Here is a 47,950-nt window from a genome sequence, read left to right as displayed (position 1 = left end):
CCCCTCACGACACCCTCCAACCGGGGACGGAAGATTCAGTCATCCCCCTCACCATACCGGACATAGTCGGTTCCGGACGCGTCCTCCGGGCCTCAGTTAAATCTCCAATAAATGAAAAGTAATACTAGTAAACATTCTTATTATCTGCTATAATGTCTTTAAATATAAGGAAAGTTCGATAGATTACATCCAAAGTCAATTATAGGAGGATAAAGAATGAATATACTGACCGGGATTTTAATCCCGTTTATCGGTACCACGGCGGGGGCAGCCTGCGTGTTTTTTCTAAAGGATCAGCTCAGGCCGGTGGTGCAGAAAACACTGCTTGGTTTTGCATCCGGCGTGATGGTGGCGGCTTCGGTGTGGTCGCTGCTGATACCGGCTATGAACATGTCGGAAGGGATGGGGAGACTCGCTTTCGTTCCGTCTGCAGTCGGCTTTCTGTTTGGCATTGCATTTTTGCTGACAATGGACAAACTGATTCCTCATCTGCACCTGAACAGCGAGAAACCGGAAGGAACTAAGAGCAGTCTGCAGAAGACCACAATGCTGGTTTTGGCTGTGACGCTTCATAACATACCGGAAGGAATGGCCGTTGGTGTCGTATTTGCAGGCCTGCTGGCTGAAAACAGCGGTGTTACGCTGGCGGGTGCCCTGGCTTTGTCAATCGGTATCGCGATACAAAACTTTCCGGAGGGAGCCATTATTTCGCTGCCCCTGAAAAGCGAAGGAGGAAGCGGCCGCCCGAAGGCTTTCTTTCTCGGGATGCTCTCGGGCATTGTGGAGCCGATAGGCGCGCTCCTGACAATAGCCATGTACCGTGTCATTGTACCGGCTCTTCCCTATCTGCTGGCCTTTGCGGCAGGCGCCATGATTTATGTCGTCGTCGAGGAACTGATACCGGAATCGGCCGAGGGAGAACACTCTAATATGGGGACGATTGGTTTCGCCGCCGGATTTGTAATTATGATGATCCTGGATGTGGCCCTTGGATAACTTGTGAAGAGTAACGTATCAGAATCACGCGGGCATCATAAAGTAAAGTAAGAAAAGAACCGGAGGACTGCCATGGCAACGGTCAGTCTCTGTATGATAGTAAAAAATGAGGAAAAGGTGCTGGGACGCTGTCTGGACTCTGCAAAAGAGATAGCAGACGAGATAATCATTGTAGATACAGGCTCCACCGACCGTACAAAGGAGATAGCGGCAGAATATACAGAGAAAATCTATGATTTCGAGTGGAACGACGATTTTTCCGCAGCGAGAAACGAATCATTCAGAAAGGCAACGATGGATTACTGCATGTGGCTGGACGCGGATGACGTGATACCGGAACGCGAACAGCAAAAGATAAAGAAACTGAAAGAACAACTGACGCCGGATGTTTCCGCGGTCATGATGAAGTATGTAACTGCTTTTGATGACACAGGAAAACCGGCGTTCCTTTTTGACAGGGAGAGGCTGCTTAAGAACGGAGACGGCTATCTGTGGGGAGGCCGCGTGCATGAGGCGGTTGCGGTGAGGGGAAAGGTACTCTATTCAGATGCGGTGATTGAACACCACTCCATAAAGAAGGAATACTCAGACAGAAATTTAAGAATCTATGAAAGAATGATAGAAGAGGGGGAAGAACTGGAACCGCGCCACCAGTTCTATTACGGCCGTGAGCTTTATTATCATGGGAGGAATGAGGATGCGGTCAGAGTCTTTGAAACTTTTCTTAGGGACCGGGAAAAGGGGGCCTGGCTTGAAAATCTGGTAGATGCCTGCCGGTTCTGCGCACTGTGCTTTTACAGGATGGGGAAAAGGGAGGAGGCGCTTGAAAAGCTGTTTTGGACGTTCTCTTATGATGTGCCGCGGCCTCAGATATGCTGCGATATCGGAAAACATTTCCTGGATGAAAATCGCTTAAAGGAGGCGGAGTTCTGGTACCGTCAGGCAATGCAGACATCGTATGAACCAATCCCCGGGGCTTTTGTGGAACCGGAGTACAAAGAGTTTATTCCGGCAATACAACTGGCTGTCTGCCTGGATCGTCAGGGGAAATACGTGGAGGCAGCCAGATATAATGAACTGGCTTCCTATTACAAACCGGATTCGGAGGCAGTCAAACAGAACCGCATATATTTTGAAGGCTTGAAATAATTTCAGGGGTTTTATGCAAAGCACATATGAAAAAGGTGTTTTTTGCCGTTACTGTTCACACTGCTTTCTGGCGAGGTGTGAACAGTAACCAAAATTTCTCCGAGAGATACCTTGCTGAACAGCTATCTTGCAAAACACATTTTTTTATGCAATAATAAAACAGATGATAACCAGATCTGGAGGAATAATATGGCAAAAACACAGTATGATGCGGACAGTATTACCGTCCTGGAAGGCCTGGAGGCGGTCCGCAAACGCCCCGGTATGTATATCGGAGGTGTGGGAACAAAAGGCCTCAATCATTTAATATACGAGATCGTGGATAACTCGGTCGATGAACATCTGGCCGGGGAGTGCAACGACATCTGGGTAACGCTGGAAGCGGACGGCTCCTGTACCGTCCGCGACAACGGCAGGGGAATCCCGGTGGAGATGCATAAAAAGGGGGTCTCGGCAGAGAGAATTGTACTCTCTACCCTGCACGCAGGAGGGAAATTCGACAATAATGCTTACAAGACAAGCGGCGGTCTTCACGGAGTAGGTTCTTCCGTGGTGAACGCCCTTTCCGAGCATATGGATGTGACGGTCTATAAGAACGGCCAGATCCACCATGACGCATATGAGAGAGGGATCCCGACCGTAAAGCTGGTGGACGGACTGCTTCCGGTGATAGGAAAGACCAGGGAGACAGGTACGAAGATTAATTTTATGCCCGACGGAGAGATCTTTGAAAAGACGCGTTTTAAGGCGGAATGGCTCAAGAGTCGTCTCCATGAGACAGCCTACCTCAATCCCAGACTTTCCATACATTACGAGAACAAAAGAGCGGGAGAAGCGGAGAAAATCACATACAGCGAGCCGGAAGGGATACTGGCCTATGTGAAGGAGCTCAACAGCACGAAGACGCCGGTCCATGAGCCGTTTTATTTTAAAGGGACATCAGAGAATATCGAAGTGGAGGTAGCATTCCAGTTCGTCGATACCTTCGAGGAAAATGTACTCGGCTTTTGTAACAATATTTTTACACAGGAGGGCGGAACCCACCTTGTCGGCTTCAAGACGCGCTTCACAACCATGATCAACAGCTATGCCAGGGAGCTTGGAATCCTGAAGGAGAAGGATTCCAACTTTACGGGTGCGGACACGAGAAACGGAATGACGGCCGTGATTGCGGTAAAACACCCTGATCCGATTTTTGAAGGCCAGACAAAGACAAAGCTGGCCAGCGCCGACTGCACGAAAGCTGTCTTTAATGTGACGGGCGAGGAGTTACAGCTTTATTTTGACCGGAACGTCGAGGTCTTAAAGGCGGTGATCGCCTGTGCGGAAAAATCTGCTAAAATCAGGAAGGCGGAGGAAAAAGCCAAGACAAATATGCTGACAAAGTCGAAATTTTCCTTTGACAGCAACGGCAAGCTGGCTAATTGCGAAAGCCGGGATGCGGAGAAATGCGAAATTTTCATCGTCGAGGGAGATTCGGCCGGCGGTTCCGCCAAGATGGGAAGAAACCGGCAGTACCAGGCCATCCTTCCGATCCGCGGAAAGATTCTGAACGTGGAGAAAGCCACAATGGACAAGGTTCTGGCCAACGCTGAGATTAAGACGATGATCAACACCTTCGGCTGCGGCTTTTCCGAAGGATACGGCAATGACTTCGATATCACGAAGCTCCGCTATAATAAAATCATACTGATGACGGATGCCGATGTGGACGGCAGCCATATTGATACGCTGCTTCTCACCTTCCTGTATCGTTTTATGCCCGAGCTTATCAGCAACGGACATGTTTATATCGCAATGCCCCCGCTGTTTAAGGTAATCCCGAAGAAGGGCAAGGAAGAGTACCTCTACGATGAGAAAGCCCTGGAGAGGTACAGAAAGAACCATACCGGCGATTTCACCCTCCAGAGATACAAGGGTCTTGGAGAGATGGATGCGGAACAGCTCTGGGAGACGACCTTAAATCCGGAGAACCGGATTTTGAAGCGGGTGGAGATCGAGGATGCCAGGATGGCTTCGGAGATTACGGAGATGCTGATGGGAAGCGAAGTGCCGCCCAGACGCCAGTTTATCTATGAGCATGCCGATGAGGCGGAGATAGATGCATAAGCATCCTGCGGGAAGCTGCGCCTTACGATACCCGGCGCATGAAAACGCCTCACAAAATATTACCCGCGGCAGGAAACAAGTCAGAAACTTAAGATTGCAGGAGATAGAATAAAGAATGGCTGAGAAAATTATCACAACGGAATACTCGGAAGAGATGCAGCGCAGTTACATGAATTATTCCATGAGCGTCATTACGGCCAGGGCGATTCCCGATGCCAGGGACGGCCTTAAACCCGTGCAGCGCCGTGTGCTTTATGATATGAGCGAGCTGCGCCTCGGTTCCGACAAGCCCCATAGGAAGTCGGCCCGTATTGTCGGCGATACGATGGGTAAATATCATCCCCACGGAGACAGCTCCATCTATGAGACGCTGGTCGTCATGTCTCAGGTCTTCAAGAAAGGAATGCCTCTCGTAAACGGGCACGGAAACTTCGGTTCCATTGAGGGGGACGGGGCTGCCGCCATGCGGTACACGGAAGCAAGGCTTGAGAAATTTGCGGAGGAAGTCTATTTAAAGGATTTGGACAAGACCGTACCGTTTGTCCCGAATTATGATGAGACGGAGAAGGAGCCGGAGGTTCTGCCGGTCCGCGTGCCCAACCTGCTGATCAACGGCGCGGAGGGAATTGCGGTAGGAATGAGTACCAGCATTCCGCCCCACAATCTGGGGGAGGTCGTGGATACGGTTATGGCTTATATCGATAATCCGGAATGCACGACAAAAGAACTGCTCGATATACTCCATGGCCCTGATTTCCCGACAGGCGGGATTATCGCCAACAAGAGCGATCTGCTGAATATTTATGAGACGGGAAGCGGACGGATCAAGCTGCGCGCCAAGCTGGAGGTGGAATTAGGCAAGCGGCGTGTGGACAAGGACAAGCTGATCATATCGGAGATTCCTTACACGATGATAGGTGCAGGCATTAATAAATGTCTTGTCGATATTGCGGATTTGGTGGAGTCGAAGAAACTCACCGATGTGGTGGATATCTCGAACCAGTCCAACAAAGAGGGAATCCGCATTGTTCTGGAATTAAAGAAAGATGCCGATATCGAAAAGATTAAAAATATCCTTTATAAAAAAACGAAGCTGGAGGATACCTTCGGCGTCAATATGCTGGCAATTGCCGGCGGCCGCCCGGAGACTCTTACGTTAAAAGGAATTCTTAAAAATTACCTGGATTTCCAGTATGAGAATAATACGCGCAAATACAATGTGCTTCTGGAAAAAGAGCTGGAAAAGAAGGAGATCCGGGAAGGTTTAATCAAGGCCTGTGATGTGATTGACCTGATTATCGCCATACTCAGAGGCTCCAAAAATTTAAAGGACGCAAAGGCCTGCCTGATGGAGGGAGATATTTCCAACATCCATTTCAAGACGCCGGGCTTTGACGAGGACGCCAGGAAGCTGCGCTTCACGGAAAAGCAGGCGTCCGCGATTCTGGAGATGCGTCTCTATAAGCTGATTGGACTTGAAATTCTGGCCCTGGAGAAGGAATATAAGGAAACTCTGAGGAAAATAAAGGAATACGAAAAGATCCTGTCCAGCAAGCTGACCATGGACGATGTGATCAAGAAAGACCTGGAAGAGATTAAAGCGGAATTTGCCACGCCGAGGAGAACGCTGATTGAGGACGGCAAGGAGGCTGTCTACGATGAGACGGCGGTTGAGATCCGGGAGGTCGTCTTTGTCATGGACAAGTTTGGTTACGGCAAGCTGGTGGACAGGGCGACCTACGACAGAAACCAGGAGACGATAGAAGGGGAGAATCCCCATGTCATCCCCTGCCTGAATACCGATAAAATCTGTCTCTTTACGGACACGGGACTTCTTCAGCAGGTGAAGGCTTCTGATATTCCATTTGGAAAAATGAGGGATAAAGGTACACCGGTCGATAACCTCTGTAAATTTGACGGGACAAAGGAGCGCCCGATATTCATTATCAATGCTTCGGCCCTGGTGGGACGCCGTCTGCTGTTTGCAACAAAGGGAGCTATGGTCAAACTGGTTCCGGGTGAAGAATTTGAGACAAATAACAGGATGGTTGCCGCTACAAAGCTCCAGGACGGCGACATGGTTGTCAGCATCCAGCTGACAGACGGCAGGACGGAGGCCGTTCTCCAGACGACAAACGGCGTATTCCTCCGCTTTGATCTGGAAGAAATTTCCACACTCAAGAAGAATTCCAAGGGCGTCAGGGGAATTAAGCTGGGCCGCGGAGAAGAACTGGAACAGGTTTATCTGCTGGGTACAGACAGTGAGCAGACCGTTATGTACAAAGAAAAACAGGTGCATCTGAACCGTCTGAAGATAGGAAAGAGAGACGGGAAAGGGAGTAAAGTGCGGCTTTAAAACCGCCTTGGCAGATACCGGGGCTGATGCGGTAATTGACTTTTTTTCATAATCATGATAAATTTATTAAATAATATAGTTAATACATTTGTTGGCTTCTGCCGGAAAGTGACAGAATGGATAAACATGATATTTATATAAAAATTGAGAATGAAATTCAGAAGAATAAAGATGGATTGACAGAGCTGGGACGGGAGCTGTTTAATCACCCGGAGCCTGGTTTTAAAGAAGTGGAATCGAATAAGATTCTCACTTCTTTTTTGCGTGAGAATGGAATTTCCTGCCGCTCCGATATCTGTCTGACAGGGATTCGGGCGGAGATTGGGAATGGGGAAGGATACCACATTGCGCTGGTGGCGGATATGGACGCGCTGATTGTGGACGACGGGGAGAAGCGTTACCCCTGCCATTCCTGCGGACACAGCATCCAAACCGCCGTCATGGCCTATGTGTTGAAAATGTTGAATGATATGAAGCTCTGCGGGGAGACGGGAGGACGGGTCACCTTCATCGCCGCGCCTGCCGAGGAGTTTATTGAGTTTGAATACAGGCAGAAGCTGAGAGCGGAAGGGAAGATTAAGTATTTCTCCGGAAAGCAGAACATGATAGAACAGGGGATATTTGACGATGTGGACTGCGTGATTTCCATGCATGTGAACGGGGAGACCGGCACATTGTTCGACGTCGGCTCCACATTGGCCGGATTCATGGTGAAAAAGGCTGTTTTTACCGGAACCGCCGCTCATTCCGGAGCTGCCGCCCATATGGGAAAAAATGCGCTCCATGGGGCCAGTCTCTGCATGGATGCCATTGCCTATATGAAAGATCAGTTTCCCAAGGAGGCCGGACTCCAGATCCATCCGGTTATCACACAGTGCGGAGGCAGCGTCAATATTATTCCCGATAAGGCGGTTCTCGAGAGCTATGTCAGGGCAAATACGCTGGAGGAGCTTTTGGAGGCAGGAGAGAAGTTTGACCTCTGTGCCGTCCACTCTGCCGGGGCCTTAGGCCTTGGCTGCCGGATTGAAAACCAGACGGGATATATGCCGCTTCAGCAGTCAAGTGAAATAAACGAAATCATTTACCGCCATATGCAGGAGATTTGCCCGGACGACAGGATTGTGAAGAATGTGGTTTCGGGGGCGTCCGGCGATGTCGGGGATTTAGGTTATCTGCTTCCGACGGTGCAGTTTGGATTTTCAGGGATAAAGGGCCGGATTCACAGCAGCGAATTTGAGATTACAGATGAAGAGAATGTCTATCTCCACACAGCAAAGATAGTCATGAAAACAGTATATGATTTGCTGTCCTGTCCGCAGCTTCAGGTTAAAAATAAAGATTTTTCTGAAAGAAAAGAGTTTTATTTGAAAAACTGGTTATACAAAGAACAGGAGTAACAGTTCATGTTGCCTGTACTGTTATGAACAGGAGCATTAATCCGGAAAAAACGGCGTTCAGAATATATGCTTACGGCAGACCGGACAGTAAGGGCGGGACCGTTTCATCTGAAACGCGTTTTCTACAATAAATATGATTATATTCTAAATATCAGGAGGAAGTGACTATGTCAGAACACAACATACCAACACCGCATATTGCAGCACAGGCAGGAGAAATTGCGGAGACAATCCTTTTACCGGGAGATCCGCTTCGGGCAAAATATATTGCAGATAATTTTCTGACCGATGTTAAACAGTTTAATGCAACCAGAAATATGTTTGGTTACACAGGCTCTTATAAGGGGAAACGCGTATCAGTCATGGGAACGGGAATGGGGTGTCCGTCTATCGGCATCTATTCCTATGAGCTGATTCATTTTTACGGATGCAAGAATCTGATCCGTGTCGGCACGGCGGGCGCGCTCCGTCCGGAGGTGAAGGTCCGCGACATGGTATTCGGCATGGGAGCCTGCACCACATCCAATTTTGTGAAACAGTTCCGCCTTCCGGGCGATTATTCCTGCATCTGCAGCTACGAGCTTCTTGCAAAAGCGGTAAAAGCAGCGGAGGAGAAAGGACTTCATTATCATGTCGGCAATATCTTAAGCTCAGATATGTTCTATAATCCGGAGCTTCCTCCGGTGGGAACCACCTGGGATAAGATGGGCGTGCTGGCGGTAGAGATGGAGGCGGCGGCCCTTTACAGCAACGCGGCATACGCAGGCGTCAACGCTCTCTGTATCCTGACTGTCTCAGATTCCGCTGTGACAGGCGAGGCTACGACCGCCGAGGAGCGGCAGACCTCATTTACCAGCATGATGGAAGTTGCTCTGGAACTTGCATAAGTGATATTAGGAGTGCCGGACAGACAGCGGCACTTTACAGCGAAAGAATAAGGGGAATGACTATGGCAGAGGAAATTTTACGGGTGGAAGACCTGACTAAAATTTATCCGGGCGGCGTTCTGGCCAACTATAATATTAATTTCAGCGTAGACAAAGGAGAAATCCATGCGCTGGTAGGTGAAAACGGAGCCGGAAAGTCCACTCTGATGAAGATGCTGTTTGGAATTGAGGAAATTACAAGCGGCAAAGTATTCCTTCATGGACAGGAAATGCATTTTCATTCCAGTAAGGATGCAATCGAACACGGAATCGGAATGGTCCATCAGCATATGATGCTGGTGCCTTCGCTGACCGTTGCGGAGAATCTGGTACTGGGAATCGAGCAGAAAAAGGGAATGTTCCTGGATCAGAAGAAAGCAGTGGAAGAGACAGAGAAAATTTCAAAGAAATATAATCTTCATGTGGATGCCACAAGGAGAGTCCGTGACATCTCCATCGGTATGAAGCAGAAGCTGGAGATATTAAAAACCATGTACCGCGGGGCAAAGATTATAATCCTGGACGAGCCGACTGCCGTTCTGGCGCCGCAGGAGACGGAGGAACTGTTTGAACAGCTTCTGAACCTCAAGAAAGAAGGCTATACGATCATTTTCATCTCCCATAAGCTCCATGAGGTCAAATATCTCTGTGACAGGCTGACCGTGCTTAAGGACGGCCGGTCCATCGGAACTTATAAGGTGGAGGATGTGACGCCGGAAGAAATTTCACGACTGATGGTGGGGCGCGACGTCAAACTGGAGTATGATAAGACGCCGCAGCAATTCGGCAATAAGATATTGACGGTGGAAAACCTGTGCTATACCGATAAATTCGGCACGAAAAAACTGGACAACCTGAATTTCTCCCTGAAACAGGGAGAAGTGCTGGGAATTGCCGGTATCGAAGGCAACGGCCAGAAAGAGGCCATGGAGATCCTGACCGGCAATATGAAGGCAGAGAGCGGCGCCATTCATTACCGCGGGGAAGATCTCTGCCGTAAGACTATCCGGGAAAACAGAAGGATGGGAATCGCCCATGTGCCGGAAGACCGCAACTTAAACGGCAGCGCGCCGGAGATGAGCGTGCGTGATAACTTAATTGCCGCAAGTCTCGACAAGCTGTCCAAAGGAACGATTCTCGACAGGAAAGCGATTGAGGACTATTGCGAGGCCTGTGTCGAAGACTTCAGGGTTAAGACATCCAGCCTCGATATCAGCATCAAGAGCCTCTCGGGAGGAAATATCCAGAAGGCCATTGTGGCCAGGGAATTTACGGCAGGCGCCGACATCATCATCCTGAACCAGCCGACACGGGGCGTGGACGTCGGAGCCATGGAGTTTATTCACAAGAAGATACTGGAAATGCGGGATGATAAGAAATCCCTGATTTTAGTAAGCGCCGACCTGGCAGAGTTAAAGGCACTGAGCGATCGCATTATTGTATTCCATCAGGGAACGATTGCGGGCGTCCTTGACGATGTCCCCAATACGACGGAAGAAGAACTTGGTTTATATATGCTGGGACTTAAGTCTGATTCCGAAGAGAAGCTTAAGGAGGCGTAAGATGAACAGGAAGAAAAAGTTTGAATGGTATGGAGTGATCCGCGTGACGGCGGCCATTCTGATCGCTCTTCTGATTGCGGCGGCGATTATTTTTGCAGTGGCGGACGATCCCGGGACAGCGCTTTACAGATTCCTGCTGGGACCATTTTCGACAAAAAGAAACTTTTTTAATGTAATTGAAACAATGATACCGCTGGTATTCTGCGGACTTGCCATCAACGTCATGCATAAGAGCGGCCTGTTCTCCATGGTGGCCGACAGCTCCTTCTATTTTGCGGGCGTCATGGCGGCGACGCTGGCAATCGCATGTCCGATGCCGAATATCCTGCATCAGATCGTAATCCTGGCTGTTGCCATGGCAGTGGGAGGCGTGATTGGCATTATTCCGGTTCTGATTAAGAGAAAGACGGGAGCCAACGAACTCGTTATCTCTCTGATGATGAACTATATCTTCTTTAATTTCGGTTACTGGCTGATCCGGAAATTTTTCCTGGATACGTCCAACGGCTCGTTCTCCATCGGTTTCCAGCCGACGGCGACACTGGGCAAGATGCTGAAAGGGACCAATACACACTATGGTCTGCTCATCATGATCGCTGCTGTCATTATCATGTGGATTCTGATGGATAAATCGAAATTCGGCCGTGAACTGAAAATTACAGGCTCCAATGAAAACTTTGCAAAATATGCAGGTATCAAGATTGGCGGAGTCGTAATCGGCTCCCAGTTAATCGGCGGAATGCTGGCCGGACTTGGCGGCGGCGTCGAGATGATCGGCATGTACAAAAAGTTCCAGTGGATTACGGCTCAGACGTACGTATGGGACGGTATTCTGATCAACCTGCTGGCAGGCACAAAGCCGCTTATGATTCCGGTTTCTGCCTTTTTCATTTCCTATATCCGAATCGGCGCCCTTGTAATGTCCAGAGGCGGGGATGTGGACTCAGAGATTGTATCCATCATCCAGGGCATCATGATCATGCTGATTGCCTCCGAACGGTTCCTGTATAAGATGAAGAAGAATAAAGAAGAAAGAGAAGCGCTGCAGAACCAGACGGTGGAAGCAGAAGGCGCGAACTAAGGAGGGGGAAAAATGGACTTTTTAACAAATCTTGATTTTTGGTTTACCGTTCTCCGAGCTACGACGCCGGTTCTATTTGCCACGATGGCTGCGCTCATCGCCAGCCGTTCCGGCATGCTCAACCTGGGACTGGAAGGAGCGATGACAATTGCAGCGCTCTGCGGAGTATTGGGAAGCGGCTTTACCGGAAGCCTTCTTGTCGGCGCTGTTTGCGGCCTTGCGGCCGGAATCGGTTTTACCATGCTTCTGGCCTACTTTGTCCAGCACCTTAAGGCAAATCAGGTAATCTCCGGTGTGGCTCTCAATCTGGCGGCCAGCGGGGGCTCTGTTTTCTGCCTGTATTCCATAACGGGAGACAAGAATGCCAGCAACTCTCTGGCTTCGTCGGCATTCCCGGCCGTACAGATTCCGGTCATTAAGGATATACCGGGTCTGGGAGATGTATTATCCGGACATAACAGTTTGACTTATGTCGCATTTATTGTTACAATCGTCATGTTCATTATGCTGAAAAAGACGTCCTTCGGCGTTCATATCAGGGCCGTGGGAGAGTCGGAGGAGGCAGCACGCTCCGTCGGTATCAATGTGAAACGTGTGCGTTACCAGGCTATGCTGATCAGCGGCACTCTGGCATCCCTTGGCGGAATGTATCTGTCCATGGGATATGTGAACCGTTTTACATCAGGTATGGTGGCGGGACGCGGCTATATTGCACTTGCAACCAACGCGATGGCGGCCGGCAATGCGCTGATGGGAATGGTCAGCTCTATCCTGTACGGTTTCGGCAGCGGTATCTCCATCTATCTTCAGAATAACAATGTGGATCCGTACCTGATTACAATTATTCCATACGCATCCATCATTGTCTTCTATGTTTTGTTCAGCCTTTATTACAAGGTCAGGAGAAAGACGGAGGATTCCCTGTAGGCGCAGAAAAGCCCGATTACGGAAGAAGGAATTTCCTGTTTTAACTATTGTTCGTTATCTCTTGGGAGCTGTCTCCCTTTAGATATAGAAAACCATTTATTTATACGATCTAAGGAGGAACATTATGAGAAAATCATTCAAAAAAGCAGCAGCCATCGTTCTGACTGCGGCTATGGCATTGTCCATGACTGCATGCGGCGGCGGCAAAGCGGCGGAAGAGACAAAAGCGGAAGCAGGCAGTGAAGCTGCAGAGCCGGCAGCAGACGGCGAGACAAAAGCGGCAGAGAATGCAGGCAACGGCGAGAAACTGAAAATGACACTCTGCATCGGCCGTAAGAACGACCTTTCCTTCCAGCAGTCAGCCTATGAAGGCGCCATGAGAGTGCAGGAGGAGATGGGTGACAAGTTTGAAGTCAATGTGGTTGAGATGGGCGACGACACGACCAAGTGGCAGGCAGCTTTCTACGACGCGGCGGACAGCGGCGCGGACATCATTGTTGGAACCGGTTTCCAGAACAAAGAGAACTTTGAGACAATCCCGTTAGAGTATCCGGATACCAAGTTCATCCTCTTTGACCAGGATGTTGACTACAGCTCAGGCGATTTAGGCAACGTTTTAACCGTATTATTTGATTCCAACCAGTCCGGTTTCCTTGCAGGCGCTGTTGCAGCATACTACACAACAGGCGAGAACGCTGCCAACACCGATAAGACAATCGGTTTCGTAGGCGGAACGGAGAGCACGACGGTTAACAACTTCCTTGTAGGTTATGCCGAGGGCGCTAAATATGTGGACCCTGAGACAAAGATCCTGACAGCTTATGTAGGCGACTTCATGGATACGGCCAAGGCAAAGGATCTTGCCAACGCACAGATTTCCGAAGGCGCCGACATCGTGTTCCAGGTTGCAGGCGGTGCAGGCAACGGTGTTATCGAAGCTGCGGCTGAGAAAGACGGCGTGATGGCTATCGGTGTGGACAGTGATCAGTACAGAACCCTGGAAGGCTCCAACTTACAGGCATCTGTTATTACATCCAGCTTAAAGCTTCTTGACAACGCGTTATTTAAAATCTGCTCCGACTATGTGGAAGATCCTTCCAAGGTACCGTTCGGAACGACCGTAACTTACGGCCTTAAGGACAACGCCGTAGGTATCGTGTTCAACGAGAACCTGACAAAGAGCATTGGTGAGGAGAATGTCGCCAAAGTTAAGGAGATTCTCGGAAAGATTCAGAGCGGAGAGATTACCGTATCCGATGCGGCTGAATTGACGGCAGATCAGATTAAAGAGATTGTAAACAACTAAGAAGAAGCTGCTGCATCCCGGAGGCGCATTAAACGGCCGGGGTGCGGCTTTTTCTATATTCAGATGGAAGGATGGCGGCATTTTGAGGGGAATCATAGACAGCCACGCCCACATCTGCGGCGATATCCTGTATCCCAGGTGGGAAGAGGTGATTGCCGGAGCTAAGGAAGCGGGGATTGATAAAATAATGATTGTCTGCACAGGACTTTCCGAGGCGGAGAGAGCGATTGAGATTGCAAAGAAGGAATCGATGTTTGACGTCGCCTGTGCATTTTATCCAAATGACATACTGAAGGTAACAGATAAAGATTTTATACGGCTGGAGGAGCTGGTTAAGCGTCCGCAGGTGAAAGCGGTGGGCGAGATTGGGATGGACTATTTTCCCTATGAGAAGACAGTTCCGGCCGATATACAGAGAGACGCTTTCATCAGACAGATTGAGATGGCTAATAACGTAAACAAGCCGGTGTTAATCCATATGCGGCTTGCAACGAAAGATACATGCCGCTATATGAAGGAACATTTAAGGGTGCCGGGAATCATGCACTGCTACAGCGGCGGCTTTGAGGCAATGCAGGAATTTCTCGACATGGGCATGTATATTTCTTTTTCGGGAAATATTACTTTTGAACCGGATGATATCAGCACACAGAGAGCTGTCAGGGAAGTTCCGCTTGACCGGATTCTGGTAGAAACCGATGCACCCTCCCTTACGCCTGCCCCGATGCAGGGAAGAGATAATGAACCGAAATATATAACTTATGTGATAGAGCATATCTGCCGGGTGAGAAATATCGAAAAAGAAGACCTGATCCGGGCGGCAGGAGAGAACTACAGACGTCTGATGGGAGAATAAAATGGAATTTAATCATATGGAATACCGTTATCCCTCACGCCGTGAAGCTATATTTGCGAAGAACGGGATGGTATGCACCAGCCAGCCGCTTGCGGCCCAGGCCGGACTGGACATATTAAAACAGGGCGGCAACGCAGTCGATGCGGCTGTTGCCACGGCGGCAGCCATGACGGTGCTGGAGCCGACTTCCAACGGAATCGGCGGAGATGCCTTCGCGCTTGTATGGCTGGAACGGAAAAAAGAACTGCTCGGATTAAACGCAAGTGGTAAAACGCCGCGTTTGATTAATGCGGATAAAGTGAGGAAATCGGGCTGCAAGGAGATGCCGGTTCGCGGATGGCTGCCGGTCATGGTGCCGGGAGCGCCGTCCGCATGGGCAGAGATGACCGAAAAATACGGCTGCCTAACTTTGGAGGAGAACCTGGAGCCGGCTATCCGCTATGCAAAAGAAGGCTATCCGGTAACGCCCGTCATAGCCGGACTTTGGAATGCGGCATTTGAACTGTTTGGCAAAATCCGCCGTGAGGAACAGGATACGGACTGGCTGGAACCATGGTTTCATCATTTTGCCCCGGAAGGCCATGCCCCGAAGGCTGGTGAAATTTGGAAATCCGGGGATATGGAGGAGACGCTGAAAAAGATTGCCGGAACCGGCGCCCGTGATTTTTACATAGGGGAGCTGGCCTGCAAAATCGATGAGTTTTCCCGCAGGACCGGCGGATATCTGAGAAAAGAAGATCTGGAAGGCTATTGGTGTGAATGGGTAAAACCAATTCATATTGGCTACCGGGATTATGAGGTATGGGAAATACCGCCGAACGGGGATGGAATTATCGCTCTGATGGCGCTTAATATATTAAAGAACTTTGAATTTGAGTCGGACGGCAGGGAAAGCGCCGAAACCTGCCACAGGCAGCTGGAGGCAATGAAGCTTGCCTTTGCCGACGGCACGCGGTATGTGGCAGACCCGAAGTCCATGACAGTGACTGCCGCAGAGCTGTTAAGCGGCAGCTATGGACGAATGCGAAGCGGTCTCATTGGCAAGACTGCCGGAACGCCAAACGCAGGAGATCCGAGAAGCGGAGGCACCATTTATCTTTGCACGGCCGACCGGGAGGGGAATATGGTTTCCTTTATCCAGAGCAATTTTAACGGATTCGGCTCCGGCGTCGTCGTGCCGGGGACGGGAATATCCCTTCAGAACAGGGGGTGTGCCTTCACTCTGGATGGAAAATCAGAGAACTGCCTGGGACCGGAAAAGAAAGCATTTCATACGATAATTCCGGGTTTCCTGACAAAAGGCGGGGAGGCGGTAGGACCTTTTGGCGTCATGGGAGCATTCATGCAGCCCCAGGGCCATGTCCAGGTTCTGATGAATATGATAGACTTTAAGCTGAATCCGCAGGAAGCTCTGGACGCACCGAGATGGCAGTGGATTAAAGATAAAAAGGTGCAGGTGGAGCCGCTGTTTCCGAAAGAACTGGCGAAGCAGCTCTCAGCCAGAGGCCACGAGGTGGAGGCGGTGGAGAGTGCGGTAAGCTTCGGCCGGGGTGAGATGATACTGAAAGACAAAAACGGCGTTTACTGCGGTGCGGCTGAGCCGAGGGCAGGCGGCCATGTGGCGGCTTGGTAAATCAGAAACTTACGCAATGATTTGAGAAGGAGATAAAACGATGATTAAACTGGAACCCCAAAATAAAAAAGCGCTTTTAAAAACGGCCCTGGGGCTGGAACCGGCCGATCTGGCAATCAATAACTGCCGTCTGGTCAATGTATTTACAGGGGAGATTTATCCGGCTGTCGTATATGTAAAAGATGGATTTATCGCTCATGTGGAGACGGAGAAGCTGGAAGGGCCGTATGGTGCCCTTGAAATTTACGACGGAGAAGGACGGTACCTGATCCCGGGCCTCATCGATTCCCATATGCATATCGAAAGCTCGATGATGACGCCCAGGAATTTTGCCAGAGTCGTCATTCCTCACGGAACTACTACAATAATCCATGATCCCCATGAGCTTGCCAATGTTTACGGTGTGGATGCTGTTAAATACATGCATGACAGTGCGGACGATCTCCCGATGCGCCAGCTTGTGGATATTCCGAGCTGTGTTCCGGCTGTGCCGGGCTGCGAAAATGCCGGAGCCGAGTTTTTTGCCGGGGAGATCCGTGAGCTGGCAAAGCTTAAGCGCGTGGTCGGCCTCGCCGAGGTGATGGATTTTTACGGAGTGATGAACGGTGACGAACGGATGATGGATATTATCGAAGCGGCACAGGAGAGCGGCCTTTACCTCCAGGGCCATGCCCCGGGGCTGGGCGGCAGGCAGCTTTCCGCTTATCTGTGCGGCGGTCCGAATACCTGCCATGAGACGACCAATGGGGAGGAAGCTCTCGGTAAGCTGAGGGCAGGCATGTATGTGGATGCAAGGGAAAGCTCCATCACAAAGAACGTGAAAGCAATTGTGGAGGGGATTCAGGGAATTCGCTTCTATGATACGCTGACCCTTTGCAGCGACGACAGAGAGAGTGACGATCTGCTTCATACGGGCCATCTGAATGCCGTGGTCAGAAAAGCGATTGAGTGCGGCATGGACCCTGTGCTGGCGATCAAGAGCGCCACGATCAATACGGCCAGGGAAATCGGCGTGAGCCATATAGGCGCAGTAGCGCCCGGATACACCGCGGATATGGTGCTGACAAAAGACATCCATACGATGTGGGCCGACGCCGTATTCTACGGCGGAAAGCTGGTTGCAGAGCATGGAAAACTGACGGTGGAAATCGAAGACCGCGAGTATGAGATGGAGACAAAAAATTCCATGAATGCGGGGAATGTGTCACTGGATGACTTTATCGTGAAAGCACCTGTGGAAAATGGTACGGTGAAAGTCCATGTAATGGAGTACCACGATCTTCTCCAGAGCATGACAAGATGCGCGGTGGAGGAGCTGGAGGTGAAGGACAATAAGGTAGTCCTGGGAGAGGGAATGGCCTTTGTAGCCGTCATCAACCGACATGGAAAAGGGACAAAGGCTCTGGGAATTGTCAAAAATTTCGGCAGCAGCGAAGGCGCCATCGCCTCCACCGTTTCCCATGATTCCCACAATCTAACCATCGTCTACTTCAAACCGGAGGATGCACTGGCTGCCGCAAAGGAACTGATTGCAAAAGGCGGAGGCATGACGGCGGTAAAGGACGGCGTCGTTCTGAACACGCTCCGTCTGGAAGTGGGCGGCCTGATGACCAGGCTGAATGCGGAGGAACTGACAAAAGAAGCAGCGAGAATGAAGGAAGTAGAGCGCGGTCTGGGCCTGACTGCCCAGGAAAATCCTCTTCTTCGCATTGTTTCCCTGGCGCTTCCGGTTATTCCTGATGTAAAAATGTCGGATTTGGGACTCGTTTCCGTCGCGGAACAGAAGATTATTCCGTTGTTCACGTCATAAATTGCATGAATGTGCGCGCGATAAAGACAAATGTATTTTCTTTGCGGAAAAATATTGATTTTTTTAAAGAATTGGTTTAGGATATACGTTAATGCTGCTTATGTATAACAGTTCCGGACAGCTTACGGAACTGTATAACGGCAGCGCGCAGGAATGCGGCAATCCCACGGGCGTCCTGAACCGGGCGGCAATATAGGGAAATAGAAATCCGGGAATGAGGAGAATAGAGATGGAAATGAAGAAGAAATTACGTGTAGGCGTCTTAGGTGCAACTGGTATGGTAGGACAGCGTTTTATTACGCTTCTGGCAGAGCATCCCTGGTATGAGGTTACCGCAGTGGCGGCAAGCCCCAGATCCGCTGGGAGAACCTATGAGGAGGCGGTGGGAGGACGCTGGAAGATGCAGACTCCGATGCCGGAATCCGTTAAGAACATGGTAGTTATGAATGTCAACGAGGTGGAGAAGGTAGCCGAAGCCGTTGATTTCGTCTTCAGCGCCGTCGATATGACGAAGGAAGAGATCAGAGCCATTGAGGACGCCTATGCAAAGGCGGAAATTCCGGTGGTTTCCAATAACAGCGCCCACCGCTGGACGCCGGATGTTCCGATGGTGGTTCCGGAGATTAACCCGGAACACTTTGGCGTAATCGAATTCCAGAAAAAGCGTCTTGGAACGACGAGAGGTTTTGTTGCTGTAAAGCCGAACTGCTCAATTCAAAGCTATGCTCCTGTTTTAACTGCGTGGAAGGAATTTGAACCTTATGAAGTAGTGGCTACTACGTACCAGGCTATCTCCGGTGCGGGCAAGACATTTGGTGACTGGCCGGAAATGGTGGAGAATATAATTCCGTATATCGGCGGCGAAGAGGAAAAGAGTGAGCAGGAGCCGTTAAGACTCTGGGGCGAAATAAAAGACGGACAGATTGTAAAGGCAGAAGGCCCGTTAATCACATGCCAGTGTATCCGTGTGCCGGTATTGGACGGACATACGGCCGCCGTTTTTGTAAAATTCAAAAAGAACCCGACGAAAGAAGAGCTTATTGAGAAGCTTGTGAATTTCAAAGGGCTTCCTCAGGAGCTGGGGCTACCGAGTGCGCCGAAGCAGTTTATCCAGTATCTGCAAGAAGATAACCGTCCCCAGGTAAAATTGGATGTGAATTATGAGAAGGGAATGGGAGTTTCCGTAGGCCGGCTGAGAGAAGATACGGTTTACGACTGGAAATTCGTTGGACTGTCCCATAACACGCTGAGAGGCGCGGCAGGCGGAGCCGTTCTGTGTGCAGAGCTTCTGACGGCCCAGGGATATATTCAGGCTAAATAAGGCCGGGGACTGAACGGTAACACTGTGAATAGTAACAACAGTTTTCATCCGGTTAAGGAGGAATATATTTTATGTATAAAAAGGTAAAGTTTGGTGAATTGGAAGACGGAAGAGAGGTCTTTCAGTATACCCTGACGAATCGGAACGGAGTAACGGCGTCTTTTCTGGATCTGGGCGGAATTTGGTCGTCCATGCTTGTTCCGGATGCCAACGGCCGGCTGGACGACGTGGTGCTGGGATATGACACGATCGAAGCATGTCTGGTCAACGGCGGCCATCTGGGCGAGATTGTTGGAAGAAATGCAAACAGGATAGGCAGGGCGGAATTTACGCTGAATGGCGTTACATATAAACTGGCTGCCAACAACGGCCCGAATAATCTGCACAGCGGTCCTGACTTCTATCGTGACAGAATATGGGACACTGAGTTATCCGAAGGGGAAGGGGAGAGTTCCATTACATTTTCTCTTATAAGTCCCGACGGAGATCAGGGGTATCCCGGCAATGCAAGGATTTCCGTCGTCTATACCCTGACTGATGAGAACGAACTGAAAATCAGGTACCATATGATTTGTGACAGGGACACCGTCGCAAATATGACGAATCACAGCTATTTTAATCTGGCCGGACATAATAGCGGCAGCGCGGTGAATCAGCTTGTGTGGATTGATGCGGACTGCTTTACACCGACAGATGAGGTGTCCATCCCATACGGCAGAATCAGCCCGGTTAAAGATACGCCGATGGACTTTACGTCCGGAAAGCCGATTGGCCGCGATATTGATGAGGATTATGAGCAGCTTAAATACGGCCATGGCTATGACCATAACTGGGTTCTGAACCATGAGCCTGGAAAACTGGCTCTTTCGGCAAAGGCCTGGGACGAAGCCAGCGGCCGTGTGATGGAGGTCTATACGGACCTGCCGGGAATCCAGTTTTATACGGCCAATTATCTGGAGCCGGAGATACCGGGCAAAGAGGGCGTGATGTACGGTCCGCGCCACGGATACTGTTTTGAGACACAGTATTACCCGAATGCCATCAATACTCCTGATTTTCCTTCCCCGGTTTTAAAGGAAGGAAAAGAATATAATACTACCACTATTTACAAATTTATGATAGAATAATTAAATGTGAGAAGATGGTAACAGTTCAGACTGGTCTGCGCATTTGCTGCGCTGACCGTGCAAAAAGGCAGTGGCAGCAGGCAGCCGGCTCATCGCGCAGCGATTTTAATTAGCCGAATGCCGTAACGGTTCACGCTGTCTTAACTGTTACGGAAAATGGATACAGGGATGCAGAAAAAAGCCTTCGGCAAAAGCTGCAGCCCTGTATTTTTGGTAACAGTTCAGCCATGATGCGTTCCGTGAGGCGATTTCGCTGTTTATCGCAAAATCCCGGATTTGGAAGCGCGGAGCGGTGGCAGGCCAGGGGATATGAGGTCTTGAAGAGCCGGGAGGGTGAAATCGAAATGGAAGCGACAGAGGGAAAAATGAATGATAAAACAGTAAAGCTGCTTGCGTCGGCCGGGCTTTTACTGGTGACAATTGTATGGGGAAGCGCATTTGTGGTGATGAAGAATTCCATGGATGTGATAAAACCCACGTATCTTTTGGCATACAGGTTTACGATCGCCACGGCAGGCCTTATTCTTATATTCCGGAAGCAGGTCAAATCAATGACATGGGCCGATATCAAATGCGGCGCCCTGTTGGGGATTTTCCTGTTTATCAGCTATTATTTCCAGACTTATGGGCTGAAGTTTACGACGGCCAGTAAAAATGCATTTATCACAACGCTGTACGTGATCATCGTGCCGTTTCTGCACTGGTTTTTTAACAAGGTAAAACCGTCGGGAAATAATATAACGGCGGCCTGTATTGCAGTAGTAGGGCTGGCGCTCCTTTCCCTGAAAGGAGATCTGACCGTTAATTTCGGAGATTTCCTGACATTCATCTGCGGCTTTTGTTTTGCCCTTCATATGGTGTTTATCGACCGCTATACGATGTGTTACAGTCCTATCAAGCTGACGGTTGTGCAGATGGCCTCCTGTGCCGTATTCGCCTGGCTGGTGGCGGCAGTTTTTGAAGGTCCATGTGATCTGAGTGTCTTTACAGACCGGGGAACCGTCGTATCCGTCCTGTACCTTGGCGTCATATCAAGTATGCTCTGTTTTCTCCTTCAGACGGTGGGGCAGACGTATCTCAGCGCAAGCACCTCATCGATACTGCTGTCGTTTGAATCTGTATTCGGCCTTATCTTCTCCGTCATCTTCCTGCAGGAGTCGGTTACGGCCAGGATGCTGCTGGGATGCGCCCTGATGTTTGCCGCAGCCATTTTAGCCGAGCGCACGCCGTCTCAAAAGAAAAAGGCCAAAAAAAGGAAGAGTGAAGAAACGGCTGAAGTCTGATATTATTACTATATTAAAACAGAATGTGGGGAACTGAATGGCAAAATCATTATACATAGCAGAAAAACCGAGTGTGGCCAGAGAATTTGCCGCAGCCCTTAAGATTGCGGGCAGGGCGGCGGACGGCTATATTGAATCGGAGAATGCAGTCGTAACCTGGTGTGTGGGACATCTCGTTACCATGAGTTATCCGGAGGCATACGACATAAAATATAAGAGGTGGAGTCTCCAGACACTTCCTTTTCTTCCGAAAGAATTTAAATATCAGGTAATTGAGAGCGTTGAAAAGCAGTTTAAAATCGTTAGCGGGCTTCTGAACCGGAAAGATGTGGATACAATCTATGTCTGTACCGACTCCGGGCGGGAGGGTGAGTACATTTACCGCCTGGTGGCGCAGATGGCCGGGATTAAAGATAAAGCACAGAAAAGGGTCTGGATTGACTCCCAGACCGAGGAGGAGATTCTCCGCGGGATACGGGAGGCCAAGGACCTGGAGGAGTATGATAATCTGGCTTCCTCGGCTTATCTGAGGGCCAAGGAAGATTATCTGATGGGAATTAATTTTTCCAGGGCGCTCACGTTAAAATACGGCCCCTCGATTTCAAATTTTATGCGGACGGACAGGACGGTGGTCTCCGTCGGCCGCGTTATGACATGCGTTATGGGGATGGCGGTGCGCCGGGAAAGAGAAATCAGAGAATTTGTAAAAACCCCATTCTACCGCGTGATAGGAACCTTCGGACCGGAGGGGATTACTATAGACGGTGAGTGGAAGGCCGTGGAGGGATCCAGATATTTTAACCATCCCTGCCTTTATAAAGAAAACGGTTTCAAAGAGAGAAAGGATGCGGAGGAGCTGATAGCCTTTCTCTCCTCTGCCGAGCCGCGAAACGGCACTATCGCCTCGATTGAGAAGAAGAAGGAGACGAAAAATCCGCCTCTTTTATACAACCTTGCAGAGCTTCAGAACGACTGCTCCAAGATGTTTAAGATAAGCCCGGACCAGACGCTTAAGGCTGTTCAGGAGCTTTATGAAAAAAAACTTGTTACCTATCCGAGAACGGATGCCAGGGTACTTTCCACGGCGGTGGCAAAGGAAATTCATAAGAATATCGGCGGCCTGCAAAATTTCGGCCCGGCGGCCGAATATGCCAGAGAGGTGCTGGCCTCAGGCTCTTACAAGACTATTGCAAAGACGAGATACGTCAATGATAAGCAGATAACCGATCACTATGCTATTGTACCCACCGGACAGGGACTGGGCGCTCTCAGGAGCCTGTCGGAGCTGAATTCAAAGATATACCAGGTGATTGTCAGAAGATTCTTAAGTATTTTTTATCCTCCGGCAATTTACCAGAAGTATACGGTGGACATTGTCACACAGAACGAGCATTTTTTTGCCGGATTCAAGGTACTCAGGGAGCAGGGCTATCTGAAGGTGGCCGAGGTGCCGGGTCAGGGCCGGAAAAAGAATACAGGCGCTCCGGATGCCGGCTCGGACGGCAATGTACTTCCTGCCGAGAAGTCGGGAGCGGCCGGGGATGTGATTCTGGATTCATCCAGTCCGGAATTTATTGAAATGCTGGATAAACTGAAAAAGGGTGCGGTCGTTTCCCTGGATGCCCTGAATATAAAAGAGGGTGAAACGTCGCCTCCAAAACGATACACCTCCGGTTCCATGATTCTGGCGATGGAGAATGCCGGACAGCTGATTGAAGATGAAGAGCTCCGCGCACAGATCAAGGGAAGCGGGATCGGCACCAGCGCAACCAGAGCCGAGATTTTAAAGAAGCTATTTAACATCAAGTACTTGTCACTGAATAACAAGACACAGATAATTACGCCAACTTGTCTGGGAGAATTGATTTACGAGGTGGTTAACGCTTCCATTAAGCAGCTGTTAAATCCGGAGCTGACCGCCAGCTGGGAGAAGGGGCTTACCTATGTTGCAGAAGGCAGCATCACTTCCGATGAATATATGGAAAAGCTGGAGCGGTTTGTGGCCGGCCGGACTTATAATGCGGTTCATATGGCGAACCAGTCAGGGCTCCGCCCGCTGTTTGAGCAGGTAGCCGTCAATTATAAACCTTCCGGAGCGGGGAAAAAGGCGGAGGGGAAGTCCGCAGGAAAAAATGAAGCAAAGACAGAGCCGTCACAAAAATGACGGAAGACAGAAAGAGAGGAGCAACATTATGAACCGGGAACAGATGAGGATTACGGAGCTTTATGATTTGACACATACACTTGCAGCAGATTATCTTTCAGGATTTGAGTATCCCTGGGACGCGCTTCAGGGAATCAGCGATTTTATAATTGCTCTGGGCAACAGCCTGGATACGGAAGAATACGAAAAAAGAGACGGCAATGTGTGGGTCCATAAGACCGCAAAGGTCGCTTCGTCCGCGTTTCTGAACGGGCCTGTTATTGTAGGCAGGGAAGCCGAGGTGCGCCACTGTGCCTTTATCCGCGGCAGCGCTTTGATTGGAGAAGGAGCTGTGGTAGGCAATTCCACAGAGCTTAAGAATGTGATTCTTTTTGATAAGGTGCAAGTGCCGCACTACAATTATGTCGGGGATTCGATTTTGGGCTATAAAGCTCATATGGGAGCCGGTTCCATCACCTCAAATGTGAAATCGGATAAACTGCTTGTCAGTATCCATGCTGCGGACGGAGAGATTGAGAGCGGACGCAAGAAAGTCGGAGCCCTGATTGGCGACAATGTGGAGGTAGGCTGCGGCTCTGTCCTGAATCCGGGCACTGTAATTGGGCGAAATTCCAATATCTATCCCCTTTCCAGTGTGCGCGGCTGTGTGGACGCCAATTCCATCTACAAAAGGCAGGGAGAGATAGCAGGGAAAAATTAATTATGCAGGTGAGGACGCTGCCGGTACTGCCGGCCCGATCATCACACCACCGGACATGGTCCGTTCCGGACGCGTCCTCCATTCTCAATTACCCCCATGTATTTTTAAAAGGCATGATCATTCCGTCAAATTATGCTATGATAAAATCAGAGAGCATCAACTCCGCCTGTATAGTTATATAATAAGGCGGCAATCCATTAGCTATGTTTTAGGAATAAATAATTAATGGATAAGGAGGATATTATGAAAAATTTGGAGGTAAGATATCTGGAGCGGCTGGCGGAATTGTATCCTACAATTGCGGCGGCTTCGACGGAGGTCATCAACCTGGAGGCGATTGTCAACCTGCCGAAAGGAACGGAACATTTTTTGACCGATATCCATGGAGAGTATGAGGCGTTTTCCCATGTGCTGAAGAATGGCTCGGGGGCTGTGAAGAGAAAAATTGACGATGTCTTCGGTAATACCTTAAGCCGTCAGGATAAACAGTCCCTGGCAACGCTGATCTATTATCCCCGGGAAAAAATGAGCCGGATTTTACAGACGGAGACGAATCCGGATGACTGGTACAAAATAACGCTGTACCGCCTGATTGAAGTCAGCAGAAGAGCAGCGAGCAAGTATACGCGCTCCAAGGTGCGCAAAGCCCTGCCGAAAGAATTTGCCTATGTCATGGAAGAGCTTCTTACCGAAAAAGCAGATTTAACGGACAAAGAATCATATTATGACGCCATTGTCCAGACAATAATCAGGGTAGGCCGGGCAAAACAGTTTATTATTGCCCTGAGCGAATTGATTCAGCGCCTGATCGTGGATCATCTGCATATTGTGGGGGATATCTATGACCGTGGCCCGGGTCCTCACATTATAATGGATAAGCTGATGACTTACCATTCCGTCGATATCCAGTGGGGCAATCACGATGTGCTTTGGATGGGGGCGGCGGCCGGTCAGGCCGGGTGCATCGCCAATGTAATAAGAATCTGTGCCAGATATGGAAACCTGGATCTCCTTGAGGACGGATACGGTATCAATATGCTGCCGCTTGCCACATTTGCATTAAATACGTATGCAGATGACCCGTGCACCTGTTTCCAGCTAAAAGGCGGCAACACCTATGACGCATCGGAGATGGAAATCAATTTAAAGATGCATAAAGCCATATCGATCATCCAGTTTAAGGCAGAGGGCCAGATTATCAAACGTCATCCGGAGTTCTGCCTGGATCGGCGGAATCTGCTCCATCGCATTGACTATGAAAAAGGGACAATAGAATTGGAGGGAATCAAGTATCCCCTTCTGGATACGAACTTTCCGACGGTTGATCCGAAGGATCCATATACCTTTACCGACCAGGAAGCAGATATCATGGAACGGCTTGAGAGGGCTTTCACGAACTGTGATAAATTGCAGCAGCATATGAAATTCCTTTTGGCAAAAGGCAGTCTGTATAAGGTATATAATAATAATCTGCTCTACCATGGCTGCGTGCCTCTGAACGAAGACGGCACGTTCAAAGAGGTCGAAATTTACGGAAAGAAGTATAAGGGAAAAGCCCTTTATGATATTCTGGATAATTACGTCAGAAAAGGTTTTGTGGCAATGGACCGGGAAGAGAGGGAACGGGGCCGTGATTTGATGTGGTATATCTGGCTCCATGAGAATTCCCCGCTTTTTGGCAAGGACAAGATGGCTACGTTCGAACGGTATTTTCTGACGGAGAAGGAGACGCATAAGGAGACGAAAAATCCCTATTATCATTTTCTGGAGAATGAAGAGGTGATGGATCGGATTCTGGTGGAGTTCGGCCTTGCAAAAGAGGGGGCTCATATCATCAACGGCCATGTGCCGGTCAAATCCAAGGATGGGGAAAGCCCGATTAAGTGCGGCGGAAAACTTCTGGTGATTGACGGAGGGTTCTCAAAGGCTTATCAGAAAGAGACGGGTATAGCCGGTTACACACTGATTTACAATTCATACGGCCTGATTCTTGCCGCCCATGATCCCTTTGAGTCAACGGAGGCGGCCATTGAAAATGAGAGCGACATCCATTCCGACAGCAAGATGGTGAAATGGGTGCCGGAACGAAAATGTGTGGGTGATACGGACATCGGCCGTGAGCTGAAAGAGAAGATAAAGGATCTGGAAAAACTTTTGGAAGCATATTATACGGGTACAATCGCAGAAAAATTTACTGTTCAGTAAGCAGAAACATGGTCAAAAACAAGCTCATTTTCCCGGTGGAATCTCACCGGAAAATGAGCTGTTTTTTTCTTTAGAAGGAACAGAAGAAGAAAAATGTCGTAAGTGTTAAGAAAACTTTACATTTGTTGCAAAATTAACATAAAGAATTAACAATAGAAGTATATTGTATGCAATATCCTAAATAAATGGAAGAATAGTGGAAAGTATCCAAAAAAATACAATTTTCTCTTTGCTTTATTGTCTGAATGTACTATAATATGAGTGAATAAAAAAACAGTGTATCACACTGAAAACAGGAGGGAATGTAGTATGTTAAGTTTTTTTATTTGCCTTGCGCTGCTGATTGGCGGCTATTTTGTCTATGGTAAAATGGTAGACAATACGTTTGGGACGGATGACAGGGAAACACCTGCAGTGAGGATTAATGACGGGGTCGATTACGTCGTCATGCCTCAGTGGAAGCTGTTCCTGGTGCAGCTCTTAAATATCGCGGGATTAGGCCCGATATTCGGAGCGCTTCAGGGAGCATTATGGGGCCCGGTTGTCTTTCTGTGGATTACATTCGGTACAATCTTTGCCGGCGGTGTCCATGATTATTTTTCAGGAATGCTGTCGGAACGTAATGACGGCGCATCGATTTCCGAGGTCTGCGGTATCTATCTCGGAGGACTGATGAAGAATGTGATGAGGGTATTCAGTATTGTTCTTCTGGTTATGGTCGGCACCGTATTTGCAGTCGGTCCGGCGGGGCTGATTGTCACCCTGTTCCAGAACAACGGTGCCGCAGGCCTTGTGACAAACAAGGAGTTTTGGCTGTGGGTTATTCTGGCCTATTATTTTATTGCAACCTTTATTTCAATTGATAAGATTATCGGTAAAATTTATCCGGTATTCGGCATCTGCCTTATTATTATGGCAGTTGGCGTTGCCATCGGCATTTTTACAAAAGCGGAGTTTGTCATACCGGAGATCTGGTCGAATTTCCATAATATGCATCCGAAGGGAACTCCGATTTGGAGCGTTATGTTTATTACGGTTGCCTGCGGAGCTATTTCCGGCTTCCATGCGACACAGTCTCCTCTGATGGCGCGCTGTATGAAATCAGAGAAGCAGGGGCATTTCGTATTTTACGGAGCCATGGTGTGTGAAGGCGTGATTGCTCTCATCTGGGCGGCTGCCGGATGCTCCCTGTATGCCGTTACAGGCGGTCTTAACACAGGACTTCAGGAGGCTCTTGCCAACGGTCAGTCCGCTGCCATTTATGATGTGTGCAAGAAGACGATGGGCGGAATCGGTATCGCACTTGCCATGCTTGGAGTTATTGCATGCCCGATCACTTCCGGTGACACGGCTTTCAGAAGCGCCCGTCTTGTTGTGGCCGACTGGTTCAAGATTGATCAGAAGGCATATGCCAGCAGGCTGAAGCTTTGTATTCCGCTTCTGGCTGCCGGTGCGATTATCGGACATCTGGATTACACGATTGTCTGGAGATATTTCAGCTGGACGAACCAGACACTGGCTATGATCGTTTTGTGGACCGCCAGCATGTACCTTTACAAAGAGAAAAAGAACTACTGGCTTACCGCTGTGCCTGCAACCTTTATGAGCGCCGTATCCATGACGTATTTCTTCTATGCAGGCGAATGCCTGAATCTGGGCACGACGGTGGCGTATCCGGCAGGAATTATTCTGGCGGTAGTATTCCTTGGAATCTTTATGCGTGCAACTAAAAAACAGCAGACCGCATAAGTACGGCCGAAACTTACGGAAACCATATTTACGGGTGAACCACAAAAACAGAACCGGAGATAAATTATGATTTTTAAGCCAGTAAAACTCGGCCGTGACGGCCTGACGGAGCAGGAGCTTCAGACAGACAGGAAGAAGAGCCGGAATTTCGGACCCTGCGGCGTGGGAGAAAAGGCGCTGTACCTGAACAGCTTTTACATAGACAGGCGATATTATATTCCTTTTACGTCCGTTACCCGCGTTTTTAAGCGGGTGGCGATGAGCAGGGGAGGTTTCAGCGGCAAAGGGATGTTTGCCACGATTCCTTATCTTGTAGTGGAGTATGATGATGGGAAGGAAAAGCAGTGTAATTTTAAATACGAAGAGAATGTAGACCGCATGCTGGCCTGCATCGGCAAGTCCCAACCGGAGATCCGGCTGGTAAGCCAGGCGGCGGAAGAGAGGCTTAAAAAGAGGGAGCAGGAGCGCGCGGAGAGATTTCTTCCTGAACTGTCAAAAGAAGCACAGGGAGAGGCCGGCCGGCTTCAGGAGGCAAGAGAGTATCTGGAAATCAGGCCGGAGCTTGGCATAGCGTTAAGTCAGTCGGCCAGAAGGAAAAGAGCCTACGACAAGAGCAGCCCGAGTTACAAATGGGTTGCTCTGGCAATCTCTCTTCTGGGCGCCGCTTCTCTTATTTACGGGATATATTCCTTGATTAACCACGTGGAGTTTGCCGTTTATTTCACTCTTTTCGGAATGGCTGCGATCTTTTTGTTCTCCGGCGCTAGTATGCTGCCGACCTCGAGGAATAACAGGACTTATATACTGAACAGGGTCAGGCTGGCGAAGGAGGAGATGGAGGAATATCTGAAGGGGTACGGAGGGAAAAGCGGTTTCCCCGTACCGGCCAGATATGCCCATCCCGTTGTGCTGAAACGGATGATTGAAATTATTATGGAGGGAAGGGCTGAATGTGCAGATAACGCTTTGGAGGTTTTAAAAGAAGATTTAAGGGCCTTGAATTCCGATGTACAGGTAGAGCAGGAGGAGTATGAGGAAGTGGTGGCAATAAAGGCCATGTTTTTAAACGAAGATTACAGATAGAACCGCTTTTGAAAGGTATTCATAAGCGGAATAAGGCTGAGCCGGAGAGAATGGTTATCTTTGGCTCAGCCTTTTACTGATGGCGGGGACCTGTGCGCAGAGCGTTCAGGTTACCGTTCAATACGTTCTTCTTATTTTGTTCCGAAAATCCGATCTCCGGCATCGCCGAGTCCCGGACAGATATAGGCATTCTCGTTCAGGCAGCGATCCACATGTCCCACGTAAATCTGAACATCCGGATGAGCTTCATGAAGGCGTTTGAGCCCTTCCGGGGCAGCTATAATCGCCATAAATTTAATCGTCCTACCGCCGTGCTGTTTGATAAAATCCACAGCCTCAACAGCAGAGCCGCCGGTTGCAAGCATCGGATCAGTCACCACAATCGTACGCAGTTCAATCGGGCTTGGAAGCTTGCAATAGTATTCGTGAGGCTGATGGGTTACCTCGTCGCGGTAGAGACCGATATGGCCTACTTTGGCAGAAGGAACCAGTGCCAGAATGCCGTTTACCATTCCAAGGCCTGCGCGCAGGATAGGAACAACAGCAAGTTTTTTTCCTGACAGCATGGGTGTCATACAAGTTTCAATCGGAGTTTCAACTTCAGCGTCCTCAAGAGGAAGATCCCGGAGCGCTTCATATCCCATTAACATTGCAATTTCGTCGGTCAGGGAACGGAACTCATTGGTACCGGTCGCCTTATTGCGGAGAATGGAGATCTTGTGCTGAATCAGAGGGTGGTCTAAAATTGTTACGTTTTCCATAGTAAAAACCTGCCTTTTAAATTTATAGTGTTTTCAGAGTAATATAAAAAAATACATCTGATTTAAGTATTGCCGTTTAAGATTTTGTGCCTTAACACAAAAACATGTAACGATTCAGAAAGCATGAACTGTTACAAAAACATTCAGACAGATGTATTATACACCTGTCTGAATAATCTTGTCACTATATAAATAGAATATTTAAGAGAATTGTTGTAATTTTTTGGAAAGAATTGTCAACTTATATCCGGGCAGGCCTGCCGTCTTGCCGGTACCGGCCCTTCCGAATCTGTCAGTCTGCTATTTTTCTATTTATTATCAGGACTGTATTTAATAATCGCATAACTGCCGAGTTCAGAGGAAAGAGGGATACTTACATAGACAATCCCCTGTTTTTCATAGCTGAATATCTCGGGCCAGCTGGCGGCCGGAGTGCTGTTCTCATCAGCCGTATAACCGCCTGAAAAATCAGCCGCCTGGAGTTTCTTAAAATAATAATCGGTGGTCTTTTCGGAACTGTTGATATAGCTCCTTACGGACTGTTCATTGGCGGAAACGGATTCCAGCTTATAATCGCCGGATGCAATATAACCGGCTACGGTGTAAGCGTCGGCATAATCGCTAAGCCGCATGTTCTGAACTGTCTCAAGATCAACCGTATTGGTATAGAACAGGTTCTCCGTCTTTGAAGTAGACGGATTCTTCAACTCGCCTTTATAGGAGACGACAATCCGTTTCAGGTTGGCGGCTTCTATAGTGGCTTTCACCGATAAAGTCTGATCCGGATGGACATCGGCGATAGCCATTGCATTCGTACGGAGCAGGGCATTCACCTGCTTCTGTTTTTCGGCATCCTTCATGTTGGAGACAACCGGGTATTCGACCGTCGCCTTGCCTGCGGTTTCTTTTTTAATCTCTGACTTCAAAGAAAAATTGGTGTTATTCTTTGACGCATCGGCAGACTCCTCAGTCGGTGCCGTGGTAGGCGCCTCCGTAGTTTCCGGTATGGTCTCTTTCTCAACAGCGGCAGTAGTATGCAGTGATGATAAATCGACAGCCTCTCTTTTCTTGCAGCCCGTAAAGGCCAAAGCGCAGACGGCAATCGTTGCAGCGATATACAGTTTTTCTTTACGCATAGTTTCCCTCCTCGTGAAATTTATTGATTACAGCGAAAAGCCAGCTTATGATTCAATATCTGGTTCACGGCAATAATTTTGCCTTATGGAATTATTATACAATAATTTTGCCGAAAAATGTCAGAAAATATCATTGAAATTTTCTTAATTTTTTAGTCGAAATACTTTCTTTCCGTAATTAATGCCGTGCTAATGATTAATTGGAATACGGCCTGCCGCTGATGGCTATAAGTTGATTTCCATACCATCATAGGCAAATGATATGTTATCTAAGCTTTTTTCAAATTCCCGGTAATAAGCATAGGATTTGCCCCAGTATTCGTCAATGTGGGTGATGATAATGCGCTTGATTCTGTAAGTATGTTTGATTTCCAAAAGTTCCTCTAAGGTGAACATATCATCTTTAAAAGGCGCATCATCAAGTGCCCGGCCTTCTTTGAGCATGCCGTCATCAGAAACCAGTCCGATTATTAAAATATCCGCATCATAATACAACTCATTGAACACAAACGGCTTCACATCACAGCAGGCATAAATCACCTTTTTGTCCCCGTCTGAGATAACATAAAATGTCATATTGCCGCGATGGGTTTTGTTATTTACCAGGTGTATTTCTATTTTTCCTATTTTGATGAAATCTGTCTTAATAATGGAAATACAATGAAGAACATTTTCATAGTAGTATAGGCCGTCTCCGTTCCACGCATTGATATCGTCCACAACTCCGGGAAGCGCAATGAATTGTACGGGAGTTCCCCTGTCGGTTATACAATTGTAGCCCAATGGCTCCACGATACGCATGCCTCTCGTATGATCCGGGTCTTTATGCGAGATAGACAGATATTCAATTTTAGAAATACCCTGACGGTCACAGGCGACGGCAATGTCTTCCGGAGTATCAATAAGCATATGGATGTCCTCAATATAAAGGCTCGGCCCTAACCGTTCATACCGGCCGCGTTTGATTCTCGCCTCCTCACAGATGGGACATTTGCAAAATGGATTTGGAATTTGAAACATTCCGCCGCTTCCTGCAATCTTTAATTTCATCAATTTTACCTCCCAGCCTCTTTTATTTTATTAACATCTCCCTAATCTGTCTAATCATGCCTGCTGGAATTGTGTCGTCATCCAGCGGCATGATACTGCTCAGCATCCGGACTCCCTGATAAGAAAAAAGGAGCAGATCAACAACGGCGTTAATATTCACCTGCCGAAACTCGCCTTTGCTGATTCCATACTTAATCAGACTGCAAAGCATTGCTTTTGAAATGTAATACTGTTTCAGCATGGCGTTATCGTCAGATAGTGGAATACTGCTGTAATACTCGTAAAAAGCAAGTCCCAGTGAACCGCTTCTGTCAAGCATTTCGGACTGGTAACGTTCCAGTAACTCATCCAGAATAACGGTTGCAGACTGACCGTTTTCCATCTTTTCGGCAATGTCATTTTCCAGGCCGGACATAATTTCATTTATGATGTCGGCAAAAATCTGTCCGGTACTTCCATAATGCATATATAAACCGCCGCGGCTCAGTCCTGCTGCTTCACATATGTCTTTCATCGTAACATCCTTAAATCCCTTCCGGATAAATAAATGTAGCGCCGTGTTCCGTATTGCGGCCTTTGTTGCATCTCCCTTTTTACCCATGGCTTTATCCCTCCCCGACATTTCCGACATGTATGTCTGTTTTTAATATACGACATACGTGTCGGAAAGTCAATGAATTAATTATAAGTAAACCTTCTTATTAAAAATCATTAAAACTAACTGGTAAAGAATATAGAAAATGGTATATAATAAAATCAGGTTACTATTTTTCAAAATGTAATTATAAAAGCAGAAACAAGATATAAAAAGCGTAAGCAGGAGGTCCATACTATGAAAATGTTATCTATTGCAGAGGAATTGAAGAACAATTCCTATCCCGGCCGCGGGATTATCATCGGCAGATCGGCAGACGGAACAAAAGCCGTGACGGCATATTTTATCATGGGTAGAAGTGAGAACAGCAGAAACCGTGTATTTGTGGAAGATGGAAACGGAATCCGCACACAGGCATTCGATCCGTCAAAGCTCACGGATCCGAGCCTGATCATTTATGCACCGGTCAGGGTTCTGGGCAATAAAACGATTGTGACGAATGGAGATCAGACAGATACAATCTATGAGGGAATGGACAAGCAGCTTACATTTGAACAGACGCTGCGCTGCCGTGAATTTGAGCCGGATGCACCAAATTATACCCCGCGTATTTCAGGCATCATGCATATTGAGGACGGCGGCTACAACTATGCAATGTCGATTTTAAAAAGCAACGGAGGCAGTCCGGATTCCTGTCTGCGCTTCACATTTGCTTATGAAAGTCCGGCGCCGGGGGAAGGCCATTTTATCCATACCTACATGCATGATGCAAATCCCCTTCCAAGCTTTGAGGGGGAACCGAAGCTGATCTCGATTCCGGATGACATGGAAGCGTTTGCAGAGCTTCTCTGGGAAAACCTGAATCCGGAAAACAAGGTTTCTTTGTTTGTGCGATACATCGACATTGCAACCAGAGAGACACGCTCAAAGATTATGAATAAGAATCAGTCATAAGACCCGACGGGCATAGCACAAAGGAGGAATTTCCATAATGAAAGAACTGGAATTAAAATACGGCTGTAATCCAAACCAGAAACCATCCAGAATCTATATTGAAGACGGAAGCGAACTGCCGATTCAGGTATTAAGCGGCCGTCCCGGATACATCAATTTTCTTGACGCCTTCAACGGCTGGCAGCTCGTAAAAGAACTGAAGGCGGCCACCGGACTTCCGGCCGCCACATCCTTTAAGCATGTATCACCGGCAGGGGCGGCGGTTGGGCTTCCTCTCGATGACACAATGAAGAAAATTTACTGGGTGGAGGATATGGGAGAGCTCTCCCCAATCGCGTGTGCATATGCGAGAGCCAGGGGAGCTGACCGTATGTCATCATTTGGTGATTTTGTATCGCTTTCCGACGTCTGCGACGCGGATACGGCGCGCCTGATTAAGCGCGAGGTATCAGACGGTGTTATTGCGCCAGGTTATACGCAGGAGGCTCTTGAAATCCTGAAAGCGAAGAAGAACGGAAACTATACTGTGATTCAGATCGACCCTGACTATGTTCCGGCTCCGGTTGAAAAGAAACAGGTGTACGGAATCACTTTTGAGCAGGGAAGAAATGAGCTTAAGATTGACAGGGAGCTTCTCTCAAATATTGTGACGGAGAAGAAGGAGCTTCCCGATTCAGCCAAAATTGATATGATGGTTGCGCTCATTACGTTAAAATACACGCAGTCCAATTCCGTATGCTATGTAAAGGACGGTCAGGCCATCGGCGTCGGCGCGGGCCAGCAGTCCAGAGTACACTGTACCAGACTTGCAGGCCAGAAAGCCGATAACTGGTACCTGCGTCAGGCTCCCCAGGTTCTGAACCTGGAATTTGTGGATGGTATAAGAAGAGCAGACAGGGACAATGCGATTGATGTGTATATCGGTGAAGAATATATGGACGTACTCAGCGAAGGCGCATGGCAGAAGATATTCAAGGTAAAACCGCCCGTATTCACCAGAGAAGAGAAACGCGCCTGGTTAGACCAGATGAGCGGTGTCACCCTTGGCTCTGATGCCTTCTTCCCGTTTGGAGACAACATTGAACGCGCTCATAAGAGCGGAGTGGAATATATAGCCCAGCCCGGCGGCTCCGTGCGCGACGACAATGTGATTGAGGTATGTAATAAATATGGGATTGTGATGGCGTTTACGGGTATCCGGCTGTTCCATCATTAATAAATGTTCCATTGCCACCCGGCCGGAATTATCGTAAAAATCTTACGTAAATTCCGGCCGGGTGACATCAGGTCCGAATTGTGATAACAAATTATCTGTTTTTTATAAAAGTGGTTGCATTTTTCTTATAATTTTGGTAATATAATATTCGCTGACAGCACGCCGGCCTGTCGGAATGGCAGACGAGGTGGACTCAAAATCCATTGGTGGCAACACCGTGCGGGTTCAAGTCCCGCGGCCGGCACGAAGCATAAACCGTGAATTTTCTGGTAATATCAGGAGATTTGCGGTTTTTTTGATTACTGTAAAAAGTAGTCCAACCAGAACAGGAATGTGGTATAATTGAGGTGTTACATTCGGTGATGAATATAACAGAAATACAAATCAGGAGGGGAAAAGCATGAAAAAGAAAACAATCCGATTAACAGGTTTTGCATTGGCGATGATGCTCAGTTTATCGCCAATTGTGCCGGCGGGCAGTAATCCATTTGTGTTCACTGCTGAGGCTCATTCCGGCAGAACAGATTCAAGCGGGGGCCACCGGGATAATAAGAATAAGAGCGGATTGGGCAGCTATCATTATCATTGCGGAGGTTATCCGGCCCATTTACATACGAATGGAGTCTGTCCGTATAAGAATGGGGCTGCCGGCAGTTCCGGAAGCACAGGCTCTGCCAACGGTAATGCATCCGGCGCCGGAGGTACTCAGGCTGCCGCTCCGATACCGGAAACAACGGCTGCAGCGCCCGTGGAAACTTTAGGCTGGAAACAGGATGAAAAGGGCTGGTGGTACAAGGACAGTGAAACGACTTATAAAAAAGACGGTGTATATAATATTGACGGGAATTATTACGCTTTTAACGCCGAAGGTTACATGATAACAGGCTGGCAGGAGATAGGCGAATACTGGTATTATTTTGATGGAAACGGGCATATGCTGATAGATGTTTGCACTGTGATTGACGGGTCCTATTGTTATTTCGATAAAAATGGCAGGTGGGATGAGGAGTATTATGACAGCTTCAGTGATTACCTGGATAATTATGATTATTAATACAGCATTGCAGGTATGGGAATATAAGAGGGGCAAGGTTTCGGCGCTCCCGGCGCAATGACAGGAAAAAGGATACAGGGGCTCTAATTTAAAGGCTCCCGTATCTTTTTTTATTGAACAGGTCACCGCCATAAATATAACCGTTTTGCGGGTATCACTGCGGGCGGATGCTAAAACTGACCTTTAAAAAACTATTAAAATTGGATGTTTTTATAGTGTCAGTCCAATGCTATAATGGGGACACATGAGAATCTATAATAGCAGAAGGTGAGGAGATAGGCTATGAACAATGAGAGAACAATGAATACACACAGAGAGGGCAGTGCGGCTGGCAGAAGAGAGGTTCATTCGAACGTGATGTCGGTCGTCATGACAGCATTTTTTGCGGCTGTAATATTCCTGGGAATCCAGTCCTTCCGGATACCGCTCCCGGCTGCAGTAGGAACGCCGTTTCTTCATTTCGGCCATATTTTTGTAATGCTTTCGATTGTTTGTCTGGGTGGAAAACGTTCTGCGGTGTCAGGAGTATTAGGCCTGATAATTTTTGATATTTTAAATGGCTATCTTCACGCCATTCCCAATGTGTTTGTCAGTACAATTATAAAATGTCTGTTTGTGGGGGCCGTATTCTCAGTTATGAAAAGAAGAGCGGCCGGGGAACGGAAGAAAGAGTACATGGCGGCTGTTATCTGCGCAGCTTTGTATGGAATCACAAATATCGCAGTAGATTTTGTCTGGTCGGTTGCGGAACTTGTTTTACTTGGCAGTACGCTCAGCGCAGCCGTTGCGGCAGAGGTGATGTCCATTCCGGCTACGATTATCAATGCAGGCTTTACCGTTATTGGGATTGCTCTTCTTTATATCCCTGTAAGCTCGGCCTACCGCCGTATCGGTTAGAGATGGCATATGCTCATTTAATGTGGTAAGCAGGACGGGAAAGGACAGGGACAATTGCTATGGATACGACCGCAATTCAGACACTTTTAAAAGAATATGATCTGGACGGATGGCTTTTTACGGATTTTCAGGGACGTGATCCCATTACACATGATTTTTTGAAACTGACTGACCGGAAGTGTACCAGACGTTTGTTCTATTACATTCCGGCAGCAGGACAACCGGTTAAGGTTTTGTCGGCGATTGAACCGCTTCTTTTGGATCATTTGCCGGGGAAGAAGTTCCTGTATAAAGGAATACAGGGACAACGTGAGGTGCTGGCGCAGATATTGGAGCCGGGTAAACGCATTGCCTGCCAGTATTCGCCCGGAGGCAATGTCCCGACCATCAGTACCATGGACGCCGGTCTGGTGGAATATTTGAGGACATTCGGGATGGAGCCGATGTCCTCAGCCGATCTGATGCAGCATTTCGGCGCGGTGCTGACCGAAGCCCAGATTGAGTCCCACCGCAAAGCAGGGGTTATCATCCATCGGATTTTGGATGAGATATTCTCCTGGATTCGGAAAAATCTGAATGAGGGCAGGTATATTGACGAATGGATGATGTTAAAAGAGTTTGGGAGGCTGATCAGAGCAGAAGAAATTTATATGGATTCGCCGCCTTTTTTCGGCATCGACGATCATGCCTGCGACCCGGGATATGAGCCGGAGCCTTCCGGTTCGCGGCAGATCCGGGAAGGCAGCCGACTGATTATTGACATTGCCGGCCGGCTGCCCGAAGAAGATGCCGTCTACTATGACATCTCCTGGTGCATGAATGTGGGGCCGGAGATTGACCCGGAATACGAACGGTTATTCAATTCGGTATATAATGTCAGGAGCAGGGTTTTGTCCTTCATCCAGGAACGTCTGAATGAGGGAAAGGCAATCTGCGGATACGAAGCCGATGCGCTGGCGAAAACGCTGTTCCGGGCCCAGGGACTGGATTCGTATATCATGCACCGGACCGGCCATAATATCGGACATAACTGCCATGGAATCGGAGCCAATCTGGATGATTATGAAACGCATGACGTGCGCCGCCTCCTGCCTGGTACCATGTTTTCCATTGAACCGGGGATTTATACACAGGAGTACGGTGTAAGGCTGGAATATGATGTATATATAACAAAAGATAAAAAAACGAAAATCTTTGGGCCGGTACCGGATAAGATTCTGGTAATTTGAAATAATTGTTTTCAGTGATTGACAAATGGTGTGAGATACCCTATAATGCAACTAACTATTTTACGGGAGTGTTCATTATGACAGCAAAAAATTATGCATGTGCGAATACAACAGCATATACATTTTATGGCTACTGGTGCTTTTATTTTGTACCGGTTCTTTTTGCTGCGCGTGAGCATTTACGGATAGTCAGACAGTATCAGTAGCCAGATACTTAGCGGGAGATTTGACGAGCCGATGTTTGCATGTGCAGACACGGCTCTTTTTTAATTTAACAGGAAAACATTCCTGTTAAATTAAAAACCGCTCTGCGGAGGATCCCACGAGCGGATTTCCGGATAACAGCAAAAGCCCCGCAGAGACGGGCAGAAGGGAGACACATCATGGAGCAGAAAATTTTAGATTGTACATTGAGAGACGGAGGACTGGTAAACCGTTTTTATTTTACGGATGACTTTGTGCGCGGACTGTATCAGGCAAATTTACAGGCAGGCATTGACTATATGGAATTTGGATATAAGGCATCGGAAGCGCTGTTTGACCGCAGGGAGTTCGGAAAATGGAAATTCTGCCGCGAGGAAGATTTGAGGGCTGTTGTCGGGGATAATAAAACCTCCATGAAGATTTCCGTTATGGCTGATGTGGGGAGAACCGACTACAGTAAAGACATTTTGGAAAAGAAGGACAGTGTGATTGATATGGTCCGGATTGCCGCCTATGCGGAACAGATGGGGGAGGCAATGGAGATGGTAAGCTGCTGCAAAGAGCGCGGCTATGAAACATCGGTAAATATTATGGCGATTTCCAATAATACGGATGAGGAGATAGACAGGGCGCTGGAAACCGTGAGTAAAAGCCGGGCCGACGCAGTCTATGTTGTGGACAGCTACGGCTCCTTTTATCCGGAACAGATTAAAGCGCTGACAAAACGATACATTAGATTGGCGGGGAATGGCAGAAAGGTGGGGATCCATGCCCACAACAACCAGCAGCTGGCATTTGCCAATACGATTGAGGCAATGCGGTGCGGCGCCGCGCTTCTCGATGTGACGGTGAACGGAATGGGCAGGGGAGCCGGCAACTGCGGTTCGGAACAGCTCTTGGGATATATCGGCTCATCGGAAAAATATAATGAGCTGCCGGTGATAGAGTTTATTGAAAATCATGTCCTTCTGTTGAAGCAGGCCGGCATCCTCTGGGGATATGACATTCCGTATCTCCTGACAGGGCAGGGGTGCAAGCATCCTTCCAAAGCGATAGAATTTGTCGAGAACCACAGGACGGAGTACGCGGGATTGTTCAGGCAGATGATGGGGGCGTAAAACAATGAAAGGGATCGCTTGAAAAATCGGGTATAATATTGTATGATATACGAAAATGGGCAGAGCAGGCCTTGTGGAGGTTGTGCTCTGCCGTTACAATGGAGGTGATGGCAGTGACTTGTCAGGAAGCAGAGCATCTGGTGACGCCGTATATTAATGATGAACTGACCGGTGATGAGACGGAAGCATTTTTGGCGCATATTGAGTCCTGCAGGAACTGCCAGGAAGAGCTGGAAATCTATTTTATGGTAGATGTCGGACTGAAGCAGCTGGACAAAGGCTACGGTACCTTTGATATCGCAGGGGCGCTGGAACGCAGAATCGAGGAATCCTATTCCAGGGTACACAGGATGTGGCTGTTCCGGTCACTTAAGTATGCAGTCAACACGCTCAGCATTATGGCAGTGATTGTGACGGTGCTTCTCCAGTTTCGAATCTGGTTTTTTTAAAATTGACAGGACAGGAGACAATAACATGAGTAAATTAGTACTGATAGACGGCCACAGCATACTGAACAGGGCATTTTACGGTGTGCCGGAACTGACCAATTCCAAGGGCCTTCATACAAATGCCGTATATGGGTTCCTGAGCATTATGTTCCGGGTTATTGAGGATGAAAAAGCGGATCACCTGGCAGTTGCATTTGACTTAAAAGATCCCACATTCCGCCACAAGATGTTTGAGGCCTATAAGGGAACGAGAAAGCCAATGCCGGAAGAACTCCATGAACAGGTCCCTGTCATTAAGGAAGTGCTGGCCTCCATGGGCATTCCAATCTTGACACGTCCCGGCTATGAAGCGGACGATATCCTGGGAACGATTGCTAAGCGGTGCGCCGCCCAGGGAGTGGAGGTTTCTGTTGTCTCGGGAGACAGGGATCTTCTGCAATTGGCGGATGAGAAAATTAAGATCCGCATGCCGAGGACATCCAGGGGAACGACGGAGATCAAGGATTATTATCCTGCCGACGTACAGGCGGAATATCATGTGACTCCAACGGAGTTTATAGATGTAAAAGCGCTGATGGGAGATGCATCGGACAATATTCCGGGAGTTCCCTCCATCGGTGAGAAGACGGCCACCAGCCTGATCACGGCTTATGGTTCGATTGAGAATGCCTATGCGAATATCGATGAGGTAAAGCCGCCCAGGGCGCAGAAGGCGCTGAGGGAGCATTACGATATGGCTCAGATGAGCAAGGAACTCGCGACGATCTGCATTGACTGCGATATCGATTTTACGCTGGAAGACGCAAGAATCAACAATTTATATACACCGGAAGCTTATCAGCATATGAAACAGCTGGAGTTTAAGTCCATTCTCCAGAAATTTGATGCTGATGTTTTTTCTGCTTCGAAAGTGGAAGAGCATTTTAAAACCGTATCGGAGCTTTCCGAGGCGGAGAAAATTTTCAGTGAGGCAGCCGGAAAACAGGAAGCCGGAATGCAGCTGGTTATTGAGAACGGACAGGTGGCCGCTATGGCGCTCTGTTACGGCGAGGAAAAGATTTACAGCATTCCCGCAGCAGGCTTTATCACAGGTGAATATCTGGCAGAGCGGATGGAAGAGCTTTGCACGGCCGTTCCCTCTGTCAGCGTGCTGGATCTGAAGCCGCAGCTTCCGTATCTCAAGAACAGGGACAGGCGAGTGGTGGATGGCAGCGGCAACGATGGCGGCAGTGAGGCCATGTTCGACGCCGGTGTGGCCGGATATCTGCTGAATCCTCTGAAGGACACTTACGATTACGACGACCTTGCCAGGGATTACCTCGATATGACGGTTCCGTCTAAGGCCGATTTAATGGGAAAAACCTCATTTACGGCAGCATTTGACATGATGCCCGACAAGGCGCAGACCTGCGTCTGCTATATGGCATACGTGGCGTGGAAGGCCAAACCCGAGCTTGTTAAAAAACTGGAGGCATCGGGGATGCGCAAACTGTTCTTTGATATTGAGATGCCGGTTATTTACAGTCTCTATCATATGCAGGAAGAGGGGATCTGCGTACGCAGGGAAGAACTCAGGTGTTACGGGGAGAGGCTGAAGGTCCAGATTGATAAGCTGGAACAGGAGATTTATCAGGATACGGAAACTGAGTTTAATATCAATTCCCCCAAACAGCTTGGAGAGATCCTGTTCGACCGGATGAAGATGCCGGGCGGAAAAAAGACGAAAACCGGATATTCCACCGCAGCCGACGTGCTGGAGAAGCTGGCGCCGGAATATCCCGTTGTCAGAAAAGTGCTTGACTACAGGCAGCTTACAAAGTTAAAATCCACTTATGCAGACGGTCTGGCCGCTTTTATCAGGGAGGACGGCCGGATACACGGAACCTTTAACCAGACGATAACGGCTACCGGGAGGATCAGCAGCACTGAGCCAAATCTCCAGAATATTCCGGTCCGCATGGAGCTGGGCAGGGAAATCAGGAAGGTATTTGTCCCGCAGGAGGGATGCGTTCTCCTGGACGCCGATTACTCCCAGATTGAGCTGAGAGTCCTGGCTCACATGTCGGGGGATGAACGGCTGATTGACGCCTACAGGATGGCGGAGGATATCCATGCCATTACGGCATCGGAGGTGTTCCATGTGCCGCTTGAGGAAGTGACGCCGCTGCAGAGACGTAATGCCAAGGCCGTTAACTTTGGAATTGTATACGGAATCAGCGCGTTCGGACTCAGTGAGGATCTGAGCATTTCCAGAAAAGAAGCCCTGGAATATATCAACCGGTACTTTGAGACATACCCGGAGGTGAAGAAATTCCTGGATCACCTTGTGGAGCTGGGAAAAGAGCAGGGCTATGTGGAAACGATGTTTGGAAGGAGAAGGCCGATTCCGGAACTCAAATCGGCAAACTTCATGCAGAGATCCTTCGGAGAGCGCGTTGCGATGAACTCCCCGATCCAGGGAACGGCGGCCGATATCATCAAGATTGCGATGATCCGGGTGGATCAGAGGCTGAGAAAAGAGAAGCTTCGCTCCCGTCTGGTGCTCCAGGTGCACGATGAGCTGCTGATTGAGACATGGACGGATGAACTTGAGAAGGTTCAGAAGGTTCTGGAGGAAGAGATGAAGAATGCGGCCCATCTTAAGGTGGAGCTTGAGATAGATATGAAGACAGGGCATTCCTGGTTCGAGACGAAATAAAAAGCAGGACGAAAAAGAACAGGGAAGTTCAAATTGAGATATAACAGAAGCGGCAGGATGTGGAGGAAGAGAATGAAAGTCATCAGCATCACCGGAGGCGTCGGCTCCGGCAAGAGCGAAGTGCTTCGGATATTGCAGGAAGAGTTCGGGGCGGATATTATCATAGCGGACAAGGTGGCCCACCAGCTGATGGAGCCGGGGAAGAAAGGCTACGGCCGGGTGGTTGCCGCCTTTGGAACCTCCCTTCTGAGCGCTGACGGAAGTATCGACCGGCAGAGGATGGCGGAGCTGATATTCAGCGATAAGGATTCAATAGAGAAGATGAATTCCATCATTCACCCCATGGTATGGAGTGAAATCGAATATGCGATAGCCCATTCCGACAAAAATCTGGTGGCAGTGGAGGCGGCTCTTTTTGACGAGGAACACAACGCTATGTTTGATGAAATCTGGTATATCTTTACAAGCAGGGAAAACCGGATTAAAAGGCTGATGGAAAGCCGCGGCTACTCCAGGGAGAAATGCCTGGAAATTATGGCAAACCAGGTGTCGGAGGATGAATACAGGGCGCAGGCGGACCGTGTGATAGATAACAACGAAACAGTGGAAGAGATACGTACTCAGATAAAGAGTTACATTCACGGCCCCGCTGAAAAGCGCGGTTCCGCAAACAGTAACACGCTTTGCGATGCACAGAAACGGTAAAAAACACCGTTGATTGTGGTGAAAAGTTTACTTTTCATCGCGTCGCGCCGTTAAACTCGGGATTTTCACTCAAAAAACGAGTGAAAACACCTCGCGGAATAGCGACTGTGAATAGTAACGATAAAGAACATATTGGAAGAGGAATAAAGCAGATGCGGATGGTAAGTATAGCAAGCGGCAGCAGTGGAAACTGCATCTATGTGGGCAGCGATGAGACCCATATTCTGATAGATGCCGGAATCAGTAATAAACGGATTGAAAAGGGACTGAATGAAATCGGGGTGACGGGAAATGATCTGGACGGAATCCTGATTACACATGAGCATTCCGATCATATAAAAGGGCTGGGAGTTCTGGCCAGAAAATACGGCACTCCGATTTACAGCACCAAGGAAACGCTGGAGGAAATCGGTAATGTGAAAAGCCTGGGAGATTACCCCAGGGAGTTATTTCGTCCCATCTGTCATGATGTGGACTTTTACATAGGCGACCTTGAGATAAAGCCGTTCCGCATAGATCACGATGCGGCCAATCCGGTGGCATACCGGGTCCAGAATAACCGGAGGTCGGTGGCGGTAGCTACCGATATGGGGCATTATTCACAGTATATCATTGACCATCTGCAGGGACTGGACGCCATTTTGCTGGAATCCAACCACGATGTAAAGATGCTGGAGGCAGGGCCGTATCCATATTATCTGAAACGGCGTATTCTCGGAGATTACGGCCATCTTTCCAATGAGAATGCAGGGCGTCTTTTGAACTGTATCCTCCATGACAACTTAAAACATATTTTCCTGGGGCATCTGAGCAAGGAGAATAATTATGAAGAACTGGCTTATGAGACGGTGCGTCTGGAGATAAGTCAGGGAGATTCGCCGTATACGGCGTCCGATTTTCCTATTACAGTAGCAAAGCGTGACGAAATGTCTCCGATTGTTACATTATAGATTTGTACTACTAAAAAGAGAAGACCAGAGAATCGAGGAGGAACCGCTATGAGCAAAATTATTATTACTATCGTTGGGAAAGACAGGGTGGGCATTGTTGCCAGGACGTGCAATTACCTGGCTGAAAACGGGATGAACATTCTGGATATCACGCAGACGATTCTGCAGGAGTATTTTAACATGATGATGATCGTGGATATTTCCGGATCCCCGAAGTCCTTTGACGATATGGCAAAGGAGCTTGAAAAGGTAGGCGAGGATATCGGCGTCACAATCCGCTGCCAGAGGGAAGAAATCTTTACCAGCATGCACCGCATCTGATAACGGGGCAGGAGAAAGGACGGAATAAACACATGATTAATATGTTTGAAGTAATTGAGACCAACAATATGATTGCCCATGAGAAGCTGGACGTACGTACCATCACGATGGGCATCAGCCTCCTGGACTGTATTGACAGCGACCTGGCGAAGCTGAATGAGAAGATTTACAATAAGATCACTTCCTATGCAAAGGATCTGGTATCCACCGGAGACGCTATTGGAAGGGAATTCGGAGTTCCGATTGTGAATAAGAGAATTTCCATTACCCCCATTGCGTTAGTCGGCGGCAGCGCCTGTAAATCCACGGAGGATTTTGTAGAGATAGCCAAGACCCTCGATAAGGCGGCGAAGGAAGTCGGCGTCAATTTTATCGGCGGATATTCGGCTCTTGTGTCTAAAGGGATGACACCTGCCGAGGAACGCCTGATCCGGTCGATTCCGCAGGCCCTTGCCGTGACGGACCGCGTGTGCAGCTCCATCAATGTCGGTTCCACAAAAACAGGTCTCAATATGGACGCGGTACGCCTGATGGGCGAGATTATCGTGGCGACGGCGGAGGCGACCAAAGATAAGGATTCTCTGGGATGTGCAAAGCTTGTGGTATTCTGCAATGCGCCGGATGATAATCCGTTTATGGCGGGAGCCTTCCACGGCGTGACTGAAGCAGATGCGATAATCAATGTCGGCGTCAGCGGTCCGGGCGTGGTAAAGACGGCGCTTGAGAAGGTCAGAGGGGAGAATTTTGAAGTCCTCTGTGAGACAATTAAAAAAACTGCGTTTAAAATCACCCGTGTCGGCCAGCTTGTAGCACAGGAAGCTTCCAAACGTCTCGGTGTTCCATTTGGGATTATCGATCTTTCCCTTGCGCCGACTCCTGCGATCGGGGATAGCGTAGCCGAGATCCTGGAAGAAATCGGACTTGAGCGGAGCGGAGCGCCTGGAACGACGGCTGCCCTTGCCATGCTCAACGACCAGGTGAAGAAGGGCGGTATCATGGCTTCTTCTTATGTGGGAGGCTTAAGCGGCGCATTTATTCCGGTCAGCGAGGATCAGGGTATGATCGATGCCGTGGCGGAAGGGGCGCTCACCCTTGAAAAACTGGAGGCGATGACATGTGTATGTTCCGTCGGCCTCGACATGATCGCAATTCCCGGTGATACAAAGCCATCCACGATTTCAGGCATTATCGCAGATGAGGCGGCCATCGGTATGATCAACCAGAAAACCACGGCCGTCCGTCTGATTCCGGTAATCGGAAAGAAAGTCGGCGATACGGCTCAGTTCGGCGGCCTTCTGGGCTATGCGCCGATTATCCCGGTCAATAAATTTTCCTGTGACGCCTTCATAGGCAGGACGGGACGCATCCCGGCGCCGGTTCACAGCTTTAAGAATTAAAGTTAGTTGGGGCCCGGAGGACGAGTACGGAACGGACCACGGATGTTCCCGTCTGCGTCCTCCGGGCCTCAATTAGTAACAGAAAGATGGAATAGCAATGGCTGATAAAAGAGAATTGGAAGAAGCGTTCCGCTTCTTTTTAAACGGGGAGCTGGAACGGATGATTTTCAGCAACCCCCGCAACCGTGATCATTACATCAAGATGACTGTGCGTCCCCTTATGCTTAAGGGGACGCTGAAATTTCAGGTGGAAGAGTTTACGGAAAAACAAGCGTTTCAAAAAAATATGGACAGGGAAGAAGCACTTTCTTATCTGCTTAAGCAGCTTGACAGTCTCTACCGGAATGGGGAGGTCGTCTCAGGGGCCGGTTCCATGAATGTCCTCGTTGGTAAAAAGGGGACGGTCACTGTGAAGAAAAAGCTGAAGATAGCGCCCGGACAGAAGGGAAAGGGCGCTGCCTCAGGAAATAATCTGTCTGTGGAGGCTATGGAGCGCCTGGCGAGCCATAACCGGAAGAAAAATTACGTTTTGGCGGAAGGCACTCCGGTTCCCTTTCTGGCGGAGCTTGGCGTGATGACGGCGGACGGAAAGGTAGTGAAGGCGCGGTATGATAAATTCCGCCAGATCAACCGGTTCCTGGAGTTTATCGAGGATATTCTGCCGAGGCTTGACCGGAACCGGGTAAATACCATCATCGATTTTGGCTGCGGCAAGTCATACCTGACGTTTGCCATGTACTATTATCTGAAGGAGCTTAAGGGCTATCCGATTCAGGTGGTGGGACTGGATCTTAAAAAGGATGTAATTGCGCTCTGCAACCGGCTCAGTGAGAAATTCGGCTTTGAGAATCTTCATTTTTACCATGGCGATATTGCCGGTTATGAAGGCGTCACTCATGTGGATATGGTGGTGACGCTCCACGCCTGCGACACGGCCACGGATTACGCGATGGCGAAAGCGGTCAGATGGGGAGCGGATGTAATTCTGTCCGTGCCGTGCTGCCAGCATGAGCTGAACAGCCAGATAAGTAACGGGCTGCTCCAGCCGGTTCTGGGCTATGGACTGCTGAAGGAGAGGATGTCCGCGCTTATCACCGACGGTATCCGCGCGCAGCTTCTGGAGCAGTGTGGATATAAGACGCAGATACTCGAATTTATCGATATGGAGCATACGCCGAAGAATATTATGATACGGGCGGTGAAGCAGGGAAAACCAAAGAAGGATGAAGGGCTGGAACTTCAGAAATTAATGGAGGAACTGCACGTGGAGCCGACTCTTTACCGGCTGCTTCGGGAAGAATTGTAAATACCAAGGAAGAGTAAATGAAAGGGAATGCGTCTCATGAGGCGTGTTCCCTTTCCGGCTTTGCGGAGACGGTATCAGGCAGCAGGCCCTGGGTTTCTATTCACACGGCAATGTCAGTTAGTTAACAGTGTAATAAATTGGAGATTTAACTGAGGTTGGAGGACGCGTCC

General features: G+C 48.7%; 38 protein-coding genes and 1 tRNA gene. 35 read left to right on the top strand and 4 right to left on the bottom strand.

Annotation, left to right across the window (positions count from 1 at the left end):
• Positions 1 to 216 precede the first annotated feature (216 nt).
• The 21 genes from CLOSYM_RS03700 to CLOSYM_RS03595 all read left to right on the top strand — a co-directional run bounded on the left by CLOSYM_RS03700 (position 217) and on the right by CLOSYM_RS03595 (position 29,740).
• Complete coding sequence (locus tag CLOSYM_RS03700) at positions 217 to 996, top strand: ZIP family metal transporter (protein ID WP_021640996.1); 780 nt, start codon at positions 217 to 219, stop codon at positions 994 to 996.
• A 72-nt stretch (positions 997 to 1,068) separates the two neighbouring features.
• Positions 1,069 to 2,145 (top strand): glycosyltransferase family 2 protein, encoded by a 1,077-nt coding sequence (locus CLOSYM_RS03695; protein WP_044902111.1) that lies wholly within the window; start codon positions 1,069 to 1,071, stop codon positions 2,143 to 2,145.
• A 189-nt stretch (positions 2,146 to 2,334) separates the two neighbouring features.
• Positions 2,335 to 4,254 carry a DNA gyrase/topoisomerase IV subunit B gene (locus CLOSYM_RS03690; RefSeq protein WP_003510579.1) on the top strand — a complete coding sequence of 640 codons (1,920 nt, stop codon included), beginning with the start codon at positions 2,335 to 2,337 and terminating at the stop codon, positions 4,252 to 4,254.
• A gap of 115 nt (positions 4,255 to 4,369) precedes the next feature.
• Positions 4,370 to 6,610 (top strand): DNA gyrase/topoisomerase IV subunit A, encoded by a 2,241-nt coding sequence (locus tag CLOSYM_RS03685; RefSeq protein WP_021640993.1) that lies wholly within the window; start codon positions 4,370 to 4,372, stop codon positions 6,608 to 6,610.
• A 116-nt stretch (positions 6,611 to 6,726) separates the two neighbouring features.
• Positions 6,727 to 8,007, top strand: a complete 1,281-nt coding sequence (locus CLOSYM_RS03680; RefSeq protein ID WP_021640991.1) for an amidohydrolase — start codon at positions 6,727 to 6,729, stop codon at positions 8,005 to 8,007.
• A 167-nt stretch (positions 8,008 to 8,174) separates the two neighbouring features.
• The gene (deoD, locus tag CLOSYM_RS03675; protein WP_003510583.1) at positions 8,175 to 8,894 is read left to right on the top strand and encodes a purine-nucleoside phosphorylase; all 720 of its coding nucleotides are present in this window, start codon (positions 8,175 to 8,177) and stop codon (positions 8,892 to 8,894) included.
• A 62-nt stretch (positions 8,895 to 8,956) separates the two neighbouring features.
• Positions 8,957 to 10,495 carry an ABC transporter ATP-binding protein gene (locus CLOSYM_RS03670; RefSeq protein ID WP_044902110.1) on the top strand — a complete coding sequence of 513 codons (1,539 nt, stop codon included), beginning with the start codon at positions 8,957 to 8,959 and terminating at the stop codon, positions 10,493 to 10,495.
• Between the two features lies 1 nt (position 10,496).
• On the top strand, positions 10,497 to 11,576 hold the full coding sequence (locus CLOSYM_RS03665) for an ABC transporter permease (protein ID WP_003510586.1): 1,080 nt from the start codon (positions 10,497 to 10,499) through the stop codon (positions 11,574 to 11,576).
• A gap of 12 nt (positions 11,577 to 11,588) precedes the next feature.
• Complete coding sequence (locus CLOSYM_RS03660; protein WP_003510587.1) at positions 11,589 to 12,503, top strand: ABC transporter permease; 915 nt, start codon at positions 11,589 to 11,591, stop codon at positions 12,501 to 12,503.
• 124 nt (positions 12,504 to 12,627) lie between these two features.
• Entirely contained in the window at positions 12,628 to 13,809 is a 1,182-nt protein-coding gene (locus CLOSYM_RS03655; protein ID WP_021640989.1) for a BMP family lipoprotein, read from the top strand.
• Positions 13,810 to 13,891: 82 nt separating this feature from the next.
• Complete coding sequence (locus CLOSYM_RS03650) at positions 13,892 to 14,665, top strand: TatD family hydrolase (protein WP_021640988.1); 774 nt, start codon at positions 13,892 to 13,894, stop codon at positions 14,663 to 14,665.
• A gap of 1 nt (position 14,666) precedes the next feature.
• Entirely contained in the window at positions 14,667 to 16,298 is a 1,632-nt protein-coding gene (locus tag CLOSYM_RS03645) for a gamma-glutamyltransferase family protein (RefSeq protein WP_021640987.1), read from the top strand.
• 40 nt (positions 16,299 to 16,338) lie between these two features.
• Positions 16,339 to 18,108: an adenine deaminase gene (ade, locus tag CLOSYM_RS03640; RefSeq protein ID WP_021640986.1), complete on the top strand. Its 1,770-nt coding sequence runs from the start codon at positions 16,339 to 16,341 to the stop codon at positions 18,106 to 18,108.
• Between the two features lie 235 nt (positions 18,109 to 18,343).
• The gene (gene asd, locus CLOSYM_RS03635; RefSeq protein ID WP_044902115.1) at positions 18,344 to 19,429 is read left to right on the top strand and encodes an aspartate-semialdehyde dehydrogenase; all 1,086 of its coding nucleotides are present in this window, start codon (positions 18,344 to 18,346) and stop codon (positions 19,427 to 19,429) included.
• A gap of 71 nt (positions 19,430 to 19,500) precedes the next feature.
• Positions 19,501 to 20,556 (top strand): aldose epimerase family protein, encoded by a 1,056-nt coding sequence (locus tag CLOSYM_RS03630; protein WP_003510593.1) that lies wholly within the window; start codon positions 19,501 to 19,503, stop codon positions 20,554 to 20,556.
• Between the two features lie 317 nt (positions 20,557 to 20,873).
• Positions 20,874 to 21,839 (top strand): DMT family transporter, encoded by a 966-nt coding sequence (locus CLOSYM_RS03625; RefSeq protein WP_242828642.1) that lies wholly within the window; start codon positions 20,874 to 20,876, stop codon positions 21,837 to 21,839.
• A 37-nt stretch (positions 21,840 to 21,876) separates the two neighbouring features.
• On the top strand, positions 21,877 to 24,003 hold the full coding sequence (locus CLOSYM_RS03620; protein WP_021640983.1) for a DNA topoisomerase: 2,127 nt from the start codon (positions 21,877 to 21,879) through the stop codon (positions 24,001 to 24,003).
• Positions 24,004 to 24,031: 28 nt separating this feature from the next.
• Positions 24,032 to 24,703: an acyltransferase gene (locus CLOSYM_RS03615; RefSeq protein ID WP_003510597.1), complete on the top strand. Its 672-nt coding sequence runs from the start codon at positions 24,032 to 24,034 to the stop codon at positions 24,701 to 24,703.
• A gap of 243 nt (positions 24,704 to 24,946) precedes the next feature.
• A complete protein-coding gene (locus CLOSYM_RS03605; protein WP_044902113.1) occupies positions 24,947 to 26,908 on the top strand; it encodes a fructose-bisphosphatase class III in 1,962 nt (653 codons plus the stop codon).
• A 309-nt stretch (positions 26,909 to 27,217) separates the two neighbouring features.
• Positions 27,218 to 28,657, top strand: coding sequence for a carbon starvation CstA family protein (locus CLOSYM_RS03600; RefSeq protein WP_003510600.1), 1,440 nt, complete (start codon positions 27,218 to 27,220; stop codon positions 28,655 to 28,657).
• A gap of 66 nt (positions 28,658 to 28,723) precedes the next feature.
• Positions 28,724 to 29,740 (top strand): hypothetical protein, encoded by a 1,017-nt coding sequence (locus tag CLOSYM_RS03595; protein WP_021640979.1) that lies wholly within the window; start codon positions 28,724 to 28,726, stop codon positions 29,738 to 29,740.
• A gap of 131 nt (positions 29,741 to 29,871) precedes the next feature.
• Here CLOSYM_RS03595 and upp read toward each other — a convergent pair whose 3' ends face one another.
• The 4 genes from upp to CLOSYM_RS03575 form a co-directional block, all read right to left on the bottom strand.
• Positions 29,872 to 30,501 (bottom strand): uracil phosphoribosyltransferase, encoded by a 630-nt coding sequence (gene upp / locus CLOSYM_RS03590; protein ID WP_003510602.1) that lies wholly within the window; start codon positions 30,499 to 30,501, stop codon positions 29,872 to 29,874.
• A gap of 308 nt (positions 30,502 to 30,809) precedes the next feature.
• Positions 30,810 to 31,637, bottom strand: a complete 828-nt coding sequence (locus tag CLOSYM_RS03585) for a hypothetical protein (RefSeq protein WP_021640978.1) — start codon at positions 31,635 to 31,637, stop codon at positions 30,810 to 30,812.
• A 225-nt stretch (positions 31,638 to 31,862) separates the two neighbouring features.
• Positions 31,863 to 32,687 carry an MBL fold metallo-hydrolase gene (locus CLOSYM_RS03580; protein WP_021640977.1) on the bottom strand — a complete coding sequence of 275 codons (825 nt, stop codon included), beginning with the start codon at positions 32,685 to 32,687 and terminating at the stop codon, positions 31,863 to 31,865.
• A 22-nt stretch (positions 32,688 to 32,709) separates the two neighbouring features.
• Entirely contained in the window at positions 32,710 to 33,288 is a 579-nt protein-coding gene (locus CLOSYM_RS03575) for a TetR/AcrR family transcriptional regulator (protein ID WP_009298128.1), read from the bottom strand.
• 231 nt (positions 33,289 to 33,519) lie between these two features.
• Here CLOSYM_RS03575 and CLOSYM_RS03570 point away from each other — a divergent pair, with 231 nt between their 5' ends.
• The 14 genes from CLOSYM_RS03570 to CLOSYM_RS03505 all read left to right on the top strand — a co-directional run bounded on the left by CLOSYM_RS03570 (position 33,520) and on the right by CLOSYM_RS03505 (position 47,780).
• Positions 33,520 to 34,236: an IMP cyclohydrolase gene (locus CLOSYM_RS03570; RefSeq protein ID WP_003510605.1), complete on the top strand. Its 717-nt coding sequence runs from the start codon at positions 33,520 to 33,522 to the stop codon at positions 34,234 to 34,236.
• A 37-nt stretch (positions 34,237 to 34,273) separates the two neighbouring features.
• The gene (locus CLOSYM_RS03565; RefSeq protein ID WP_021640974.1) at positions 34,274 to 35,452 is read left to right on the top strand and encodes a phosphoribosylaminoimidazolecarboxamide formyltransferase; all 1,179 of its coding nucleotides are present in this window, start codon (positions 34,274 to 34,276) and stop codon (positions 35,450 to 35,452) included.
• 161 nt (positions 35,453 to 35,613) lie between these two features.
• Positions 35,614 to 35,696: transfer RNA gene (locus CLOSYM_RS03560), tRNA-Leu, on the top strand.
• 156 nt (positions 35,697 to 35,852) lie between these two features.
• Positions 35,853 to 36,506, top strand: a complete 654-nt coding sequence (locus CLOSYM_RS03555) for a YHYH domain-containing protein (RefSeq protein ID WP_021640973.1) — start codon at positions 35,853 to 35,855, stop codon at positions 36,504 to 36,506.
• A gap of 282 nt (positions 36,507 to 36,788) precedes the next feature.
• Entirely contained in the window at positions 36,789 to 37,403 is a 615-nt protein-coding gene (locus CLOSYM_RS03550; protein WP_003510608.1) for an ECF transporter S component, read from the top strand.
• Between the two features lie 59 nt (positions 37,404 to 37,462).
• Positions 37,463 to 38,632 carry a M24 family metallopeptidase gene (locus tag CLOSYM_RS03545; protein WP_004461869.1) on the top strand — a complete coding sequence of 390 codons (1,170 nt, stop codon included), beginning with the start codon at positions 37,463 to 37,465 and terminating at the stop codon, positions 38,630 to 38,632.
• Between the two features lie 383 nt (positions 38,633 to 39,015).
• Positions 39,016 to 39,954, top strand: a complete 939-nt coding sequence (locus tag CLOSYM_RS03540) for an aldolase catalytic domain-containing protein (protein ID WP_004461866.1) — start codon at positions 39,016 to 39,018, stop codon at positions 39,952 to 39,954.
• A 98-nt stretch (positions 39,955 to 40,052) separates the two neighbouring features.
• Positions 40,053 to 40,403 (top strand): anti-sigma factor family protein, encoded by a 351-nt coding sequence (locus tag CLOSYM_RS03535; RefSeq protein WP_003510611.1) that lies wholly within the window; start codon positions 40,053 to 40,055, stop codon positions 40,401 to 40,403.
• A gap of 25 nt (positions 40,404 to 40,428) precedes the next feature.
• Positions 40,429 to 43,101, top strand: coding sequence for a DNA polymerase I (polA, locus tag CLOSYM_RS03530; protein WP_003510612.1), 2,673 nt, complete (start codon positions 40,429 to 40,431; stop codon positions 43,099 to 43,101).
• Positions 43,102 to 43,173: 72 nt separating this feature from the next.
• Positions 43,174 to 43,806, top strand: a complete 633-nt coding sequence (gene coaE / locus CLOSYM_RS03525) for a dephospho-CoA kinase (RefSeq protein ID WP_004461862.1) — start codon at positions 43,174 to 43,176, stop codon at positions 43,804 to 43,806.
• A gap of 152 nt (positions 43,807 to 43,958) precedes the next feature.
• Entirely contained in the window at positions 43,959 to 44,756 is a 798-nt protein-coding gene (locus tag CLOSYM_RS03520) for an MBL fold metallo-hydrolase (protein WP_009298133.1), read from the top strand.
• A 48-nt stretch (positions 44,757 to 44,804) separates the two neighbouring features.
• Positions 44,805 to 45,077 (top strand): ACT domain-containing protein, encoded by a 273-nt coding sequence (locus CLOSYM_RS03515; RefSeq protein WP_003510615.1) that lies wholly within the window; start codon positions 44,805 to 44,807, stop codon positions 45,075 to 45,077.
• 32 nt (positions 45,078 to 45,109) lie between these two features.
• On the top strand, positions 45,110 to 46,474 hold the full coding sequence (locus CLOSYM_RS03510; protein ID WP_003510619.1) for a PFL family protein: 1,365 nt from the start codon (positions 45,110 to 45,112) through the stop codon (positions 46,472 to 46,474).
• A 97-nt stretch (positions 46,475 to 46,571) separates the two neighbouring features.
• Positions 46,572 to 47,780: a class I SAM-dependent methyltransferase gene (locus CLOSYM_RS03505; RefSeq protein ID WP_021640969.1), complete on the top strand. Its 1,209-nt coding sequence runs from the start codon at positions 46,572 to 46,574 to the stop codon at positions 47,778 to 47,780.
• The last annotated feature ends 170 nt before the right edge of the window (positions 47,781 to 47,950 follow it).

The organism is [Clostridium] symbiosum ATCC 14940, assembly GCF_000466485.1.
Taxonomy (GTDB): domain Bacteria; phylum Bacillota; class Clostridia; order Lachnospirales; family Lachnospiraceae; genus Otoolea; species Otoolea symbiosa.
Note: the sequence above shows the minus strand (reverse complement) of the source record. Positions and strands in the feature narration are given on the sequence as shown.

Bases quoted from the DNA above. Each gene is read 5' to 3' on its own strand.
- CLOSYM_RS03700 (WP_021640996.1), top strand. From the start codon at position 217: ATGAATATACTGACCGGGATTTTAATCCCGTTTATCGGTACCACGGCG.
- CLOSYM_RS03695 (WP_044902111.1), top strand. From the start codon at position 1,069: ATGGCAACGGTCAGTCTCTGTATGATAGTAAAAAATGAGGAAAAGGTG.
- CLOSYM_RS03690 (WP_003510579.1), top strand. From the start codon at position 2,335: ATGGCAAAAACACAGTATGATGCGGACAGTATTACCGTCCTGGAAGGC.
- CLOSYM_RS03685 (WP_021640993.1), top strand. From the start codon at position 4,370: ATGGCTGAGAAAATTATCACAACGGAATACTCGGAAGAGATGCAGCGC.
- CLOSYM_RS03680 (WP_021640991.1), top strand. From the start codon at position 6,727: ATGGATAAACATGATATTTATATAAAAATTGAGAATGAAATTCAGAAG.
- deoD (WP_003510583.1), top strand. From the start codon at position 8,175: ATGTCAGAACACAACATACCAACACCGCATATTGCAGCACAGGCAGGA.
- CLOSYM_RS03670 (WP_044902110.1), top strand. From the start codon at position 8,957: ATGGCAGAGGAAATTTTACGGGTGGAAGACCTGACTAAAATTTATCCG.
- CLOSYM_RS03665 (WP_003510586.1), top strand. From the start codon at position 10,497: ATGAACAGGAAGAAAAAGTTTGAATGGTATGGAGTGATCCGCGTGACG.
- CLOSYM_RS03660 (WP_003510587.1), top strand. From the start codon at position 11,589: ATGGACTTTTTAACAAATCTTGATTTTTGGTTTACCGTTCTCCGAGCT.
- CLOSYM_RS03655 (WP_021640989.1), top strand. From the start codon at position 12,628: ATGAGAAAATCATTCAAAAAAGCAGCAGCCATCGTTCTGACTGCGGCT.
- CLOSYM_RS03645 (WP_021640987.1), top strand. From the start codon at position 14,667: ATGGAATTTAATCATATGGAATACCGTTATCCCTCACGCCGTGAAGCT.
- ade (WP_021640986.1), top strand. From the start codon at position 16,339: ATGATTAAACTGGAACCCCAAAATAAAAAAGCGCTTTTAAAAACGGCC.
- asd (WP_044902115.1), top strand. From the start codon at position 18,344: ATGAAGAAGAAATTACGTGTAGGCGTCTTAGGTGCAACTGGTATGGTA.
- CLOSYM_RS03630 (WP_003510593.1), top strand. From the start codon at position 19,501: ATGTATAAAAAGGTAAAGTTTGGTGAATTGGAAGACGGAAGAGAGGTC.
- CLOSYM_RS03620 (WP_021640983.1), top strand. From the start codon at position 21,877: ATGGCAAAATCATTATACATAGCAGAAAAACCGAGTGTGGCCAGAGAA.
- CLOSYM_RS03615 (WP_003510597.1), top strand. From the start codon at position 24,032: ATGAACCGGGAACAGATGAGGATTACGGAGCTTTATGATTTGACACAT.
- CLOSYM_RS03605 (WP_044902113.1), top strand. From the start codon at position 24,947: ATGAAAAATTTGGAGGTAAGATATCTGGAGCGGCTGGCGGAATTGTAT.
- CLOSYM_RS03600 (WP_003510600.1), top strand. From the start codon at position 27,218: ATGTTAAGTTTTTTTATTTGCCTTGCGCTGCTGATTGGCGGCTATTTT.
- CLOSYM_RS03595 (WP_021640979.1), top strand. From the start codon at position 28,724: ATGATTTTTAAGCCAGTAAAACTCGGCCGTGACGGCCTGACGGAGCAG.
- upp (WP_003510602.1), bottom strand. From the start codon at position 30,501: ATGGAAAACGTAACAATTTTAGACCACCCTCTGATTCAGCACAAGATC.
- CLOSYM_RS03585 (WP_021640978.1), bottom strand. From the start codon at position 31,637: ATGCGTAAAGAAAAACTGTATATCGCTGCAACGATTGCCGTCTGCGCT.
- CLOSYM_RS03580 (WP_021640977.1), bottom strand. From the start codon at position 32,687: ATGAAATTAAAGATTGCAGGAAGCGGCGGAATGTTTCAAATTCCAAAT.
- CLOSYM_RS03575 (WP_009298128.1), bottom strand. From the start codon at position 33,288: ATGGGTAAAAAGGGAGATGCAACAAAGGCCGCAATACGGAACACGGCG.
- CLOSYM_RS03570 (WP_003510605.1), top strand. From the start codon at position 33,520: ATGAAAATGTTATCTATTGCAGAGGAATTGAAGAACAATTCCTATCCC.
- CLOSYM_RS03565 (WP_021640974.1), top strand. From the start codon at position 34,274: ATGAAAGAACTGGAATTAAAATACGGCTGTAATCCAAACCAGAAACCA.
- CLOSYM_RS03555 (WP_021640973.1), top strand. From the start codon at position 35,853: ATGAAAAAGAAAACAATCCGATTAACAGGTTTTGCATTGGCGATGATG.
- CLOSYM_RS03550 (WP_003510608.1), top strand. From the start codon at position 36,789: ATGAACAATGAGAGAACAATGAATACACACAGAGAGGGCAGTGCGGCT.
- CLOSYM_RS03545 (WP_004461869.1), top strand. From the start codon at position 37,463: ATGGATACGACCGCAATTCAGACACTTTTAAAAGAATATGATCTGGAC.
- CLOSYM_RS03540 (WP_004461866.1), top strand. From the start codon at position 39,016: ATGGAGCAGAAAATTTTAGATTGTACATTGAGAGACGGAGGACTGGTA.
- CLOSYM_RS03535 (WP_003510611.1), top strand. From the start codon at position 40,053: ATGGAGGTGATGGCAGTGACTTGTCAGGAAGCAGAGCATCTGGTGACG.
- polA (WP_003510612.1), top strand. From the start codon at position 40,429: ATGAGTAAATTAGTACTGATAGACGGCCACAGCATACTGAACAGGGCA.
- coaE (WP_004461862.1), top strand. From the start codon at position 43,174: ATGAAAGTCATCAGCATCACCGGAGGCGTCGGCTCCGGCAAGAGCGAA.
- CLOSYM_RS03520 (WP_009298133.1), top strand. From the start codon at position 43,959: ATGCGGATGGTAAGTATAGCAAGCGGCAGCAGTGGAAACTGCATCTAT.
- CLOSYM_RS03515 (WP_003510615.1), top strand. From the start codon at position 44,805: ATGAGCAAAATTATTATTACTATCGTTGGGAAAGACAGGGTGGGCATT.
- CLOSYM_RS03510 (WP_003510619.1), top strand. From the start codon at position 45,110: ATGATTAATATGTTTGAAGTAATTGAGACCAACAATATGATTGCCCAT.
- CLOSYM_RS03505 (WP_021640969.1), top strand. From the start codon at position 46,572: ATGGCTGATAAAAGAGAATTGGAAGAAGCGTTCCGCTTCTTTTTAAAC.